Annotated in this window: 57 protein-coding genes (2 of these 57 running past the window's edge); 19 read left to right on the top strand and 38 right to left on the bottom strand. The window is 55.7% G+C overall.

Annotated elements, in window-relative coordinates; translation table 11 throughout:
- From KF947_RS20095 to zapE, 6 genes are all read right to left on the bottom strand, one after another.
- Nucleotides 1-387, bottom strand: the 5' portion of a protein-coding gene (locus KF947_RS20095) for a cytochrome c1 (protein WP_133730461.1). Its footprint begins 381 nt before the window's first position; 387 of the gene's 768 nt are visible here — the first part of the coding sequence; the start codon lies at nucleotides 385-387; the stop codon falls past the left edge of the window.
- Nucleotides 387-1646, bottom strand: coding sequence for a cytochrome b (locus tag KF947_RS20090; RefSeq protein WP_133730460.1), 1260 nt, complete (start codon nucleotides 1644-1646; stop codon nucleotides 387-389). The genes KF947_RS20095 and KF947_RS20090 overlap by 1 nt, the downstream gene beginning before the upstream one ends.
- Entirely contained in the window at nucleotides 1646-2245 is a 600-nt protein-coding gene (gene petA / locus KF947_RS20085; RefSeq protein WP_133730459.1) for a ubiquinol-cytochrome c reductase iron-sulfur subunit, read from the bottom strand. The genes KF947_RS20090 and petA overlap by 1 nt, the downstream gene beginning before the upstream one ends.
- Nucleotides 2246-2453: 208 nt before the next feature.
- A complete protein-coding gene (gene rpsI / locus KF947_RS20080) occupies nucleotides 2454-2843 on the bottom strand; it encodes a 30S ribosomal protein S9 (RefSeq protein ID WP_022523918.1) in 390 nt (129 codons plus the stop codon).
- Between the two features lie 13 nt (nucleotides 2844-2856).
- Entirely contained in the window at nucleotides 2857-3285 is a 429-nt protein-coding gene (rplM, locus tag KF947_RS20075; RefSeq protein WP_071692830.1) for a 50S ribosomal protein L13, read from the bottom strand.
- 175 nt (nucleotides 3286-3460) lie between these two features.
- Complete coding sequence (zapE, locus tag KF947_RS20070) at nucleotides 3461-4657, bottom strand: cell division protein ZapE (RefSeq protein WP_227404917.1); 1197 nt, start codon at nucleotides 4655-4657, stop codon at nucleotides 3461-3463.
- Between the two features lie 208 nt (nucleotides 4658-4865).
- On the opposite strand from zapE, the gene KF947_RS20065 reads away from it, so the two are divergent.
- A complete protein-coding gene (locus KF947_RS20065) occupies nucleotides 4866-5324 on the top strand; it encodes a YhcB family protein (RefSeq protein WP_227404916.1) in 459 nt (152 codons plus the stop codon).
- Nucleotides 5325-5378: 54 nt separating this feature from the next.
- Here KF947_RS20065 and KF947_RS20060 read toward each other — a convergent pair whose 3' ends face one another.
- The gene (locus KF947_RS20060) at nucleotides 5379-6140 is read right to left on the bottom strand and encodes a Nif3-like dinuclear metal center hexameric protein (protein ID WP_227404915.1); all 762 of its coding nucleotides are present in this window, start codon (nucleotides 6138-6140) and stop codon (nucleotides 5379-5381) included.
- 128 nt (nucleotides 6141-6268) lie between these two features.
- Here KF947_RS20060 and KF947_RS20055 point away from each other — a divergent pair, with 128 nt between their 5' ends.
- Nucleotides 6269-7534 (top strand): Do family serine endopeptidase, encoded by a 1266-nt coding sequence (locus KF947_RS20055; RefSeq protein ID WP_227404914.1) that lies wholly within the window; start codon nucleotides 6269-6271, stop codon nucleotides 7532-7534.
- 56 nt (nucleotides 7535-7590) lie between these two features.
- Here KF947_RS20055 and hisD read toward each other — a convergent pair whose 3' ends face one another.
- From hisD to KF947_RS20010, 9 genes are all read right to left on the bottom strand, one after another.
- Entirely contained in the window at nucleotides 7591-8907 is a 1317-nt protein-coding gene (hisD, locus tag KF947_RS20050) for a histidinol dehydrogenase (RefSeq protein ID WP_227404913.1), read from the bottom strand.
- A 25-nt stretch (nucleotides 8908-8932) separates the two neighbouring features.
- Nucleotides 8933-9586, bottom strand: a complete 654-nt coding sequence (hisG, locus tag KF947_RS20045; protein WP_133730453.1) for an ATP phosphoribosyltransferase — start codon at nucleotides 9584-9586, stop codon at nucleotides 8933-8935.
- A gap of 220 nt (nucleotides 9587-9806) precedes the next feature.
- The gene (gene murA / locus KF947_RS20040) at nucleotides 9807-11069 is read right to left on the bottom strand and encodes a UDP-N-acetylglucosamine 1-carboxyvinyltransferase (RefSeq protein ID WP_133730452.1); all 1263 of its coding nucleotides are present in this window, start codon (nucleotides 11067-11069) and stop codon (nucleotides 9807-9809) included.
- An 11-nt stretch (nucleotides 11070-11080) separates the two neighbouring features.
- A complete protein-coding gene (locus KF947_RS20035) occupies nucleotides 11081-11332 on the bottom strand; it encodes a BolA family protein (RefSeq protein WP_007114696.1) in 252 nt (83 codons plus the stop codon).
- Between the two features lie 93 nt (nucleotides 11333-11425).
- Entirely contained in the window at nucleotides 11426-11764 is a 339-nt protein-coding gene (locus tag KF947_RS20030) for a lipid asymmetry maintenance protein MlaB (RefSeq protein WP_133730451.1), read from the bottom strand.
- Nucleotides 11761-12402: a phospholipid-binding protein MlaC gene (locus tag KF947_RS20025; protein WP_413614132.1), complete on the bottom strand. Its 642-nt coding sequence runs from the start codon at nucleotides 12400-12402 to the stop codon at nucleotides 11761-11763. Before KF947_RS20025 ends, KF947_RS20030 begins: the two co-directional genes overlap by 4 nt.
- Nucleotides 12403-12491: 89 nt before the next feature.
- Nucleotides 12492-12956, bottom strand: coding sequence for an outer membrane lipid asymmetry maintenance protein MlaD (mlaD, locus tag KF947_RS20020; protein ID WP_133730450.1), 465 nt, complete (start codon nucleotides 12954-12956; stop codon nucleotides 12492-12494).
- A 16-nt stretch (nucleotides 12957-12972) separates the two neighbouring features.
- The gene (gene mlaE, locus KF947_RS20015) at nucleotides 12973-13773 is read right to left on the bottom strand and encodes a lipid asymmetry maintenance ABC transporter permease subunit MlaE (RefSeq protein WP_133730449.1); all 801 of its coding nucleotides are present in this window, start codon (nucleotides 13771-13773) and stop codon (nucleotides 12973-12975) included.
- Nucleotides 13774-13840: 67 nt separating this feature from the next.
- Nucleotides 13841-14653, bottom strand: coding sequence for an ABC transporter ATP-binding protein (locus KF947_RS20010; RefSeq protein WP_227404911.1), 813 nt, complete (start codon nucleotides 14651-14653; stop codon nucleotides 13841-13843).
- 307 nt (nucleotides 14654-14960) lie between these two features.
- Here KF947_RS20010 and KF947_RS20005 point away from each other — a divergent pair, with 307 nt between their 5' ends.
- The 10 genes from KF947_RS20005 (at nucleotide 14961) to KF947_RS19960 (ending at nucleotide 22168) form a co-directional block, all read left to right on the top strand.
- A complete protein-coding gene (locus KF947_RS20005) occupies nucleotides 14961-15947 on the top strand; it encodes a KpsF/GutQ family sugar-phosphate isomerase (protein WP_133730447.1) in 987 nt (328 codons plus the stop codon).
- 56 nt (nucleotides 15948-16003) lie between these two features.
- The gene (locus KF947_RS20000; RefSeq protein ID WP_133730446.1) at nucleotides 16004-16546 is read left to right on the top strand and encodes a KdsC family phosphatase; all 543 of its coding nucleotides are present in this window, start codon (nucleotides 16004-16006) and stop codon (nucleotides 16544-16546) included.
- A complete protein-coding gene (gene lptC, locus KF947_RS19995) occupies nucleotides 16547-17116 on the top strand; it encodes an LPS export ABC transporter periplasmic protein LptC (RefSeq protein WP_133730445.1) in 570 nt (189 codons plus the stop codon). It abuts the gene before it with no gap.
- Nucleotides 17117-17133: 17 nt separating this feature from the next.
- Nucleotides 17134-17628 (top strand): lipopolysaccharide transport periplasmic protein LptA, encoded by a 495-nt coding sequence (gene lptA, locus KF947_RS19990; RefSeq protein ID WP_133730444.1) that lies wholly within the window; start codon nucleotides 17134-17136, stop codon nucleotides 17626-17628.
- Between the two features lie 11 nt (nucleotides 17629-17639).
- Nucleotides 17640-18407 carry an LPS export ABC transporter ATP-binding protein gene (lptB, locus tag KF947_RS19985; protein WP_227404910.1) on the top strand — a complete coding sequence of 256 codons (768 nt, stop codon included), beginning with the start codon at nucleotides 17640-17642 and terminating at the stop codon, nucleotides 18405-18407.
- Nucleotides 18408-18536: 129 nt separating this feature from the next.
- Nucleotides 18537-19952, top strand: coding sequence for an RNA polymerase factor sigma-54 (locus tag KF947_RS19980; protein ID WP_133730443.1), 1416 nt, complete (start codon nucleotides 18537-18539; stop codon nucleotides 19950-19952).
- Between the two features lie 97 nt (nucleotides 19953-20049).
- Nucleotides 20050-20358 carry a ribosome hibernation-promoting factor, HPF/YfiA family gene (gene hpf / locus KF947_RS19975; protein ID WP_007114683.1) on the top strand — a complete coding sequence of 103 codons (309 nt, stop codon included), beginning with the start codon at nucleotides 20050-20052 and terminating at the stop codon, nucleotides 20356-20358.
- Between the two features lie 4 nt (nucleotides 20359-20362).
- Entirely contained in the window at nucleotides 20363-20833 is a 471-nt protein-coding gene (locus KF947_RS19970; protein WP_227404909.1) for a PTS sugar transporter subunit IIA, read from the top strand.
- A gap of 87 nt (nucleotides 20834-20920) precedes the next feature.
- A complete protein-coding gene (gene rapZ, locus KF947_RS19965; RefSeq protein ID WP_227404908.1) occupies nucleotides 20921-21853 on the top strand; it encodes an RNase adapter RapZ in 933 nt (310 codons plus the stop codon).
- Nucleotides 21854-21898: 45 nt separating this feature from the next.
- The gene (locus KF947_RS19960; RefSeq protein ID WP_133730440.1) at nucleotides 21899-22168 is read left to right on the top strand and encodes an HPr family phosphocarrier protein; all 270 of its coding nucleotides are present in this window, start codon (nucleotides 21899-21901) and stop codon (nucleotides 22166-22168) included.
- Nucleotides 22169-22184: 16 nt separating this feature from the next.
- On the opposite strand, the gene pmbA is transcribed toward KF947_RS19960, so the two are convergent.
- Entirely contained in the window at nucleotides 22185-23525 is a 1341-nt protein-coding gene (gene pmbA / locus KF947_RS19955) for a metalloprotease PmbA (RefSeq protein WP_227404907.1), read from the bottom strand.
- Nucleotides 23526-23648: 123 nt separating this feature from the next.
- Between pmbA and yjgA the strand changes: the two genes are divergently transcribed.
- Nucleotides 23649-24170 carry a ribosome biogenesis factor YjgA gene (gene yjgA / locus KF947_RS19950; protein ID WP_133730438.1) on the top strand — a complete coding sequence of 174 codons (522 nt, stop codon included), beginning with the start codon at nucleotides 23649-23651 and terminating at the stop codon, nucleotides 24168-24170.
- Nucleotides 24171-24207: 37 nt separating this feature from the next.
- On the opposite strand, the gene tldD is transcribed toward yjgA, so the two are convergent.
- The 7 genes from tldD to KF947_RS19915 form a co-directional block, all read right to left on the bottom strand.
- Nucleotides 24208-25659 carry a metalloprotease TldD gene (gene tldD / locus KF947_RS19945; RefSeq protein ID WP_133730437.1) on the bottom strand — a complete coding sequence of 484 codons (1452 nt, stop codon included), beginning with the start codon at nucleotides 25657-25659 and terminating at the stop codon, nucleotides 24208-24210.
- Entirely contained in the window at nucleotides 25656-29510 is a 3855-nt protein-coding gene (locus KF947_RS19940; RefSeq protein WP_227404906.1) for a YhdP family protein, read from the bottom strand. Before KF947_RS19940 ends, tldD begins: the two co-directional genes overlap by 4 nt.
- Before the next feature lie 2 nt (nucleotides 29511-29512).
- On the bottom strand, nucleotides 29513-30976 hold the full coding sequence (rng, locus tag KF947_RS19935; RefSeq protein WP_133730435.1) for a ribonuclease G: 1464 nt from the start codon (nucleotides 30974-30976) through the stop codon (nucleotides 29513-29515).
- 70 nt (nucleotides 30977-31046) lie between these two features.
- Nucleotides 31047-31628 carry a Maf family protein gene (locus KF947_RS19930; protein ID WP_133730434.1) on the bottom strand — a complete coding sequence of 194 codons (582 nt, stop codon included), beginning with the start codon at nucleotides 31626-31628 and terminating at the stop codon, nucleotides 31047-31049.
- Entirely contained in the window at nucleotides 31625-32113 is a 489-nt protein-coding gene (mreD, locus tag KF947_RS19925; protein ID WP_227404905.1) for a rod shape-determining protein MreD, read from the bottom strand. The genes KF947_RS19930 and mreD overlap by 4 nt, the downstream gene beginning before the upstream one ends.
- The gene (gene mreC, locus KF947_RS19920; protein WP_133730432.1) at nucleotides 32113-33042 is read right to left on the bottom strand and encodes a rod shape-determining protein MreC; all 930 of its coding nucleotides are present in this window, start codon (nucleotides 33040-33042) and stop codon (nucleotides 32113-32115) included. Before mreC ends, mreD begins: the two co-directional genes overlap by 1 nt.
- A gap of 24 nt (nucleotides 33043-33066) precedes the next feature.
- Entirely contained in the window at nucleotides 33067-34104 is a 1038-nt protein-coding gene (locus tag KF947_RS19915) for a rod shape-determining protein (RefSeq protein ID WP_007114671.1), read from the bottom strand.
- Between the two features lie 229 nt (nucleotides 34105-34333).
- On the opposite strand from KF947_RS19915, the gene gatC reads away from it, so the two are divergent.
- The 3 genes from gatC (at nucleotide 34334) to gatB (ending at nucleotide 37620) form a co-directional block, all read left to right on the top strand.
- Complete coding sequence (gene gatC, locus KF947_RS19910) at nucleotides 34334-34621, top strand: Asp-tRNA(Asn)/Glu-tRNA(Gln) amidotransferase subunit GatC (protein ID WP_133730431.1); 288 nt, start codon at nucleotides 34334-34336, stop codon at nucleotides 34619-34621.
- An 84-nt stretch (nucleotides 34622-34705) separates the two neighbouring features.
- Nucleotides 34706-36166 (top strand): Asp-tRNA(Asn)/Glu-tRNA(Gln) amidotransferase subunit GatA, encoded by a 1461-nt coding sequence (gene gatA, locus KF947_RS19905; RefSeq protein WP_227404904.1) that lies wholly within the window; start codon nucleotides 34706-34708, stop codon nucleotides 36164-36166.
- On the top strand, nucleotides 36166-37620 hold the full coding sequence (gene gatB / locus KF947_RS19900; RefSeq protein ID WP_227404903.1) for an Asp-tRNA(Asn)/Glu-tRNA(Gln) amidotransferase subunit GatB: 1455 nt from the start codon (nucleotides 36166-36168) through the stop codon (nucleotides 37618-37620). The genes gatA and gatB overlap by 1 nt, the downstream gene beginning before the upstream one ends.
- A 167-nt stretch (nucleotides 37621-37787) precedes the next feature.
- Here gatB and sixA read toward each other — a convergent pair whose 3' ends face one another.
- The 4 genes from sixA to KF947_RS19880 form a co-directional block, all read right to left on the bottom strand.
- Nucleotides 37788-38267: a phosphohistidine phosphatase SixA gene (gene sixA, locus KF947_RS19895; protein WP_227404902.1), complete on the bottom strand. Its 480-nt coding sequence runs from the start codon at nucleotides 38265-38267 to the stop codon at nucleotides 37788-37790.
- Nucleotides 38260-39372 carry an NAD(P)H-dependent glycerol-3-phosphate dehydrogenase gene (locus KF947_RS19890; RefSeq protein WP_227404901.1) on the bottom strand — a complete coding sequence of 371 codons (1113 nt, stop codon included), beginning with the start codon at nucleotides 39370-39372 and terminating at the stop codon, nucleotides 38260-38262. Before KF947_RS19890 ends, sixA begins: the two co-directional genes overlap by 8 nt.
- A gap of 103 nt (nucleotides 39373-39475) precedes the next feature.
- A complete protein-coding gene (gene htpG / locus KF947_RS19885; RefSeq protein WP_227404900.1) occupies nucleotides 39476-41410 on the bottom strand; it encodes a molecular chaperone HtpG in 1935 nt (644 codons plus the stop codon).
- 151 nt (nucleotides 41411-41561) lie between these two features.
- Complete coding sequence (locus KF947_RS19880; RefSeq protein ID WP_133730425.1) at nucleotides 41562-41894, bottom strand: YkvA family protein; 333 nt, start codon at nucleotides 41892-41894, stop codon at nucleotides 41562-41564.
- Nucleotides 41895-42032: 138 nt separating this feature from the next.
- Between KF947_RS19880 and KF947_RS19875 the strand changes: the two genes are divergently transcribed.
- Nucleotides 42033-43982: a transglycosylase SLT domain-containing protein gene (locus tag KF947_RS19875; RefSeq protein ID WP_227404899.1), complete on the top strand. Its 1950-nt coding sequence runs from the start codon at nucleotides 42033-42035 to the stop codon at nucleotides 43980-43982.
- 42 nt (nucleotides 43983-44024) lie between these two features.
- Here the strand turns inward: KF947_RS19875 and KF947_RS19870 are convergent, their stop codons facing one another.
- Nucleotides 44025-44681 carry a LysE family translocator gene (locus KF947_RS19870; protein ID WP_227404898.1) on the bottom strand — a complete coding sequence of 219 codons (657 nt, stop codon included), beginning with the start codon at nucleotides 44679-44681 and terminating at the stop codon, nucleotides 44025-44027.
- A gap of 133 nt (nucleotides 44682-44814) precedes the next feature.
- On the opposite strand from KF947_RS19870, the gene KF947_RS19865 reads away from it, so the two are divergent.
- Nucleotides 44815-45018, top strand: a complete 204-nt coding sequence (locus KF947_RS19865; protein WP_007114660.1) for a cold-shock protein — start codon at nucleotides 44815-44817, stop codon at nucleotides 45016-45018.
- Between the two features lie 69 nt (nucleotides 45019-45087).
- On the opposite strand, the gene KF947_RS19860 is transcribed toward KF947_RS19865, so the two are convergent.
- The 4 genes from KF947_RS19860 to KF947_RS19845 all read right to left on the bottom strand — a co-directional run bounded on the left by KF947_RS19860 (nucleotide 45088) and on the right by KF947_RS19845 (nucleotide 50188).
- On the bottom strand, nucleotides 45088-45945 hold the full coding sequence (locus KF947_RS19860; RefSeq protein WP_133730422.1) for a hypothetical protein: 858 nt from the start codon (nucleotides 45943-45945) through the stop codon (nucleotides 45088-45090).
- A 44-nt stretch (nucleotides 45946-45989) separates the two neighbouring features.
- Nucleotides 45990-46949 (bottom strand): lipid kinase YegS, encoded by a 960-nt coding sequence (yegS, locus tag KF947_RS19855; protein WP_133730421.1) that lies wholly within the window; start codon nucleotides 46947-46949, stop codon nucleotides 45990-45992.
- A gap of 55 nt (nucleotides 46950-47004) precedes the next feature.
- Entirely contained in the window at nucleotides 47005-49635 is a 2631-nt protein-coding gene (gene pepN, locus KF947_RS19850; protein WP_227404897.1) for an aminopeptidase N, read from the bottom strand.
- 67 nt (nucleotides 49636-49702) lie between these two features.
- A complete protein-coding gene (locus KF947_RS19845) occupies nucleotides 49703-50188 on the bottom strand; it encodes a YajQ family cyclic di-GMP-binding protein (protein ID WP_007114656.1) in 486 nt (161 codons plus the stop codon).
- Between the two features lie 248 nt (nucleotides 50189-50436).
- Between KF947_RS19845 and cobO the strand changes: the two genes are divergently transcribed.
- Nucleotides 50437-51036, top strand: a complete 600-nt coding sequence (gene cobO, locus KF947_RS19840) for a cob(I)yrinic acid a,c-diamide adenosyltransferase (RefSeq protein ID WP_133730419.1) — start codon at nucleotides 50437-50439, stop codon at nucleotides 51034-51036.
- A gap of 88 nt (nucleotides 51037-51124) precedes the next feature.
- Here the strand turns inward: cobO and KF947_RS19835 are convergent, their stop codons facing one another.
- The 5 genes from KF947_RS19835 to hflX form a co-directional block, all read right to left on the bottom strand.
- Entirely contained in the window at nucleotides 51125-52420 is a 1296-nt protein-coding gene (locus tag KF947_RS19835) for an adenylosuccinate synthase (protein ID WP_133730418.1), read from the bottom strand.
- Nucleotides 52420-53616: an ATP phosphoribosyltransferase regulatory subunit gene (locus tag KF947_RS19830; RefSeq protein WP_133730417.1), complete on the bottom strand. Its 1197-nt coding sequence runs from the start codon at nucleotides 53614-53616 to the stop codon at nucleotides 52420-52422. Before KF947_RS19830 ends, KF947_RS19835 begins: the two co-directional genes overlap by 1 nt.
- 143 nt (nucleotides 53617-53759) lie before the next feature.
- Nucleotides 53760-54656, bottom strand: coding sequence for a protease modulator HflC (gene hflC / locus KF947_RS19825; RefSeq protein WP_133730416.1), 897 nt, complete (start codon nucleotides 54654-54656; stop codon nucleotides 53760-53762).
- Nucleotides 54657-55928 carry an FtsH protease activity modulator HflK gene (gene hflK / locus KF947_RS19820; RefSeq protein ID WP_133730415.1) on the bottom strand — a complete coding sequence of 424 codons (1272 nt, stop codon included), beginning with the start codon at nucleotides 55926-55928 and terminating at the stop codon, nucleotides 54657-54659.
- A gap of 149 nt (nucleotides 55929-56077) precedes the next feature.
- Nucleotides 56078-56908, bottom strand: the 3' portion of a protein-coding gene (gene hflX, locus KF947_RS19815) for a ribosome rescue GTPase HflX (RefSeq protein ID WP_071692781.1). The gene runs 480 nt beyond the window's last position; the window shows 831 of its 1311 coding nt (coding positions 481-1311); its start codon lies off the right edge, out of view; its stop codon occupies nucleotides 56078-56080.

The following is a 56908-nucleotide window of genomic DNA, read 5'->3' as shown; positions in this document are numbered from 1 at the left end:
CCCGAGCAAATAGGAATAAATCCAATCAGTTCCCCGCACACGGGTCTTGAGCGATAGGTCGGGCGGCGGCGCACCAAACCAACCCTCCGCATCGCCGCTGTTCATGGCGTTATGCATTTGGTCGTTGTAAGCCAAATCTGACGAGAAAATCAGATTCTCTTCAACCAGGTCCTGAGGCATTCCCAAATCTTCTGCCGCACGCGAAAAACGCTGATATTGAAGCGAGTGGCAGCCCATGCAGTAGTTAACATAGAGCTTCATGCCATTTTGCAGCGAGGCCTGATCGTGCAGATCTGGATCCATAGAGTGGGGCACACTTGCGCCCCCTGCAGCCATCGCGGTTACTGGCACTAAGGCGAAAAGGAGTCCCAAAAGATACTTTTTCATTAGCCAGTCACCCTTTCCGGAACGGGTTTAGTCTTCTCCAGCTTGGTGTAGAACGGCATCAAGACAAAGAAGGCGAAATAGATCACGGTGCACGCCTGGGCTAGTAGCGTCCTGCCCTCTGTCGATGGCAACACACCCAAAACACCCAGGATGACAAAGCTGATAGCAAACAGCGTCAACATGGTTTTCGACATCCAGCCTTTGTAACGCATAGAGCGCACAGGACTACGATCCAGCCAGGGCAGAACAAACAGGATTGCAATCGCCGCGCCCATAAATATTACCCCCAGGAACTTGGCGTCTAAACCAAATATCGAGAAGGTGATAGCGCGGAGAATGGCGTAGAACGGTGTCATATACCAAACGGGAGCAATGTGGTCAGGCGTCTGCAGCGGGTTCGCCTGATCAAAATTAGGCCGCTCAATAAAGTAGCCACCGCCTTCTGGGAAGTAGAACACCACCACGCAGAAAACGAACAGGAACACTGCCACACCAACCAGGTCCTTCACCGTGTAATAGGGGTGGAATGGAATCCCATCCAGCGGCACACCGGCCTCATCTTTCTTCTGTTTGATATCAATGCCGTCAGGGTTGTTAGAACCCACTTCATGCAGGGCAATGATGTGCAGCACGACGAGCGCCAGAATAACGATCGGCAATGCGACCACGTGCAGCGCAAAGAAGCGGTTAAGGGTAATGCCTGAAATCAGGAAGTCACCCCGCACCCACTGCGCCAGGTCAGGGCCGATCGCCGGAATCGCCGAGAACAGCGAGATAATCACCTGGGCGCCCCAGTAGGACATTTGCCCCCACGGCAGCAGGTAGCCCATAAAGGCTTCCGCCATGAGCACCAGGTAAATAGTCATACCAAAAACCCACACTAGCTCGCGCGGGGCTTTATAAGAACCGTACAAAAGGCCACGGAACATATGCAGATAGACAACGAGGAAGAAGGCAGAGGCGCCCGTGGTGTGCATATAGCGAATCAACCACCCCCACTCCACATCACGCATGATGTATTCGACAGAATCGAACGCACCTTCAGCAGAGGGGTTAAAGCTCATGGTCAGCCAAACCCCGGTCAGGATCTGGTTAACCAGCGCCAGCAGCGCTAACGAGCCAAAGAAGTACCAGAAGTTAAAGTTTTTCGGCGCGTAATATTTGGAGAGATGCTCTTGCCACATCTGAGTCGCAGGAAAGCGATCATCTACCCAGCGCATTAGGCCCTTTTCCGCTTTGGCTTTATTCGGATTACCCATTAGGCAGCCTCCTCATCTTCGCCAATGACAATAATATCGTCATTCTCAAAGCGGTAGGGTGGAACCTCAAGATTGGTCGGCGCGGGAACGTTGTTAAATACCCGACCTGCCAAATCAAAGCGAGAGCCGTGGCAGGGGCAGAAGAAACCACCCGGCCAGTTATCCACACCTACGCCCTCTGCGTCGGGCTCAGGCCGGAATAGCGGCGAACAGCCCAAATGGGTGCAAATACCGATCAACACCCCAATTTCAGGCTTGATAGAGCGTAGCCCTCCATCGATATAGGCTGGCTGCTGTGGCACCTCCGAATCCGGATCGGCTAACTGCTCACCGGTCAGCGATTCAGTACGTTCGATCATTTCAGGCGTGCGATTTATAATCCATATTGGTCGACCACGCCACTCAACGGTCATACGTTGCCCAGGCTCAAGCTTGGATATATCTGCTTGAACGGGAGCACCCGCCGCTCTTGCCCTGGCACTAGGCTGCCAAGAAGCCACAAAGGGTACCGCTACCCCGACAGCACCTACCGCACCCACAACGGAGGTGGCGCCTACGAGGAAACGGCGTCGGCCTTTGTTTACGCCGTTATCTGCCATTTCAGGTTTCTCCCATCAGCTTACCCGTTCCGCCGCAAAGGCGTCTTGCGACGACGAATATTAATTACGCTCTATGGTAAAAAAACAAAGCGCTGTGCACAAGAACAACCGCTCGTGACCATAGTGGTACGAGCAATATAATTTTTTGATATTCCAATAAAAAACGCCCAGGTCGATGACCTGGGCGTTTTGCCGCATAGCGTAAAAATTAACGCTTGGAGAACTGCGGACGACGACGTGCTTTACGCAGGCCGACTTTCTTACGTTCAACTTGACGCGCGTCACGTGTTACGTAGCCAGCGGCACGTAGCGAAGGACGCAGGTCTTCGTTGTAGTTCATCAGGGCGCGTGTGATGCCGTGACGAATGGCGCCAGCTTGAGAAGAACCACCGCCACCGGCGACAGTCACGAAGATGTCAAACTGGTTCAGGGTTTCAGTCAATTCAAGCGGCTGACGAACAACCATACGACCAGTAACACGACCAAAATAGAGGTCTAGGTCTTGGTTATTGACAGTAATTTTGCCAGAGCCCGGCTTCATAAACACGCGAGCGGTGGAAGTCTTGCGGCGCCCGGTACCGTAATACTGCTGTGTCATGGCGAAGATTTCCTCAGAGGTTCAGTTCAAGCGGCTGTTGGGCAGCATGCGGATGCTCGTTGCCAGCATACACTTTCAATTTAGTGTACATGGCACGGCCCAAGGGACCTTTCGGCAACATGCCTTTAACGGCAGACTCAATGATACGCTCGGGCGCATGATCAAGCATTTTGTCGAATGTCATAGAGCGCAGACCGCCCGGGTAACCAGTGTGGCGGTAATAGGTTTTTGCCTTCGCCTTATTACCGGTTACGTGGACTTTCTCTGCGTTGATCACGACGATGTAGTCGCCAGTATCAACGTGAGGAGTAAATTCGGGCTTATGCTTGCCACGTAGGCGGCGAGCAATCTCGGTTGCCAGACGACCGAGCGTTTTGTCCGTAGCGTCGACTACATACCAGTCGCGCTGGACGGACTGCGGCTTAGCACTGAACGTCTTCATGGATGAAATCACCAGATTAAATGTATTGGGTGACTTACACCGTTGTACGGCGAAGCACCATCCCTATTCTTTTTGGTTGCTGGTTTAACCCAGCAACATGCAGCGAGGCGGCATTCTACAGTAAGGCTACTGACAAGTTAAGCCGTATCGTGACTTTTTTACTGGGCAGCCGCCCTTAAGGCTTATGCGCCAGCGCCAAGTACTCCTTGGACTGCATCTCTTGCAGACGCGACAAAGTCCGCTGGAACTCGAACGTTAGCTTGCCATCGCGATATAGCTCTTCAATCGGCGCTTCCGCGGACATCAGTAGCTTGACGCCCCGGTCATAAAACTCATCGACCATATTGATGAAGCGGCGGGCCTGATCATCCTGCTTGGCATCCATACACGTCACATTGGAAACCAGCACGGTATGAAATTCCCTGGCCAGTTCAATATAGTCGTTTTGACTGCGCGGCCCGTCACACAGTTCAAGAAACTCAAACCAAGCTACATCATCATGCAGCCGTCGCGTCTTCAGCACCCGGTGATTGACCTCTAGCGAGGCCTCTGACTCGCCTTCGTGTCCGGCTATTTCCCGAAAGCTGCGTGACAACTCACCTTCAGCCGTCTCATCCAGCGGTGAGTAAAAGATGGCGGCACGCTCTAATGCACGCAGTCGATAATCCACACCAGAATCGACATTAACCACCTCGCAGTGACGGTTCACAAGCTCAATGGCCGGCAAGAAGCGCGCCCTCTGAAGGCCATCTTTATATAAATCATCAGGTACGATGTTAGAGGTTGCCACCAATACTACTCCGCGTTCAAATAACGCCTCCAGCAAGTTGGCAAGAATCATCGCGTCGGTAATATCCTTGACAAAAAACTCATCAAAGCAAATAACCCGCGCCTCGGTGGCAAACTTACCGGCGATTAAGGTCAGTGGATTCTTTTCACCCTTGTAGTGGGTCAGCTCATTATGGACGCGCTGCATAAAGCGGTGAAAATGAGTGCGCATTTTGTCGGGAAAGGGCAAAGCTTCATAAAAGGTATCGACCAAGTAGGTTTTACCCCGCCCTACCCCACCCCAAAAATAGAGCCCTTTTATAGGGGGCAAAACAGGCTCATCAGCCGATAAGGCTTTCTTGCCCATGAAACCCGCCATCTTGGCTTTTAGTCCTTTATGCAGCCCTTTATTCGCAACCAAGGCTTTGGGGGAAGTTGATGGCGCGGCGACAAGCTCGTCATAAAGCCGCTGCAGATGCTTTACCGCTAACTCCTGGGCCGCATCATATTGAAAATCATCGCGCTCTAAGTCCGCCCGGTAGCGCTCTATAGGCGATGCAGGGCGCGCTTTTGCCGTTGCCCTACCCGCAGATGTTGATGACATGCACTCGCCTCCTACAGCCTGTAAGGCAGCAGCCAGTATAACCACTGGCAACCCCAAGAAGGCTGTGATTATACCCATAGAGACATCTAAGCGCATGAGCGGATTGACCCAACCGGCTGAGTGACGCCTATAATGGCAGCCTGTTCGACTCTTAAGCTGCTAGCTAATGCAGCCTAACTGTTATATTCAAGGCGCCAGGGAGAACACTGTGGACGCGAGCTCACCATTAACGTTTGCCGTAATCGGCTTTATCGTCGGTCTCATCATTGGAGCGGTCGTTTATCGCCTCTTCAGCAAAAGTCAGCGCGAGGCGGCCTCTATGCGCCAAAAGCTACTCGAACGCGAACACCAGATTGCCGAGATGAAGAGCAGCGTGGGTAGCCATTTAACGGGTATTTATCAACGCCTAAGCAATATCCGCGACGAAGCTAACCAGCTTGAGCTTCAACTGAAAGAGGACGCTGCAGAGTGGGATATTCGCGACGCTGCCATTCAGCCCAGCCTTGATCTTTCGGGCATCGATCCAGCACGAGAGCAGCAGACAGCAACTGATGTCCCCCCCCCTGCGACACCACGCGACTACGCGGATGGAAAGGGCGGCACGCTGTCAGAAGACTTTGGCTTGAAGGGCAATGAGGCGGCGACACCCCAGCCACCGCGCTACTAATTAGTGATTGATCAGCCCCGGCTTCCGCTATTGGCGATCCGGGGCATGAGTCCGTTAAGCAGGATTATCTATATCCACAAAGCGGTGCTCAACGTCATATTCATCGCTTAGCCACTCGCCCAGCGCCTGAATACCATAGCGCTCGGTGGCATGGTGCCCGGCGGCGATATAATGGATACCCATTTCCCTCGCCAGGTGAGTGGTTCGCTCGGATATCTCACCCGATACAAATGCCTGCGCACCCGCTTCGAAGGCGGCGGTGATCATGTCCTGAGCACCACCGGTGCACCACGCAATGCGCTCAACATCTCCCACCTGCGGGGCTTCAATGACCAACGGCTTGCGCTGTAAGGTTTGCGCTATTTGCGCTGCCAGCTCACTGACCGAATGTGGCTGCGGTAATCGCCCTGACCACAAAAGCCCCTCTCCCAGCTCACCATCAATACATCCCTCTACTTTCCAGCCAAGGCGTCGGGCCAATTCCGCGTTATTCCCCATCTCTGCATGCGCATCCAGGGGCAGGTGATACGCCAGCAGGCTAATATCATGATCAAGCAGCGTTTTAATCCGCCTCTGCTTCATGCCAGTAATCGCCACGGGCTCGTTTTTCCAAAAGTAGCCGTGATGCACCAGAACCATATCCGCCTGCCAGGCAACCGCTTCGTCCAGTAACGCCTGGCAGGCAGTGACGCCCGTCATGATGCGCTTAACTTGCTCGTGGCCCGCTATCTGCAAACCGTTAATCGTAAAATCTTTAAACTCTGCCGCACGTAACTGATGGTCACAGGCCGCTACTAGTTGATCACGATGAATCATATTCCGTCCTTTATTGATTTACCCGCACCCGTGAGGTAGCTGCTAAGAAAGTGTTACCATAAAACCATTGTAAAACTCGCTGCTTTATATCGCGAACAGCGAGACTGACCCGTTAAGGAATTGATTGCATGCGACGCTACGTGCTGCCTTATCTCTGGCCTGTTATCACTGGCGTACTGCTCGCGGTGGTGATTCTCTTCGCACTCCCCGAGCAGCTGCCCAACCCGTTTCGTGACTCGTCGCCTCAAGCCCCCCAAGTCGCCGCGCCGGTCATCTCGACGACGCCAGCAGTGGTAGAGCCCAACCCTAGCCGTCCTGCGCCTGAAATTCATCAGGCAGCGCCGCTTTCCCGGAACGAAGGCCCCGTCAGCTATGCTCAGGCAGTGGAGCAAGCCGCGCCGGCGGTGGTAAATATTTACTCATCGCGCATCGTTGAGCGCGACCAGCACCCGCTGATGTCAGACCCATTTTTTCAGCAATTTTTTGATAACCAGGGAGATGACGCTACAACCCATCAACGCATGCTCTCAAGTTTGGGCTCTGGCGTTATCGTCAGCGAGGACGGCTACGTACTGACCAATCACCACGTCATCAACGGCGCCGATGAAATCCAGGTCGCCCTGCGTGACGGACGCGAAACCCTTGCGGAGGTGATCGGCACGGATCCTGAAAGTGATTTGGCCGTGCTGAGAATCAACCTAGACGACTTGCCGGTCATTGAACTGACAGACTCAGCCGACGTAGCGGTAGGCGACGTAGCACTCGCTATTGGCAACCCTTTTGGTGTCGGCCAGACAGTCACCATGGGCATCATTAGCGCCACGGGACGAAATCATTTAGGGCTAAACGCCTACGAAGACTTTATTCAAACAGATGCGGCCATCAATCCGGGCAACTCAGGCGGCGCGCTGGTCAACCCTGAAGGTGCCATGGTGGGGATTAATACGGCGATTTTCTCACGCTCAGGTGGCTCTCAGGGCATTGGCTTTGCAATTCCCGCCAACCTTGCTCATAGCATTCTCGATGAACTGGTCACTCAAGGGCGGGTAATTCGAGGCTGGCTGGGCATTGAAGCCCAGGCGCTATCCAGGGAACTGGCGGCCTCCTTTGGATTGCAAACACCCCAAGGGGTGATCGTCGCCGGAGTCGTCAGCGGAGGGCCCGCCGCCAAAGCAGGGCTGGAGCCAGGTGATGTACTCCTCTCTGTCGACGGTCAGCCTATTCTAGATGCGCGCACCACGATGAGCGACATTGCCTCGATCCCCCCCGGCACTTCGCTACCGCTAACCATCGTACGCAGCGGCGAACGCATGGAGATGACCCTCGAAGTGGGAGAACGCCCGCTACCGACCATCCCAATTAATGAAGAGACCCCGGGCCAACGCGACTCATAGCATACTTACAAGTAGTTAGTTACTACTATAAGCGCGTTGGCGCAGGGCTGGGTGTGTCAATCGCGAATCCGGTACTCCGCTGACCGAGCGTGAGCGGTCAGCGACTCACCTCGCGCCAATACCGAGGCAATTTTACCTAGCTCAGAAGCGCCACCTGCGGAGCAGTGAATAATCGAAGAGCGCTTCTGGAAATCGTAAACGCCCAGTGGCGAGGAGAAGCGTGCCGTGCCAGAGGTCGGTAGCACGTGATTTGGACCAGCACAGTAATCACCCAACGCCTCAGCTGTGTAACGCCCCATAAAAATTGCCCCGGCATGACGAATATCGTCTAACCACGCCTCAGGGGTAGCCACCGAAAGCTCAAGGTGTTCAGGAGCAATCCGGTTAATCAACGTAATCGCTTCTTGGGCGTCCTGGCAGAGTACCAACGCTCCTCGCTTACGCAGCGACTCACGTACGATCTCTTCGCGTTCCAAGGTCGGTAGCAGCCGCTCAATCGACGCTTCGACGGCATCCAAGTGGCCGACATCCCAGCTCAACAAGATCGCCTGGGCATCTTCATCGTGCTCGGCTTGAGAAAATAGATCCATCGCCAGCCAATCGGGATCGGTAACTCCATCGGAGACCACCATAATCTCCGACGGCCCGGCAATCATATCGATACCTACTTGACCAAATACCGCACGCTTGGCCGTGGCCACATAAATATTGCCCGGCCCAACTATTTTATCGACTCGGGGAACACTTTCAGTGCCATAGGCAAGTGCAGCTACGGCCTGAGCACCACCAATCGTGAACACATAGTCGACGCCTGCCAGGTGGGCAGCAGCCAGCACCAGCTCATTGAGCACGCCATCCGGCGTAGGCACGACCATAACGATTTCGCGTACACCGGCCACATGGGCAGGAATCGCGTTCATTAGCACCGAGGAAGGGTAAGCAGCTTTTCCGCCGGGCACATAAATACCGGCACGATCCAGCGGGGTAACTTTCTGACCCAGCACCGTGCCATCTGCCTCTTCGTATTGCCATGAGCTCGGCTTTTGACGCTCATGGTAGCGCTTGATCCGCTCGGCGGCGCTGGAGAGCGCCTCGCGCTGCTCGGCAGGCAAGTTATCAAACGCCCCCTTCAACTGCTCGGGCGTCAACTGCAGTTCGTCCATTGAAGTAGCAGAAAGCCGATCAAAGCGATTCGTGGCTTCCACTACCGCCGCATCGCCCCGCTGCTTTACGCTGGCAAGAATTTCTTCGACCCGCGCCTGCACCGCTTTGTCAGACACCCCTTCCCAATCTAACAGCGCATCAAGTCGATGGTTGAAGGCATCATCGCTTGTCGATAGGCGTGAAATCGTCGCGGTCGTCTGTTTGCTCATGGGTTCACTCATGGGTCACCTCACATCATTCGGCAAGCTGGGTCTGGCGCTTTTTGACCGCCCTGTCTAAGCGCTCTAGCAATGGCTTAATACGTTCATGCTTCATGGTCATGGCGGCCTTATTCACCACTAGCCGGGTGCTGATCTGGGCGATAAGCTCACGCGGTTCCATACCGTTTGCACGCAGGGTATTGCCGGTATCGACGATATCGACAATCTCATCAGCGAGGTTCATTAACGGCGCTAGTTCCATAGCGCCGTAGAGCTTGATCACCTCGGCCTGGATGCCCTGCTCTGCGTAATAACGGCGCGCCACGTTAACAAATTTCGTTGCGACCCGACGCCGGGCACGGGCTGGCAACTGACCGGTCACCCCCGCGGTCATCAACTTACAGCGGGCAATTTCCAAATCCAGTGGCTCATAAAGCCCTTCAGCACCGTGCTCAAGCAGCACATCTTTGCCTGCGATGCCAACATCGGCCGCCCCCAGCTGAACGTAGGTGGGCACGTCGGTGGCACGGATAATCACCAGCTTTACGTCAGGCAAGTTGGTATCAAATAGCAGCTTACGGCTTTTGCTTAAATTCTCTGCGGGCGTAATACCCGCATCGGCTAGCAGTGGCAGCGTCTCTTCCAGAATACGGCCCTTCGAGAGGGCTAAAATCAGTTGCTTACTCATCGTATAGGCCAGTGGTTAATAGTGGCGAGCTTAACAAGGCTATTCCAGTTATGCATCGGCGCCGAGTGCAGGTCTCCGCGAGGGCGCTGTGAACCCATCCTTGGGCGCTACTTTCGCCATCCCTGGGCGAAAGACCCTCGCTTCAACCTGCCCTGACACCACATTATCGAGGATTGTATAAGCATCTATTTCAAACTAAAGCAGCCCTAAATAGCATGGCTTAGCCAGGGATACGGCGAATACGTGCACCCAGCAGCTGCAGTTTCTCTTCAATACACTCGTAGCCGCGGTCAATGTGATAGATGCGATCCACTAAAGTTTCGCCCTCGGCCATCATGGCCGCAATCACCAGCGAAGCAGACGCGCGAAGATCGGTCGCCATTACCGGCGCACCTGAAAGTTTCTCAACCCCCTCAATCAAGGCGGTGTTGCCTTCCAGCACGATATTGGCGCCCATGCGGTTAAGCTCTTGAACGTGCATAAAGCGGTTTTCGAAGATCGTCTCGACCACCCGAGAGTGCCCCACGGCCACAGCGTTCATGGCCACGAACTGCGCCTGCATATCGGTTGGGAACGCAGGATAAGGCGCGGTGCGAATATTCACCGCCTTAGGGCGCTTGCCGTGCATATCAAGGGCAATCCAGTCATCGCCACTGGTAATTTCGGCCCCCGCCTCTTCCAGCTTGGCGATAACCGCATCCAGGATATCGGCCCGGGTGCGTTTGACCTTCACCCGCCCGCCGGTCATGGCGGCGGCAACTAGAAAGGTGCCGGTCTCGATACGATCGGGCATGACATCGTGCTCGCAACCGTGCAGTTTTTCGACACCTTCGATAGTAATGGTATCAGTGCCTTGGCCGCTGATTTTAGCGCCCATTTTGATCAAGCACTCTGCCAAGTCGACGATTTCAGGCTCGCGGGCAGCGTTTTCCAGAACGGTTTTGCCTTCGGCCAAGGTCGCCGCCATTAGCAGGTTTTCGGTACCGGTCACTGTCACGGTATCAAAGTAGATAGTCGCCCCTTTAAGGCGACCGTCGACCCGCGCACGGATATAGCCCGCCTCAACGCGAATCTCCGCCCCCATGGCTTCTAAACCGCGAATATGCAAATCCACTGGGCGCGAGCCAATGGCGCAACCACCGGGTAGCGATACATCGGCTTTACCGAAGTGGGCAAGCAGAGGGCCCAACACCAGTATCGAGGCACGCATTTTCTTAACCAGCTCATATGGCGCGTGGCATTGGGTCACCTGGGAGCCATCCAACTGAATACTCAGCTTTTCGCCCATCACCGGCTCAACGCCCATGCGGCCAAGCAACTCAAGGGTGGTAGTAATATCCTGCAAGTGCGGCAAATTACCAATCACCACGGGGCCATCGGCCAACAGACTGGCACACAGAATGGGGAGCGCCGCATTTTTAGCACCGCTCACCCACACTTCACCATCTACCGATCCATTGCCGGTAATAATTAATTTATCCATGGGGGCGACCGTTATTGAACGTTTTCCGGTGCAGTTTGCCACTGCGCCGGGGTAAACGTTTTAATACTAATAGCGTGGAGCGCACCCGAAGCGATCTCATCGCTCAGCGCAGCGTAAACTAGCTGCTGACGCTTGACCGGAGAGAGACCTTCAAAGGCATCGCCAACCGCAATCACCTGAAAGTTACAGCCTTCACCCTGGATATGGAACTGACATCCGTCGATACGGGATTCAAGCAGTGCTTTTACCTCATTGGGTTGCATGGCGCAGAAAACTCCTTTGGGGTCATCGTTATTAATGAACGTAATTGGCTCGACATAATAAAGAAAAGCAGTGCGCTTGGCGATGCCAGGGCGTTAAACGGCTAGCGTAGCTGCTGGCTGATCGATCAAAGTGTCCAACTCAGCCAAGGAGGCAAGTCGACGTAGCGGTGCTGAAAAAAGAATGGTTTGAATCTGAATGCCACGCTGACGACAAATTCGAAGCCATTCAAACAGCACGCTAATGGCAGCACTGCTGGCTTTTCCCACGCGACTAAAATCAAAGCTGACTGAGGTTAGCTCGGTATGTTTGAGCCATTTGACGCCACTGGCGGCCAAATCGGCCGCCAGGGTTACTTCTACATCACCTTCTACCAGCAAGGTAGCGTTTTCTACACTAACCGTTACACCGGGGCGTGAAAATAGCGCTGTCACGCATCGCCCCCCTGCTCAAGCTCTTCAACGCCCACTTCAGGCGACCAACCGTCAATAACCGCGTCATAATCACGATTGTTATCACGCATGGCTTGATCAAACTGATTGCGGAATGTCAGGCCAAGATTAATACCATTAACAATCACGTTAACCACGCGCCATTCGCCGTCGGAGAGCCTAAGACTGTAGCTCACGGGGTACACCTCACCGTTACTCGCCACTACCTCCATGGCAACGCTAGCCTGATCGTCATAGCGCTGAGCCTGCTGGGCATCCAACACCCGCAGCTCATCATAATCAAACGTCACCAGTCCGCGGGTATAGGTATCAATCAGCGTTTGCCGAAACACATCCACAAAACGACGGCGTTGTTCAGGGGAAGCGTTGCGGAAGTAATTGCCCATCACGCTGGCACCGATATAGCGAAAATCCGCTACTTGATCGAGATTGCTATCCACCAGCTCTTCAAGTTCGCCAAGGTTGTCAGCGTAGTACTCCTTGCGTCCTTCAAGATCCGTCATTAGCGATTCAACGTTATCGCGAATCATCTCTTCAGGCGTCTGGGACTGCGCCTGTGACTGCAGCGGCACCATTAACGTTGCGATCATCATTATCGCCAGTGACCAACGCCCCAACATTGCGTTCACTCCATTCATAACCCTTTCTCCCTACCCTTTATTGCACCGAACCCGTTATTACAATGGGCTAGTGCCTGTCGTATGAAACACTAGTTAGTAGCCATATTGGACACAAATTGCTGGATAAGTTCTTCCAGCACCAGCGCCGACTGGGTGTCGCGAATCGTGTCGCCATCTTCAAGCATCTCAGGGTCGCCGCCCACACTAAGGCCTATATATTGCTCACCTAACAGACCTGCGGTCAGGATAGAAGCAATCGAGTCTTTGGAGAGCTGCCCCTCAAGCTCGCTATCCAGGCTTAACACGACCCGCGCATCGAACCACTCTGTATCCAGTTCAATGGCCTCCACCCGCCCCACCGTCACACCGGCCATAGTGACCCTGGCGCGGGGTTTTAAACTGCCAATATTGGCAAAGTTGGCCTCTAGCTGGAACGACTGCGTGGGAGCAGAGAGCGTCAGTCCACTAACACGTAAGCCGAGGAACACAAGCCCTAGGATGCCTGCCACCATAAACAGGCCCACACCGAACTCCATGGTTTTACTACGTCTCATGAAACTGCTCCAGCCATTAAAGGCCGCCAAACATCATGGCGGTCAACACAAAATCAAGCCCCAATACTGCAAGCGACGAATACACTACCGTGCGCGTAGTGGCACGCGAGATACCTTCAGAGGTGGGCACCAAATCATAACCCTGGAATACCGCAATCCAGGTAACCACCAAAGCAAATACGGCGCTTTTGATCATGCCGTTACCAATATCATTAATAAATGTCACATTGGCCTGCATGTTGCTCCAATAGGAGCCCTCAAAGACGCCTAGCCACTCCACGCCCACCAGGTAGCCCCCCCAGATACCCACCACGCTAAACCCCACCGTTAGGATAGGCAGCGACACAAAGCCTGCCCATAAGCGTGGCGCCACGACGCGACGTAGCGGGTCGACGCCAATCATCTCCATGCTGGTGAGCTGCTCTGTTGCCTTCATCAAACCAATCTCTGCAGTCAGCGCAGAACCTGCCCGCCCAGCAAACAGCAGGGCCGCCACAACCGGCGCTAGCTCACGCAATAGTGAAAGCGCCACCATTTGGCCCAGCGCCTGCTCAGCGCCGAAATCGACCAAAATGGTATAGCCCTGCAGTGCCAGCACCATGCCGATAAACAGCCCCGACACCAGCACAATGGCTAATGAAAGCACGCCAACAAAGTGCATCTGGTGCAACCATAATCGCCAACCTTCCCGGGAAGGCACACCAATTGCGGACTGAAATAGAAACACGCCAGCCCGACCTAATGCTTCCATTAGGTCGCACCCTCGGCGCCCCAGCCGGGTGATACGCGCGGTGCCGTTAGAGAATTTTGACTGCATTAATCCTGCCCTTTATTTACCCTGCTTTTGTGAATTTAAGCGCCTTGTGTCACCCACCCTAGCGGTTCTATTTAGCTGGAGCTTCACCCAGAATATCGCGATAAAACGCCTTAGCGGGGTAATGAAAGGGGACTGGGCCGTCAGGCTCGCCATGAATAAACTGGCGAACACGCGGGTCTTGATTAGTATCCAAGGTCTGTGGTGTGCCATGAGCAACCACCTGACCATCGGCAATCAAATAGAGGTAGTCCGCGATACTCAAGGTCTCCTTGATATCATGAGAGACCACCACAGAGGTAAGCTGCAGCGCTTGATTAAGACGCTTAATTAGCTGCACCAACACGCCCATTGAGATGGGATCCTGACCAACAAACGGCTCGTCATATAAAATCAGCTCGGGATCCAGCGCTACCGCACGCGCCAATGCGACCCGCCGCGCCATCCCCCCTGACAGCTCCGCAGGTGTTAAGTGTCGAGCTCCGCGCAGCCCGACTGCCTGCAGCTTCAGCAACGCAAGGTCGCGCACCATCGTATCGGGCAAATCCGTATGCACCCTCAGCGGGAAGGCAACGTTCTCGAACACATCCAAATCGGAAAATAGCGCCCCACTCTGAAACAGCATTCCCATCCGCTTACGTAGGGTGAATAGCGCCTTCCGGGACAGCTTATGAACATCCTGCCCATCAATGAGTATTCGCCCGCTTTCTGGGGTCAACTGTCCACCGATCAGCTTCAGCAACGTCGTTTTACCGGTGCCGCTTGGCCCCATGATCGCGGTTACTTTACCCCGCGGTATGGTCATATTCACACCACGGAAAATTTCGTGGTCGCCACGAGAGAAATAAAGGTTTTCAATTTCTATAAAGGGTGCATCTGTCATGGATCAGTTGACTCTTAACGAGGCGCAGCTAGGGCTAATTATCATACCCTACTTGCTGCTACTGCAGTTAGAAAACAGCGTTTCTAAAACATTATCGAACATTGTACTATAACGCTACACAACATTACTGTGCGAGGAGCCTTCCTATTGATTAAAAAAACCAGTGGTGAGCCAATCCCTAGGCCAGACCAAGTTATCAATCAAGCCTCCAGGGGTAACGACCTCAATTACTGCCTATAAGCAGTGATGAGATGTTATTCTTGGCGGTTACGACTTTTTATATTTTCAATCGTTAAGAGAAAACGCCATGCGCCAGCCTCTCGCTTCATCCAGCCTACTACGCGAAAGCGCGATGCGTACGCTGCAAATTGAGCAGGCAGCGATTGGAGGCCTCCAGGCTAAACTAGACGAAAGCTTTGACCGCGCCTGCGAATTGATCCTCGCCTGCCAAGGGCGCGTGGTAGTGACAGGCATGGGCAAGTCGGGGCATATTGCAGGTAAGTTGGCAGCAACGCTTGCCAGTACCGGCACACCGGCCTTTTTCGTTCACCCCGGAGAAGCCAGCCACGGCGACTTAGGTATGATCACCCGTACTGATGTAGTGCTGGCACTCTCTAACTCGGGTGAAACGGCCGAAGTCACTGCGCTACTGCCACTGCTTAAACGCCTGGGCACACCGCTGGTCAGCATGACGGGACGACCAAACTCAACCCTCGCCAAGCACGCTGACGCGCACTTAAACAGTGGGGTTGAACGTGAGGCATGCCCGCTCGACCTCGCTCCCACCAGCTCCACCACCGCTGCGCTCGCCCTGGGTGACGCACTGGCGGTGGCGTTACTGGAAGCACGCGGCTTTACCGCTGAAGATTTTGCCCTTTCCCATCCTGGAGGCAGTTTAGGCAAACGCCTGCTACTGCGCGTTAGAGACCTGATGCACGACGGCGCGCGCCTGCCCCAGGTCGCGCTGGGCAGCCCGCTGCGCGATGCGTTATTGGAGATTACCCGGCAAGGGCTTGGCTTTACCTGTGTGGTGGATAGCGATGGACGCCTCGCCGGAGTCTATACCGATGGCGACCTTCGGCGCACGCTGGATCAATTCCATAATCTGCATGATGTGCTCGTTGATGATGTCATGACTCGACCGGGCAAACGCATCGGCCCCGACATCCTAGCGGCCGAAGCGGTGCGCATAATGGAAGAGAGCCGTATTACCGCGCTAGCGGTGGTCGATGAACAACAGCGCCCTATTGGGGCTCTACATATGCACGACCTGCTCGCCAGCGGCGTTATTTAACCCAGCGGCGTTTTTATTTCGTTCGGTTTTTACGATTTTACTGATATGGAGGCTCTATGACCCTACCTGCTGCGCTACTCGATCGACTCCGCCGCGTACGCTTATTGGCGCTGGATGTTGACGGCATACTCACCGATGGCCGCCTCTACTTTCAGGCCGATGGAATCGAAATCAAAGCATTCCATACCCAGGATGGCCATGGGCTAAAACTTCTCAAACGCGTGGGCGTACATGTTGCACTGATTACCGGGCGCGACTCTCCCATGGTGAGCCAACGCGCTGCAGCCTTGGGTATCGACCATGTCCACCAAGGCTGTGAAGACAAGCTAGCCACCCTTCGCGGGCTTTGTCAGCGCCTCGATATCGAGCTGGAACAGGTGGCTTATTGTGGCGACGATCTACCCGATCTAGCGGCTATTAAGCGTTGCGGCGTAGGCATTACCGTACCTAACGCGCCAGACTACATGCACACCCACGCCGACTGGATCACCGAACGCCTGGGTGGCCACGGTGCCGTGCGCGAAATTTGCGATACGCTGCTTGAATCGCAAGGGCACTGGGGCGCGGTGCTCGACACCTATCTGCACGGCCGCACTTAAATGGCTAAACGCTTTAAAGTACGCCTCTGGCTAGCCGGGCTAGTAATAGCGCTAGGGGCCCTGCTGGTATGGCTTGACCCTCGTGGGCCTCAAGGCACCAGCATCGATCCGGAAGCGCAGGCCCAGGAACCAGGCCACGTACTGGAAAATGCTGAAATTACGCTATTCGGCGATAACGGCAACGTTTTGCAGTCGCTGAAAACACCGCGCCTTATCCATACGCCTCAGCAAAGCGAAACCTGGACAGAAGAGCCCGAAGCGGTACTGTATGACAATGAGGATCGTCAATGGCTAGCGAGTGCCGATGTAGGCACGCTCAACACTGCTACCCAAGCTCTGCTACTGTCAGGCTCAGCTCAGTTGATAGCACCGGACGAAGGCTGGCAGCTAGATACTGAGCTACTCCATTATGATGGCCTAAATCAGCATGCGTGGAGTGAAACACCGGTCGTGCTTCAGCAACCACCCCAGCAAATGAGCGCTTCACGCTTGGACGTGTGGCTTAACAATAGCCGGGTTCGCCTAACTGATAACGTGCGCGGCATACACCCCCCGGCCACGCAACCTTAAGCTTAAGAGGAGTCGCCATGAAAGCACTTATCTACACAGCCCTTTTTGCACTCGCTATGCCGGTATCGTCGTTGGCTCAAACTTCACAACAAGCTCCCGTGGAAGTTGAAGCCGACCGGTTGGATCTCGACCAGCGGGCCGGGACTGCTGTTTACACTGGGGATGTGGACATTCGCCAGGGGGAAATGCAGCTGCGCGGCGACCGGGTAGAGATCGAACGCAACGACGCGGGCGAACTCTCGACGGCAACCGCCACCGGAGAGCGCGCCTACTTGCGCCATCAAGGCGAAGGGCAAGATGGCCCTACAGAGGGCTGGGCACGGCGGATTATTTATCACGTCGCCGAGCGCCGCGTTGAGTTAATTGACCAAGCCGAACTGACCCAACAGGAGGACAAATTTAGCGGCGGGCGACTTGAATATTTTATTGATCGTGAAGTGATTCAAGCACGCTCTGACGTTGACGGCAGCGAGCCCCAGCGCATACGTATGACCCTTCAGCCTGAACAATAGGGAGTCAAGCTGTGGCAACTGCTGACACTACGCCGAACAACATCCTTACACCGAACAAAACCCTTTATGCCCACCACCTGGCTAAAAGCTACAAACGCCGCCGTGTGGTTAAAGACATCAATTTGGAAATCTGCCAAGGCAGCGTCGTTGGGCTCCTGGGCCCCAATGGCGCGGGTAAAACCACCTCATTCTATATGATCGTTGGGCTAGTCAAGTCCGACGCTGGCAAGGTGGGTATCGACGATGTGGATTTAACCCGCGCCCCCATGCACGAGCGCGCAGCGGCGGGAATTGGCTATCTACCTCAAGAGGCATCTATTTTCCGCAAACTCTCGGTTGCCGATAATATTATGGCGATACTCGAGACCCGCAAAGAGCTTAGTCGCAGCGACCGCGAACAGCGCCTGGAAGCGCTACTCGAAGACTTCCATATTACCCATATCCGCGACAACCTGGGCATGAGCCTTTCAGGGGGCGAGCGCCGGCGTGTAGAAATCGCCCGTTCGCTAGCCACAGAGCCCGCTTTTATTCTGCTTGATGAGCCTTTTGCGGGCGTTGACCCCATCTCGGTAGGTGATATTAAAAGCATTATTCGTGCGCTTAAACAGCGCCATATCGGCGTGCTGATTACTGATCACAACGTGCGTGAAACCCTGGATATTTGCGATATCGCCTATATCGTCGGCGATGGGCAAATCATCGCCAGTGGCTCGCCGGCTTCGATTCTCACCAATCAAAAAGTAAGGGACGTGTATTTGGGCGCCGATTTTCGTCTGTAACAGTTTCGCCTTCATCGCCCCTAAATAGCGCTTTAAAACAACTTTACTACCAATGGCATGCTTATTGCACTTGCGCCAAGCACTCACTCGCACTAGGGTGGAGCATTCTGATTAACGAGTGGTTCTCAGATGGTCATGAAAGCTTCTCTCCAACTGCGTATCGGCACACAGCTGACCATGACGCCCCAGTTGCAGCAGGCCATTGCGCTGCTGCAACTCTCTACGCTGGATCTTCGTCAAGAAATTCAGCAGGCACTTGATGCCAATCCCATGCTGGAGCAGGAAGATGAATTTAGTGAGCAGGCTGTCAGCGAGCCTAAGGAAGAAGAGTGGTCAGAGAGCATCCCTACTGAGCTCTCGGTAGATAGCGACTGGTCAGATACCTATCAAGATATGGGCAGTCAGGGGGGTAGCAGCAGCGAAGGCCCTGATTTTGAGCGTCAGGCAGCAGGGCAAAGCCTGCATGGCCACCTGCTATGGCAGCTTGCCATGACCGATTTTAGCGCCCGCGAGCAGCTTGTCGCGGAGAGTTTAATCGACGCGCTCGACGCTAACGGCTACCTAACCCAACCGCTCAACGACATCCGTGAAGGCCTGCGCGCCCAGGGCATTGACGGGCTTAGTCAACGCGAAGTGGAAACCATTCTGCTCAAGCTCCAGCAGTTTGAGCCGACCGGCATCTTTGCCCGGGATCTGCGTGAATGCTTGATGCTGCAGCTCGCCGCCCTCCCCGATGATACGCCACTGCTGGTTCCCGCTCGCCGTTTAGTGCGGCAGTTTCTCGAAGCGCTTGGTAAAGACGATATGCGCCTGCTGAAGCGCCGCCTAGGGCTCGACGACGAACAGTTGACCGACGTCATCCTACTGATTCGCAGCCTAGACCCACGGCCAGGCAGCGCTTACGGCGACACCGACGATAGCTATGTTACCCCCGACCTAGTCGTGCGCCACGATAACGAAGGCTGGCACTTAGAACTCAACCCAGAAGCCCTGCCAAGGCTGCGCATTCAGCCGGACTACGCCAGCTTGATTAAGCGAGCGGACAAGAGCCAGGACAATCAGTTTCTCAAAGAACACCTCCAGGAAGCGCGCTGGCTGATCAAAAGCCTCTCTAGCCGAAACGATACGCTGCTGCGTGTGGGTCGCGAAATCATTACCCGCCAGATTGGCTTTTTGGAGCACGGTGAAGAAGCCATGAAGCCATTGATACTGGCCGATATTGCCGAAGCCGTCGAGATGCACGAGTCGACTATTTCACGGGTAACGACGCAAAAATATATCCATACACCTCGAGGCGTGTTTGAACTCAAATACTTTTTCTCAAGCCAGGTGAGCGGTCAAGATGGCGATAGCCATTCCAGCACTGCCATCCGGGCACGTCTCAAGAAACTGATTCAAGAGGAGCCGCCCGGCAAGCCGCTTTCAGATAGTCGCTTAGTGACGCTGTTAGGCGAGGGAGGGATTCAAGTGGCGCGTCGTACGGTGGCGAAATACCGTGAAGCCATGGGCATTCCCTCATCTAGTGAACGGCGCCGTTTGCGCTAACTTCGCTAACGTTTCAGGGAAACTCTCGACAAGGGCTTTGCAACGCGGCAAAAAGGGTTACAATCGAAGTACAGTCCGATGGATAAGGAGCACGTCAATGCAAGTAAATATCACTGGTCATCACGTAGAACTGACTGACGCCTTGCGTGACTATGTCAACGAAAAGCTTGAGCGTGTAGAGCGCCATTACGACAATATAACTACGGTGCAAGTCACCTTATCAGTGGAGAAAGAGCGCCAGCAGGCCGCCTGTACGCTGCACGCAGCAGGTGCTGACTTACATGCGGAAGCCCTAGACAGTGATATGTACGCCGCTATCGACGCGCTAGCGGATAAAATCGACCGTCAACTCGTTAAACACAAGGAAAAAGCACAAGCTCGCGCCCAAGGCGCTGGTGTGCGTTAATTCAATGACGTTGGAAACCATACTCCCCCCGGAACGTGTTCTGTATGACGTACCCGGGGGTAGCAAAAAAAGGGTGCTGGAGTTTTACAGCACCTTTATTGCCCAAAATATCCCCAGCCTGGACAGCCAAGAAGTGTTTAGCCGTTTAATCGGCCGCGAGCGCTTAGGTAGTACGGGTATTGGTAACGGCGTGGCTATTCCCCATGCGCGGAGCCCCCACTGCACCGCCCCTATCGCCGGGTTTTTAAAGCTGGCTGAAGCAATCGATTTCGATGCTATCGACGGCGATCCGGTAGATCTGGTATTTGTCCTGTTGGTACCCGAAGAGGCAGATGACACGCATCTCTCACTACTGGGGCAGGTAGCGACCATCATGAATGATGCGGACACGCGCCAGCAGCTGCGTAAAGCAGCCAGCCAGCGCGAACTGCTCGAGCTGATTACCGCTAAAATTCGCGAGCAATCAGCGGCCTAAGGGTCTGAAAGCCTGTTCAGGGCACAGCACAGCAGATTATTCGCTCACCACCCTCAACGCAGCTTGATCAAAGCAAAGAGAGACTCTATGCAACTGGTGATCATTAGCGGCCGCTCCGGGTCAGGTAAATCTATCGCCTTGCAAGCGCTGGAAGATCTTGGCTACTACGCGATTGACAACCTCCCCGCTATGCTGCTGGGATCATTGGTGGATGAACTGCGTGACCAGGGCGATCGCACCCATCTGGCGGTCAGTATTGATGCCCGCAATTTGCCGGGAGCGCTGGAGCGCCTACCCTCTTTGTTAGAGGAGTTGCGTCAGCGTAAAATCGACTTTCAAGTGATTTACCTAACTACCGACGCACGCATACTGCTTGAGCGCTACTCTGCTACTCGGCGACGCCATCCGCTGACCCGCGATAGCGAGATGACCCTGGAAGAGGCGATCAATAAAGAGGAGGAAACGCTGGAGGATATTCGCGACCTGGCCGACCTTTTGATCGATACATCACGGTTATCGGTGCACGATTTACGTCGCCGTATTACCGACCAGGTAGCGCATCAACGGCGCGATAAGCTGACGTTAACGCTGGAATCGTTTGGCTATAAACGCGGCGTACCGTTAGACGCCGACCTGGTCTTCGATGTGCGCTGCCTGCCAAACCCTTACTGGGATCCAACGCTGCGCCAGTTCACTGGCCGCGACGCGGAAATCGTGGCTTTTTTGAGCAGCTATCCGATCGTTGACGCCATGAGCGACGACATTTTGGCCTGGCTGGAGCGTTGGTTACCCGCTTACCAAAATAGCCAACGTAGCTACATGACTATCGCCATTGGCTGTACGGGTGGTCAGCACCGCTCGGTCTATATGGTCGAGAAGTTAGCGGAAAAATTAGCGCCTAGCATGGGCGAAGTTCAGCTTCGCCACCGCGAACTTGGCCTGCATTACACCTTAAGCGAACAGTTGGCCGCTCCTCTCGTCAGCGCTGCCACACCCAACGAGCGGCCAGAGACCTCTTAAGCGCGTCTATCCATTAATGACACCACTCGGCGAAAAGGAACCAGGGTGCCAGAACGCATACTTACACTTACCAATCAACGCGGGCTACACGCTCGCGCGGCGACAAAACTGGTCAAATGCGGCCAACAGTTCACGGCAAAAATATGCGTCTACAAACAGCAACAGGCTGCCGACGCCGCCAACATCATGTCACTGCTGATGCTTGCCGCACCTTGTGGCACCGAGCTTAGAATCACCGCCGAAGGCGATGACGCCGAACAGGCGCTTGAAGCGATTCAAGCGCTGTTCGACGCCCGCTTTGAGGAAGATCAGTAGCCGTCGCTTGTGCCTGCTAGTCCCCCGCTACGGTCATGGCATCAATCAACCAGCTACCCGTGTGAACACTGCCACGGGTATCGGTGTCATCGCCAATACCTACTAAGCCAGCAAACATGCGCTCCAGGTTTCCGGCGATAGTGAACTCTTCTACCGGGTACTGCACCTTGCCATTCTCGACCCAAAAACCTGCTGCACCGCGAGAGTAGTCGCCGGTCACACCGTTGACACCCTGGCCCATCAACTCAGTTACCCAAATACCCCGCCCCATCTCTTGCAGCAGGCTCTCGCGTGATTGCAGCGGCGTCGCTAAACGCACGTTACGTGCCCCACCGGCATTACCCGTGGTTTGCATATCGAGACGACGGGCGCTGTAAGACGAGAGCATATAGCTGGCAATGCGCCCCTGATCGATAAAGCGATTATTGCGCGTTTGCACGCCCTCACCATCAAACGGCGAGCTTGCCGTGGCGCCGACCTCCATCGGCCGCTCTTCCAGACTGAACCAGTCGGGAAACAGCGGTGTACCAAGCCGGTCGCACAGAAACGAAGCTTGACGGTACAGCGCACCGCCGGCTAACCCACTGAGCAGGTGGCCAATCAAGCCACTGGCCAACGACGGGTCAAACAGCACCGGAAAGGTGCCCGTTGGCGGACGTTTAGCGCCGAGCCTGCGCAACGTACGCACCGCGGCTTCGCGCCCTACCTCAGCAGGATCACGCAGCGCCTTGGGGTCGCGGGCAGACGTATAGTCATAATCACGCTGCATACCGGCCGCGTCTTGGGCAATCAGCATGCACGAAAGAGAGTGGTTACTGCCCTTTTGGGTGCCTAAAAAGCCGTGGCTATTGGCGTACACGCGTACCCCTTCGCCGCTGGAGAGCGACGCACCATCCGACTGGGAAATACCTTCCACATCGCGGCCCGCCAGCTCGCAGGCCAGCGCCAGCTCAATCGCCTCATCCGTTGTGAGCGCCCAGGGGTAGTGCACTTTTAAATCGGGCAACTCAGTAGCCATGAGTGATGCATCGGCCAGTCCAGCCGCCGGATCTTCGCCGGTGTAGCGGGCAATTGCCAGCGCCTTCTCCACCGCCGCCTGAATAGATGCGCTGCTGGCGTCTGTGGATGAAGCGCTGCCTTTACGCTGCCCCACGTAGAGCGTGACGGCAATGCCTTGGTCACGGGATAACTCAACCGTTTCAACTTCCCCCTGACGTACGCTAACGCCTATGCCCTGGTCAACGCTTGCGCCCACCTCGGCAGCATCCGCGCCCAAGCGCTTGGCCAGCGCTAGCGCCTCTTCAGCGCGCGCGGTCAATAGTGACTGCTGCGCGGATGCATCAAATGCCTGTGCCATATGGCCTCCTATTTCAACCGAATGTCTCTCAACCAAAGTCTTTCAAGAGAGTGTCATCGGCGAATCAATGTTGTACTCGCAGCTGGTATAATGCCGCCACGAATCTTGTCTGTGAGTCACACTATGCGTAAGCAACGTCCCGATCCCGTTGAAGTAGAAGAGCAGGAAGAACGCCCTAGCAAGTCGCAACTCAAACGCGAAATGCATGCCTTACAGGCACTTGGGGAAACCTTGATCGCCATGCGACCGGCGGAACGCGCCCGTTTCCCCCTCTCTGACGATATGCTCCGTGCTATCGAGGAAACCTCGCGTATTCGTTCCCATGAAGGTCGCCGCCGCCATATGCAGTATGTCGGCAAGCTAATCCGGAAAGAGGATCTCACCGCCATTCAAGCCGTGTTCGACTCCATCGATCAGGAGCAGGAGCAGCGCGACCACGCGTTTCACCGACTGGAAAAATGGCGGGAACGCTTAATTGACGAAGGCGACGCGGCGGTTGATCTGTTTATGGCGGAACACCCCGATGCCGATCGCCAGACACTGCGTCAATTGATTCGCAACGCCCAGCGGGAACGCGAACAGGGCAAACCGCCGACCAGCTCACGCAAGCTCTTCAAACACCTGCGCGAAACCCTCTCACTTTAAAAACAGCCTCTTTAAAACGGTTTTTCAAAACCGCCAGTCAAGACTGCGTGCCACCGACGGTCAGCTCATCCAATTTCAGGGTGGGCTGGCCCACCCCCACCGGCACGCCCTGTCCCTCTTTACCGCATACGCCAATACCAGTATCCAGCGCCATATCATGGCCGATCATGGAAACGCGCTGCATCGCTTCCGGCCCGTTACCAATCAAGGTGGCGCCTTTCACCGGTGTCGTCACCTTACCGTCTTCAATCAGGTAAGCTTCGCTGGCGGAGAATACAAATTTACCCGACGTGATATCCACCTGCCCGCCGCCAAAGCTCACCGCGTAAATACCGCGCTTAACGCTTTTGATAATATCGCTGGGCTCATCTTGGCCCGCGAGCATAACGGTATTGGTCATACGCGGCATGGGTAAGTGGGCAAAGGATTCGCGTCGCGCATTGCCCGTCGGCGCCATACCCATTAAGCGGGCATTGAGTTTGTCCTGCATATAGCCGGTCAAAATGCCGTCTTCGATAAGCGGCGTGTATTGCCCCGGTGTGCCCTCGTCATCCACGCTCATGGAGCCACGGCAATCCGATAACGTTGCATCATCGACAATGGTCACGCCTTTAGCGGCCACGCGCTCGCCCATCTTGCCTGCAAAGGCGGAACTGCCCTTACGGTTGAAATCCCCTTCCAGACCGTGGCCGACGGCTTCATGAAGCAAAATCCCCGGCCACCCCGAGGCCAGTACTACAGGCATTTGCCCCGCGGGTGCATCAACAGCCTCCAGGTTGACCAGCGCCTGACGCACCGCCTCTTTGGCGTACTGCTCGGCAACTTGGTCATCGCGCAGTTTGGCCATGGAGTAACGGCCACCGCCGCCCGCACTGCCGCGTTCGCGTCGGCCATTTTTAACCGCAATCACGCTAACGTTAAAACGCACTAGTGGGCGAATATCCGCCGCCAAGGTGCCATCGCTGGCCCGCACCAGCACCACCTCGTAGGTTCCTGATAGGGAAGCACTCACTTGACTGATGCTCGGGTCTGCAGCACGAGCAACTTTGTCAGCCTGTTTTAACATGGCGACCTTGTCTTCGGCGCTTAGCCCGGCCAGAGGGTCGATTCCCTCATAGCGCGACATGGCGGAAACCGGACGAACCAATTGCCCAGGCAGACGTTGGCCGCTGCGAACGATGCCCGCCGCTGTGCGGCCGGTGTCCATTAGCGCATCGGCAGTAATTTGGTTGGAGTAGGCAAAGCCCGTCTTTTCACCTGCCAACGAGCGTACGCCGACGCCACCGTCAATATTGTAGCTGGCCTCTTTTACCTCTCCATCTTCCAGTACCCAGCCCTCTTGCCAGGTACGCTGAAAATAGAGATCAGCGTAGTCAATGCCCGCGCCCATAGCGTAGTCCAACCCCGTTTCCAAGGCCTCTAAGTCGAGCCCTCCAGGGGTCAACAGAATGGCTGCAGCCGTATCTACATCACTTTTATATGCGGTCATTGGGGGCCTTCTAAAGTAACCTGCGGCGAGGCCCAAGGGCCTCGCACACGATAATGGAGTGTCGTGGCGCGATCTAAGGCGTCGCCAAACAGCTGGTCAGCAAGGAACAGCGCGCCGCCCACGATAGGGGCGCCAACGGCAATCGCCGCGATCGGTAAGCTTTGCGTCACTGGTAGTGTGACGCCAAGCCGCTGGTCAAGTTCACGCGTCACCAGATTGACACTGCCGGTAAGCGTTAGGGTGGTGGCCGGGGCATCAATTTGCAATGGCCCACGCAGCGTCAGCAGCCCACCGGTAACATCAGCGGTACCCTTAACACGGTCAAATGCCGTGCCCCGACCAGTAACGTCGGAAAAATCCAAGCGTAGACGACGTAAAATATTATCGAAATTGAGCAAGCCGATTAAACGCGCTGGTGCCGACTCCAGAGTGACAAAGCTGCCATCACGAATGTCGGTACTGATATAACCATCTGAACGGCTTAACTCCAATTGCCAGGGCGCCCCCGGCCAGTCAAGCGAGGCGACCACATCAGTACTTCGGCTGCGCATGGCCACCGGCTGGTCAAGGCGCTCAAGGGCGGTGCCAATGTCTCCGCCCTGAATGGTAATGTCCGCGCGGGTATGACTGGATACAGCGTCTCCTTCCCAGTGCAGTTCCCCGCGCGCGGAGAGCTGGCCCAGGGTTAAGCCAACGGGAGTAAGCGAAAAACGCTCACCGTCGGTTTCCCAGTAGGCCGTCAAGGGGCCAAAACGACGCGGCCCCATGGCAATTTCGGCTAAACGCAATCGCCCATTGGGCACATCGGCTAGCCAGTCAGGAATGGCCACCGGCTCCTTAAGCTGCGTTTCGACCGATCCCATCCAGGAGTCTGGCATCGGTGCATCGCTGTCATGCTCAACATTGGCTAGTGCCAGCAAGCGATCAAGCGCCAGCGCTTCTATGGCCACATCTAACGGTTGCGGTGATTGAGCATCGTAGTTTACACGCCCGGTGACCAGGTTACCGCTTAGGCCCAAATCGATCAGGCCAGCGTTGATGCCTCCAGATGCGTTAAGAGAGCCTAAACACTCGCCTTGGTAAACCACGCAGGGCGTGGTTAACGAGACCGCCAGCGGCGATTGAGTGCCTGCGTTTGGCTCCCCGGGTGCCCCACCAGCCATTAGCGGTGCAATCGCCTGCTGCCACGCTAGTGGGTCAAGCCTCGGCACGGCAGCGTTAAGGCTAAACCCAGGTTGTGTGGGCCAGCCGGGCAGCCGCTCCGCTTGGCTGCCTAAATTTAGCGACCCGGCAAACGAGCCGTTAAGCTGTTGCAGTCGTGCAGAAGCGATATCAGTGAGCCGGCTTTCGATACGTTGTGTGTCCATATCGGCGGTTAATGTCCAGGGCCAGGCCTGCTGTGGCGTTTTTGCAAAGGGCTCGGGCAGATGGCTGGTGACGCCGACTAAACGACTCTCCAAGCGCAGGGTGGGCGTTGGCGTTAGGGCGACACTGCCCTGCCACTCTAGCGGCCCTTCTAGCGGCATACGCCCTTGACTGTCATCTACCCCTGCAAGCCCGAAAAGCGCCCCGGTGGCGACTCTCCCCTGCAGCTGTATGCCGTTGCGTTGAGTATTAATATCAGCGTTGATAGAGCCACCAAGCAACTGCCCACTAGCCTCTCCGACGAGACCTGAACGCTCCCCATCTTGAAGCCAGGCAAGATCCCCCTCAACCGATTGAAGACGCAGATCGAGCGGTTGATAAACCACCTCCGGAAAGCGCGGCTGAGCATTAATTTCCAGCTGCAGCGCCTCCGGGTTTGCTAACGGCAACGACAGCGCAATATCGCCGTTAACGCCACCCGTTACGCGCAAATCACTTAGTCGGGAAAGATCAACCTCGGGCATTGCCTGTAAAAATGATATTAGCGCTGGCCCATCCGACTGTAACTGCCCCGAAAGATTGAGCGTCTCATCCTCCATCACCACTTCACCTTCTGAAGCAGTGACGCCATGGCTCTGCGCGTTATCAATTTCAGCTTCTAACACCCTGTTTTGCCACTTGAGGCGACCCTCGACGTCGTCAAGGCGTGGCCAGCCTGGCGCGATCGGCAAATGTCCTTGGGTAACTGCCAGGGCAAGCGTCGCAGTAAAGTCCTCAGCGGTCACGCCATCGCCTAACGGCTGGCTTAACTGCAGAGATCCCTCGCTTACGTAACCACCAATATCATTGAGCAACCACTCGCGAAGCTCGTCATCCATGACGCTGAGCGGCAACCACTGGGCCAGCGGTCGCTCAACAGCATCCACGTCACTGAAGTTGAGGTCTAAACCAAAATGGCCACGCTGATTACCTGTCACCAGACCAAAGCCGCCCGCTACCTGGGCGCCGTCCCAGTCAACGCTTAGCCGCTTGCCACTCACCATGGTATTGGGTCCGTCGTAGACCCACTCCACTTCCCCTTCAGCGCGCCTCAGTTGCATGGGAGCGGCAAAATACTCAGGAAAATAGAGGGTGCTGGCGCCATTACTGCTAAACAGTACGCGACCGCGAAAATCCCGCGCCTGAACCCAGGCGTCCAACGGACCGCCGCCTGGCGCCTGCTGCCATGGCGAGACTTCCACGCCGGTTAGCGCCGCGTCCACCCCCCAGTGACCATCCTGCTGGCCAACGTGCAACCCCTCAACTTGCCCCCGGGGGGCAAGGGTTTGTAATACTCGCGTGACGGACTCGGGGAGCAATACATAGTCGCGCCAAGCGGTCAGCGAGGCGAGTTCAAAAGCGCTGGTGCGCACTTCCCACTGCCCTGGCTGGTGGGTGGCGTGCCAGTGACGTGGCAACGCGGGTCCCACGTTGCCGCCGGGGGGCTGGGCCCACTCCACGCTCTCCGCATCACCGCTTAGCCACGCCTCACCTCCTTCGCCGTCGCGCTGCCACAAACCATTGGCCTCAATGTCCCTTAACACCGCGTACTGAACACGATGGCGAAGCGTCAACTGTGGCACGTCGACGGCAACACGGGCTTCCTCAAGGCGCCCGGCGCTCCAACGCCCCCACAGCCGCGCACTGCCCCCAGCCTGCTCCAAATAGGCCGCATGATCGGGCCGAAACATATCCGCCAGAACCACTAACTGATCAAGCTGAATATCCAACTGCAGTGCTGCCGAAAAATCGCTAAAACCCCGTCGGCCAGGCTGCATTTCGACCTTCATTTCCGCCGCAGGGAGGTCTATATCGCGAGCCTGCTCTAGTGATGGCGCGATGTTGATGGCGCCCTCCAGCCGTGTACGCCGTTCATCGCCGGTCAGCAGTAGCGTTTGGGCATGCAGCAGTACGGTGTCCTGCTTGCCGTGCAGCACAACGCGAGTGTTATCCACCCACAGCCGTTGGCGTAAAATCAAGCCCGCCCAGCTATCAATTTTGGCCAGATCCACATCGGGGTCTGCCGCCATCAATAGCGGTAACTCCGCGGGCTCGGGCCACTGCCACGCAGCCCCCGTGCCTTGATAAAGATGAAACTGTGTACCGCTTATTCGTGCGTCGCTAAAAATCGGCGCCCTATTGATTAGCGACGCCCAGGTATCCAAGCGCAGTCCTGCATGCTCCAGGGAAAAGAGTGCCTGACCATCGGGGGTTTCCGCATTCACCCCGTCAAGGCGCAGCAGTAGGTCGTTACGGGCTAGCGAAAGCGATAGACGCTCAATAGTCACCGGCACGCCGATACGTGCCTCAATTAGCGCTTCAATACGGGGGGTAAGGGCATCGGATTGGCTGATCGCCAAGCGCAGCAGCAATAGCAGCACGGCCACGCAGCCCAGAAGCCAGGCCGCGATCAGCAAACTCCAACGCACCAGCGAACGAGTCGGCATGGTTACATCAGCACAATATCGTACTGCTCTTGGGAGTAGTGCTGCTCAACCTGAAAGCGAATCGTTTTATTGATAAACGTCTCCAGGTCGGCCACCGCCGCTGACTCTTCATCCAGTAAACGGTCAACGACTGGCTGCGACGCAAGCACCATATAGGTTTCAGCGCTGTAGGCACGCTCTTCGCGCAGAATCTCACGAAAGATTTCGTAGCAGACGGTTTCTGGCGTTTTCAGCGTTCCCCGTCCACTGCAGGTAGGACAGGCTTCACACATCGTTTGCTCTAGGCTCTCCCGCGTGCGTTTCCGGGTAAGCTGAACAAGGCCAAGCTCGGTCACGCCGGTACACTTGGTTTTGGCATGATCACGCTCTAAGGCTTTTTCCAATACTCGCAACACTTGCCGCTGATGCTCAACATCGCTCATATCGATAAAGTCGATAATGATGATACCGCCCAGGTTGCGCAACCGAAGTTGGCGAGCAATTGCCGTAGCCGCCTCCAGGTTGGTTTTGAAAATGGTTTCTTCAAGGTTGCGGTGACCAACATACCCCCCGGTATTGACATCAATGGTGGTCATTGCCTCAGTGGGGTCAATCACCAGATAGCCACCGGATTTCAGCTGCACCTTGCGCCCCAACGCTTTCTGGATCTCATCTTCGACGCTGTACAGGTCAAAGATGGGCCGCTCGCCGGGGTAATACTCAATCCGCTCAACCGCATCGGGCATAAACTCTTCAGCAAACTCGACCAGTTTGACGAAGTTTTCCCGCGAATCGATACGCACTTTTTCAATATCGTCGCGCATTACATCGCGCAAAGTGCGCATAAAGAGCGGCAAATCATCATAAATGACGCTTTGTGGTGTCGCGGTGACTTTACGCTCGCTCACCTTGCGCCACAGCCGCAGCAGAAAGTGCATATCGCCTTTTAGTTCTTCGTCACCGACGCCTTCCGCGGCAGTACGAACAATAAAGCCCCCCGTCACCTCCAGCGTCTGCTCCGCCACGCTGCTATCCAGCAGGGCTTTTAACCGCTCGCGTTCGCGCTCATCCTCGATTCGCTGGGAAACGCCGTGATGCGGCGAATCGGGCATATACACCAAATAGCGAGAAGGGATCGACAGGTGCGTGGTTAAGCGCGCACCTTTACTTCCAATGGGGTCTTTGGTGGCCTGTACTACCAGCGCCTGGCCTTCATGCAGCAACTGGCCAATGGTTTGCTGCTCATCGAGCGGTGTACCGGGAGGCATCACTTCGTGAGCATGAATAAACGCCGCCCGCTCTAAGCCAATATCAACAAAGGCAGCCTGCATGCCAGGCAGTACACGGACTACTTTGCCTTTGTAGATATTGCCCACGATACCACGCCGACGGGAACGCTCGATCAGTGCCTCTTGCAAAACGCCATTTTCAACCAGCGCGACGCGGGTTTCCATTGGCGTTAAATTGATGAGAACTTCACCGCTCATGCAAAATTCCTTATTGGTTGACATATTCCTTGCCAGCGATACAGGCGGCGACGCCCTCTATTCAAGGGCGTTAAACGCGCTGCCAGATAGGAACTCCCTGTCGGCATAGCAAGTGCGTCGTCTCAAACAGCGGTAGCCCCACCACTGCTGAGTGACTGCCTTGAATCTGTTTTACAAATATGGCGGCTAATCCCTGTATTGCGTAGCCCCCAGCCTTATCAGCAGGCTCACCCGTGCGCCAGTAGGCTGCAATTTCATCAGCGCTTATCTCACGCATGGTCACCTGGGTGGTCACACAGCAGGAGAGCATACCTTCTGACCCACTCACCGCCACCGCGGTAAGCACCTCGTGACACCGTCCTGAAAGCAGCCGCAGCATCTCGGCGCCCTCCTCCGCATCCGCTGGTTTACCTAGAATACGCCCATCGACCACCACAGCGGTATCTGAACCGAGGGTCGGCAAGTCAGTTAGCGGGGCAGCCGCCTCGGCTTTGGCAATCGCTAAGCGTAGTACATACGCTTGAGCCGTCTCACCGGCCAGCGGTGTCTCATCGATATCACAGGGATAAACCGTGACTGGCACACCAATGGAAGCCAGCAAGGCCCGACGACGTGGAGAAGCCGACGCTAAGCACAAAACAGGCGCAGTCATGAAGCGGTCAACCGACGTTCTAATGCCTGGAACATCGTCGCTAGCCACGGCCACAGCAACGCACTGATCAGCGCGGGAATCAAAAAGGCTAAATGAATCGAAAAATCACCCACAATAGTACGCAGCCACTGGGCGACTAGCTGCATCAAGCCCAACAGCACCAGCACCAGCGCCGACTGCTGTATCAGCGAATAGGCGCGGAAACGGGGGTAGACCAGAGCACAGAGAAATGCCAAGAGCGCATAAATTAACGCATGCTGCCCCAACGCGGTGCCTTCAATTAAATCCATTAAAATGCCCAGCACGAAGCCATGAAAAACGCCGACTCTGTCGGGTGTGCGCATACACCAGTAGATCAGCATCAGTCCTAGCCACTCGGGCCGGTATACCTGCCAACCATCGGCCAGCGGCATGACTTGTAAACACAGCGCCAGAAGCAGACTTAGCCAAATAACTAAAATAGGCACAACCGGTGCACGCGCCATCAGGGCACCTCTTGATCGGGACTAGCAAGCTGAAGCGAAGAGCGTAAAGCCTCTGCCGAGATATTCAGCGTCTCATCCCACGCATGTTCGTCTACCTCCGCTCGCGGGGGCGGAAAAAGCAGTAAGAAGTGACGTGAGCGCTGAAGTTGTGCCATAGGTTCGGCCGTCACACGCGCAAAAGGCTGACCAGGGTCGTGAAAGACCTCGGTTACGCGTGCCACGGGGTAACCCGGTGGAAAGCGCCCTGCCAAGCCCGATGTGGTTAGCAAATCACCTTCTCGAATATCCGCCGTGTCAGGCACGTGCATGACATTAACGCTGCTATAGCGCCCCGCCCCTTGGACGATAAAACGTAAGCCATTGCGGTTTAACTGAACCGGCAACGCATGACTGGCATCGGCTAACAGCAGTACCCGACTTGAGTAGGCAGAGACCGCGGTAATTTGCCCCACCAAACCCGAGGCATCAATCACCGGCTGCCCCACATAGGTGCCATTGCGATGGCCGCGATTAATCACCATCTGATGGCTAAAGGGATCGTTATCCAGCGACAGCAGCTCAGCGGTGATATAGGGAATATCGCGCCGCTTAGCCGCCCTCAACAATTCGCGCAGCTCGCTGTTTTCCGCAGTCAAATTTGCCAACCGTTGACCACGATGAGAAAGGGTAAGAATTTGCTCACGCAGGCGGCGGTTTTCATCCACCAACGCCTGTTGATCGGAGAGCGCAAGCGACCCCCAATTCAATAGGTCACTAGGCACACTAACGACCCATTGAATAGGAGCAACGACCGTCGTCATTTGCGCACGCACTTGCTCCATACGTGTGAAATGCTGGTCGACAAACATCAATGCACTGGCGGCCAGGACGCAAAAAAACAGCCGGTAGCCCGGCAGAGGCCCGTGCGAGAACAGCGGTTTAATAGGCAATCCCCCCGCAATTAACCGCTGCGATTAGTCGCTCGACAGCAACTCAAAGGTGTGCTGATCGATCATTTCCAGCGCTTTACCACCGCCGCGAGCAACGCAGGTCAGCGGGTCTTCAGCAACAATTACCGGCAGCCCTGTCTCTTCAGCGATCAGCTTGTCCAGATCGCGTAACAGCGCCCCACCGCCCGTTAGCACCAAACCCCGCTCAGCGATGTCGGATGCCAGCTCAGGCGGTGACTGTTCAAGGGCGCTCTTAATCGCGGCCACGATAGAACCCAGAGTTTCTTGCAGTGCTTCCAGGGTTTCGTGGGAATTGAGCGTGAAGCTGCGTGGAATACCTTCAGCCAGATTACGACCGCGCACGTCAATTTCACGCAGTTCGCCACCAGGGTAGGCGCAACCTATCTCTTCTTTGATACGTTCGGCTGTCGCTTCGCCTATCAGGCTGCCGTAGTGACGACGTACGTAAGCGGTAATGGCTTCATCAAAGCGGTCGCCACCCACCCGAATAGACTCGGAGTAGACTACGCCGTTAAGTGAAATAATCGCGATTTCAGTAGTACCACCACCGATATCCACCACCATCGACCCCTGCGCTTCATCAACCGGAAGCCCTGCGCCAATCGCCGCCGCCATGGGTTCTTCGATCAAGAACACCTCGCGGGCACCGGCACCTTCAGCTGACTCACGAATCGCCCGGCGCTCTACTTGCGTTGACATGCAAGGAACGCACACCAGCACACGCGGGCTGGGGGTTAAGAAGGTGCTTTGGTGAACTTTGCGGATAAAGTGCTGAAGCATCTGTTCGGTGACGGTGAAGTCGGCAATAACGCCGTCTTTCATCGGCCGAATCGCGGTAATATTGCCGGGCGTACGCCCCAGCATTCGCTTGGCATCAGTACCGACTGCCGCGACGCTGCGCATATTGCCAGACTGGCGGATAGCAACCACGGACGGCTCATCGAGCACGATACCGCGACCGCGAACATAAATCAGTGTGTTGGCCGTACCCAAGTCGATCGACAGATCGCTGGAAAACAGCCCCCTCAAACGTTTAAACATGGATGTTGTTACCTAGTGCAGACCGGGAACCCTGTGCGGATGCAAACGGTATCACCGCAACCCCCTGGCAGCAAGCACGAGTCGCGCCTAACACTGCCCGTTAAGGCCAAGATGTGGTACCTTTTGCGGCTATTTTCCACGTCTGCAACACAAGACGTTTTTTTAATATCGGTATGTATACCGCTTAAAGCCGATTATGTTCCATCACGTTTACGAGGAAATATCGATCATGGCGCTTGAAGAATCTCATGTGCGCCGGGCCGCTCACTTGGCCCGACTCGCCGTCAGCGATGACCAAGCCAGCGGCTTTGTAGACGACCTAAGCCGGATTCTGGACATGGTCGACCAGCTACAAAGCCTCGATACTGAGGGTGTTACGCCGCTCGCTCATCCGCTGGATGCGACCCAGCGACTGCGCGCCGATGAAGTGACGGAAACCAACCAGCGCGACGCGTTTCAGCGCTGTGCTCCGGCAGTGGAAAATGGCCTGTATCTCGTGCCTCGCGTCGTTGAATAAGTACGCAGAGCCACGAAGCACGAACATTTAATCAAGCCACCACTATTGCCTCTTTTTTTCTCCCCTGAACGGAGCTTCTGGGTCATGTACGAGAAAACCTTAACGCAACTCGCCGCCGCGCTAAAAAGCGGTGAGTTCTCAAGCCGCGAGCTGACCGCTCACTATTTGCAGCGTATCGAAAAGGCTGACGGCAAGCTCAACAGTTTTATCAGCGTAACCGCCGAGCAAGCGCTGAAACAGGCTGAAGTAGCCGACCACGCCCGAGCGGCGGGCAACGCCGGGCCGCTGGCGGGTATTCCCTTGGCGCTCAAAGATATTTTTTGCACCCAGGGCGTAAAAACCAGCTGCGGTTCAAAAATGCTGGATAATTTTATCGCCCCCTACGACGCCACTGTGGTGGAAAAACTTAACGCGGCGGGCACCATCAGCCTGGGCAAAACCAATATGGATGAGTTCGCCATGGGCTCCTCCAACGAAAACAGCTACTACGGCCCGGTCAAAAATCCCTGGGATTTGACCGCGGTGCCCGGCGGCAGCTCCGGCGGCAGCGCAGCAGCGGTCGCGGCGGGCCTGGTGCCTGCAGCCATGGGCACCGACACCGGCGGCTCGATTCGTCAGCCCGCGGCTTTTTGTGGCATCACCGGCTTAAAGCCCACCTACGGTCGCGTGTCGCGCTTCGGCATTATTGCCTACGCCTCAAGCCTTGATCAGGCTGGCCCCATGGCGCGTAGCGCCGAAGATTGCGCCCACCTGCTGGGGGTTATTGCGGGCCATGACGGCCGCGACTCCACCAGCGTTTCCCGCGGCGTACCCGACTATGTGGAAGGCCTTAATGCTCCTCTCTCGGGGCTCAAGATCGGGCTCCCCAAAGAGTATTTCGGCGATGGTTTAGACCCTGAGGTTGAAAAAGCCGTTCGTGAGGCGGTAAAAGTTTACGAATCCCTAGGCGCCACGGTGCGTGAGGTCAGCCTACCGCATACCCACTATGCGATTCCGGCCTACTACGTGATCGCCCCAGCGGAAGCCTCTTCCAACCTGTCCCGCTATGACGGCGTGCGTTTTGGTCACCGCTGCGACAATCCCAGCGATTTGATCGATCTCTACACACGTTCACGGGCTGAAGGCTTCGGCGAAGAAGTTAAACGGCGCATCCTGATCGGCACTCACACGCTCTCTGAAGGCTTCTTTGACGCCTACTACACCAAAGCCCAGCAGGTGCGCCGTTTGATCCGTCAGGACTTCCTGGATGCGTTTGAAGACGTCGACGTGCTGATGGGCCCCGCCTCGCCTACCCCGGCGTTTGACCTGGGTGCCAAAAAAGATCCGGTGTCGATGTATCTGCAGGATATCTACACCATCGCAGTGAACCTGGCGGGCATTCCCGGCATCAGCGTACCCGCCGGTTTTGCCGGTGGCCGCCCCGTCGGTCTCCAGATCCTGGGCACCCATTTTGCCGAAGCGCAGCTGCTTAACGTCGCTCACCAGTTTCAGCAAGCGACCGACTGGCACTTACAACGTCCTGCCTTTGCCGAGGAGTACGCCTAATGCAATGGGAAACCGTGATTGGGCTTGAAGTCCACGTTCAGCTCGCAACACGTTCAAAAATCTTCTCCGGTGCCTCAACGGCGTTTGGCGCTGAGCCAAACACCCAGGCCTGCGCGGTGGATTTAGGCCTACCCGGCGTGTTGCCAGTCCTCAATGAGCAGGCCGTGGCCATGGCCGTGCAGTTTGGCCTGGCAGTGCATGCGGATATCGCCGAGGTCTCGGTGTTTGACCGTAAAAACTACTTCTACCCTGACTTGCCCAAGGGTTATCAAACCAGCCAGATGTACCACCCCATCGTCGGCCCTGGCGACGTTGAGATTACGCTGGAAGATGGCAGCACCAAGCGTATCCGCATCCACCATGCTCACCTGGAAGAGGATGCCGGCAAGTCACTGCATGAAGATTTTCACGGCATGACCGGTATCGACTTAAACCGGGCTGGCACACCGCTACTGGAGATCGTCTCCGAGCCGGATATGCGTAGCGCCAAAGAGGCCGCGGCGTATCTCAAGGCGATTCACTCGATCGTTACTTATCTGGGCATTTCCGATGGCAATATGGCGGAAGGCTCCATGCGTTGCGACGTTAACGTCTCGGTTCGCCCTAAAGGCCAGGAAGCCTTTGGCACCCGTGCAGAGATTAAAAACGTTAACTCCTTCCGGTTTGTCGAGCGCGCCATTGCCTTTGAGGTTGAGCGGCAGATTGAGCTGATCGAAGATGGCGGCAGTGTGGTTCAAGAGACCCGCCTGTTTGACCCTGACCGTGATGAAACCCGCAGTATGCGCACTAAGGAGGAGGCCAACGACTACCGCTACTTCCCCTGTCCTGACCTGCTGCCGGTGGTGCTCGACCAGGCCTACCTGGATCACCTGCGTGGCCAGTTGCCCGAACTGCCTGCGGATAAACGCGAGCGCTTCCAGAACGAGCTGGGTCTGTCTGCTTATGACGCTAATGTCATCTCCGCCAGTCGCGATATGGCCGAATTTTTTGAAGCGGTACACAGCGAGTGCGGCGATGCCAAGCAGGCAGCCAACTGGGTTCAGGGTGAGCTTTCCGGTGCGCTTAATCGCGAAAACCTGAGCATTGCCAATAGCCCCATCTCAGCGCGCCAGCTAGGCGAACTGATCAGACGCGTGCTGGACGACACCATTAACGGCAAAGCCGCAAAAGAGGTTTTTCAGGCGTTGTGGAATGGTCAGGGTAAGTCCGCCGACGAGGTAATCGACGCCAAAGGCCTTAAGCAGGTGACCGACACTGGCGCTATCGAGGCAATGATCGATCAAGTGATTGCCGATAGTCCGGCCCAGGTCGCTCAGTACCGCGACTCGGAGCCGGAGAAACGCGGCAAAATGATTGGCTACTTTGTTGGCCAAGTAATGAAGGCGTCGCGTGGGACCGCCAACCCACAGCAGGTGAACGGCTTGTTAAAAGAGAAGCTCGACGCGCTGTTGTAACAGGGAGACGATCCGAACAACTCTTCGCGGGGGCGCTGTGAACCCCTCCCTGGGCGCTACTTTCGCCATCCCTGGCGAAAGACCCCCGCTACGAGCTGATTCGGATCTGAAAGCTTGCAAATACTAGCGGCTGCATTGGCAGCCGCTTTTTTTGGCATTTAAGGTTCTTAAAGTTGGCTGGGCTGGGTAAATCGCCTCAACTGCGAGCAGCCTGCTGCCCATACGTCGGCCTCAAGCTCGGCGATAGCGGCGGTGGGAAAGCCAATACCCTGGGCAGGGCTGCCCTCTACTAACAACCCCGCCAGATCACCTACCAGCGGCATATGACTGACCAGCATGATCGGCGCACCTTCGGGCTGTTCCAGCAACCAGTCGCTTACCGCACGGGGTGAATCATCCGGGGTGATAAAATCCAACGTTTCAAACGACGTTTCCAGCGCATCGCAGAGCCTTTGCGCGGTTTGCTGCGCGCGCGCATAGGGGCTGGCATAAATCCTCGGCATACCCAACTCGCCTGCAGCCACGTGCTCGGCCAACCAACGCGCCATTTTTTCGGCCTCAAACTCGCCGCGGGGCGTTAATCGGCGCGCCTGGTCGGGATAGCCCGGCGCGGCCTCACCGTGGCGCATAATTAGCACATCAGGCATTCCTGCCTCCATTGTCCTTTGAAGCCTGGCTGTGAGGAGCTTGGCTGTGAGAGGCTTGGTCTCGATGGGCCTGCTGTACGGCTTCACGGGGCAGGATAAACTCCACATCGCTACTCTGCTCACCCATCATAAGGGTACGCGCCATCTCCTGGGCGGGCACGCCGTCAAACAACACGTGATTGAGGCCTTCCGCCAGCGGCATATAAACGCCCATTTCACTCGCTTTAGCGCATACCAGCTTAACGGTGTTTACCCCTTCCGCGACCTGGCCAAGGGCATCGACAGCCTCTTCCAGCGTGCGCCCTTCGCCCATGGCGTAGCCGACACGGTAATTGCGCGACAGGTTAGACGAGCAGGTAACGATTAAGTCGCCCACCCCCGCCAGCCCTAAAAAAGTCATCGGGTTAGCCCCCTGGGCGACCGCAAAGCGGCTCATCTCAGCCAAGGCGCGGGTCATCAGCATACTGCGGGTGTTTTCGCCCATGCCCAGCGCCGCCGCCATACCGGCGGCAATCGCATAAATATTTTTCAGTGCACCGCCCAGCTCAACACCATGGCGGTCATCACTTGCGTAGACACGAAAGTAACGGCAGCCCAATACTTGCTGTACGCGAGTGCGGGTAAGCGAATCCGCGCTGGCAATCACGGTCGCGGTTAACTGCTTATCGGCAATTTCAGAGGCCAGATTCGGGCCCGCAATCACGCCAATGTGACTAAAACCCGTTTCCTGCTCGAGTACCTGGCTCATCAGCAGGAAGCCCTCCTGCTCAATTCCCTTGGTGGTACTGACCAGTATCTGCTCGGGCCTAAGCCACGCTTTCGCCGCTTGCACAACGCTGCGAAAGGCCTTTGAGGGAATCGCGATGAGTACGAGCTCCGCGTCGGCCAGCACGGATTGAAGGTCGGTTGAGGCTTCCACGGCCGGATTCATTGCATAGTGGGGCAGATAGCGCCCGTTACGATGCTCTTGGTTGATTTGCGCGACCAGCGTTTCGTCACGCATCCACTGGCGAACGCGAGCGCCATTATCGGCGGCAATACTCGCTAGCGCCGTACCAAAACTACCGCCCCCCAGTACCGCTACGTTGGTTTGCTGCTCAGCCATGATGATGTCCTAGTAAGTCCTGCAGAACGTATATCCCTACTCTACCAAAACAGACGGCCCGCTGGGGTAACCAAGCGGGCCGTCATTGACATAGCGTATTCTGTTAAGCAGTCAGTACACTATTCAGACGCTTCACGTAGGCAGCCGGATCATCCAGATGACCACCCTCAGCAATAATTGCCTGATCGAGCAGTATGTGGGCTAGCTGACCAAACAGATCACCCTCAGCCCCTTCCAAGCGCGCTACCAGCGCGTGGCTAGGGTTAAGCTCAAGAATCGGCTTCACCTCAGGCAGCGGCTGACCAGCGGCTTCCATAATGCGGCGCATCTGGTATCCCATTTCATGCTCGGGCAGCACGACACAGGCAGGCGAATCGGTGAGACGGTGAGTCACTTTTACCTCTTGAACACCATCGCCCAGTGCTTCTTTTACGCGCTTTACCAGATCCTCTTTGGCTTTAGCGGTTTCCTCTTGAGCTTTCTTCTCTGCTTCGTCTTCCACATCGCCAAGATCAAGCTCGCCCTTGGCCACATCGGCAAAGGTTTTGCCGTCAAACTCGGTGAGATGGCTCATTAACCACTCATCAATACGGTCAGACAGCAGCAGGACTTCGATGCCTTTTTTGCGGAAGATCTCAAGGTGGGGGCTGTTTTTCGCCGCATTGAAGCTATCGGCCACAACGTAATAAATCTTCTGCTGCCCCTCTTTCATGCGCTCGACATAGTCCGCTAGCCCGTGCTCCTGGGCAGCCGTATCGGTATGGGTTGAGGCAAACCGCAGCAGGCCAGCAATTTTTTCCCGGTTAGAGGGATCTTCGCCCGGCCCTTCCTTCAATACGCTACCAAAGGTATTCCAGAAGGTCTGGTACTGCTCTTTATCTTTGGCCAGTTTTTTCAACATATCCAAACCGCGCTTGGTCAGCGCCGATTTGATCTTATCTACATTGGGATCCTGCTGGAGCAGCTCACGGGATACGTTTAGCGACAGCTCGCGGGTATCGAGTACGCCTTTTATAAAGCGCAGGTAGAGCGGCAGGAACTGTTCGGCGTCGTCCATAATAAAGACACGCTGAACGTAGAGCTTAACGCCCCGAGCACCGTCACGTTCGAAGAGGTCAAAAGGTGCCCGACCCGGTACATAGAGCAGGCTGGTGTATTCGAGCTTGCCTTCGACCTTGTTATGGCTCCAGGTCAGCGGGTCAGAAAAATCGTGAGCAACGTGCTTGTAGAACGCCTTGTACTCATCGTCGGAAACTTCGCTCTTGGGGCGCGACCACAGCGCCGTCGCCTCGTTAACGGTTTCCCAGGTAGTCACTTCACTACCCTCGATAGGATTACCCTCGTCGTCTTTCGCCGTTTCTGTTTTCGGCATGCGCACGGGGACTTCGATATGATCCGAGTACTTACGAACCAAGCCCTGCAGGCGATAGTCGTCAGCAAACTCTTTGGCATCCTCTTTCAGGTGCAGAGTGATTTCTGTGCCGTGCTGAGCACGCTCAATATCGGCAACGGTAAATTCACCCTCCCCTTTGGAGCGCCACTCAACGCCTTCCGAAGCGTCTGTTCCCGCTTTGCGGGTGCGCACCGAAATTTCATCAGCGACGATAAAGCCCGAGTAGAAACCAACACCGAACTGACCGATTAGCTTGGCGTCTTTCTGCTGCTCGCCCGAGAGCTGCTTGAGGAACTCAGCAGTGCCGGAACGCGCAATGGTACCCAAGTTGGCGATCACGTCTTCCCGGTTCATGCCGACACCGTTATCACGTAGGGTGATAGTGTTGGCATCGCGGTCGTGTTCGATTTCAATGCGTAGTTCGCTGTCGCCTTCGTAGAGTGCATCGTTATCAAGAGCCGCGTAACGTAGCTTGTCGCAGGCGTCGGCAGCGTTTGAGATAAGCTCGCGTAGGAAAATCTCCCGGTTTGAGTACAGGGAGTGAATCATCAAATTCAGCAGCTGCTTAACTTCCGTCTGAAAGCCGAGCGTTTCTTCGTGGTTAGCCGATTTATCAGTCGCTTGTTCGTGGGTAGCTGTAGTCATGCGCTTAGCCCTTATCAATCACGTTGAGTCGCATCCCTCTGCGTTTACATGCAGCAGGATAAAATGGTTTCGTGGAGTAGATATGGGGATAGGCAGCGATTTTTCAAGCGGCCTTGATTAAGAAGCCACTGGGATTAACAAGTCCCTGGGATCAAGAAGGCGTCATATCGGGATCAGGGTATTTCCAGGCCCGATAGCCCTCCAGGCGCTGATCGATACGATTAAGCAGCCAGCCGACAATTAGCACGTCATCCACCACGCCGATTAGCATCAGAAAGTCGGGTATCAGATCGAACGGCAGTACCAAATAGCCCAGCGCTAATGCCATCATGCCGAAGGCCGACCAGGGAATAGGCCGAAAATCGCCGCGAACAACATCGCGGGTCATAGGGATAAACAGCTTTAAAGCGCGCACAATACGTTTTGTCGCCCAAACGCGGGATTTGAGTCGACGCAGCAACCACCAAGTGGATAATGGAGCCATCGCAATTAGATCCTTTAAGTATTTAGGCTGTCAGATCATGGCGGCTGATATTCGTTCAGTATAGCGGTTGCACCGCAATCTGCGTGGGCTGCTCCCGGGCCCAGATTAAGTAACAACGATTTATAGAGAGAGAGCACCATGTTGGTTTCGCCATTTCGCCATACCGCCCGCGTGCTGTGTACCGCACTATTGGCGGGCTTACCTGCGCTTTCGTGGGCTGCATCTGATAGTGAATTACGCGATGCCCTCGCCGCTGCCCGCGAGCAGCAATGGGCGCGTGTCGATGAGCGCTCAATTGAAGACCACCCGTTGCGCGGTTACGTAGAGTACCACCGCTTAAGGGGGCAATTGCCAAACGTAGCTCCTGAACGGGTACATCAATTTATCGACCAGCACGCAGACTCTCCTCTAGCAGGATGGATACGTGGTCAAGCGATAGCAAAGTATGGTCACGCAGGGCGCTATAGCGACCTGCTCGCGGTGGCTGATGGTGAGCCATCAGGCACCGCCCGGCAGTGCTACTACTACACGGCCCTGCTTGCGACTCAACCCCAGTTGGCAAGCGAGGCAGGATTAGATTTATGGCGCGTAGGCAGCTCGCAGCCCAATGCGTGCGACCCACTATTTGAACGCCTGCGGGCCAACGGTACCATCGATGCCACGGCTATTTGGGAACGTAAAATGCTCGCTTGGCAGGCGGGAGAAACGCGGCTATCGAGCTATCTTGGCGGGCTATTAAGCGGCCAGTGGCAAACCGCTCTAGAGACAGTGGATAGTGTCACAGCGCGCAGTAGCGCCATTACCCAGGCGCCCACCTGCCTAGGCCCCGAGTGTGCCGCCACGGCAAGCTTCTACCGGGCCGCCATGCAGCGCTACACCCGTGAAGATACGCCTGCAGCCTTTGCCGCTTGGCAGACGCTCTCGTCGCGTTTAAACCTGCTGCCCAGTGACCGTCAAGCCATTGAGGAAGAACTGGCTTTTTACGCCCTGGTACGCGATGTACCGGGCACGCTAAGCTGGGTTGACAGCGTGCTACCGGGTCTGGAGAGCGAGCGGGTTTTAGAGCTGCGTGTTCGCCATGCGCTGGCTAGCCGAGATTGGAACGGAGTGCTCTACTGGATTGCCGAAATGCCCGCTAGCCAGCAAGAGAATAGCCGTTGGCAGTATTGGCTGGGCCGCGCCAATGGGCAGCTTGGCAACCAGGCGGCTGCCGAGGCACGCTACCAGCAGGCTGCCCAGGATCGCAGTTTTTATGGCTTTGCAGCAGCAGAAAAGCTCGGCCAACCCTATCAGTTGAACCTTGAACGCAATCATTTTGACGAAGCGTCGCGACAGCGCATTGCCCAACTCCCCGTCGTTCAGCGTACTGAGGCCTTGCTACGCATTGGCGAGGATGGGCTCGCCAACAGTGAGTGGCTGCACGCGGTACAGAGCGGTTCGCCACAACAGGCACGAGCGCTAGCCGACTATGCCGCTCAGCAGCAGTGGCATGCACGCTTGGTGCAGACCACCATTGCCGCTGAAATGTGGGATGCTTTGGATTGGCGCTTCCCCCAGGCTTACCACGATAGCTTTCAACACTGGGGCCGTCTCACCGGTGTGGATCCATACCTATTGATGGCCATTACCCGTCGCGAAAGCGCTTACAACCCTAACGCCCTTTCACCCGCAGGGGCGCGTGGGTTAATGCAGCTTATGCCCGGCACCGCCAGCCAAGTCAGCCGTGAACTGGGCATTAGCGATCCTGGCCCCTACGGCGTTCTCGACCCAGAGCTTAATATACGCCTGGGCAGCACCTACCTGCGCGACAAGCTACAACGCTACCAGGGCAATCGACTGGCCGCCGCAGCGGCTTATAATGCGGGCCCTGGCCGCGTCGATCAGTGGCTGGGCGATGGTGTAGAGGCCTTTGATCTCTTTGTGGAGAGCATCCCTTTCCGCGAAACCCGCGACTACGTGCAGGCGGTGCTTAGCTACAGGGTGATTTTTGAGAGTCTTGCCAACGGCGGCAATAGTGAAGGCGTTTCACTGCTGAGCGATAACGAGCAGCAGGTACGCTACGACCGAGCCCTGCTCGCTCGCCGCTAAGCCTTTCTCTACACACCACATTACCGGCTTACCAGGCCCGGTTTATACCGGGCGCTGTGTTAATGCCAGCCGAATACCAAACACCACCAGCACACTGCCCGTAGCGGCATTAAGCACTTGCGCAAAACGTGCGTTAGCCAACCATTTGCCGGCACTTCCCACCATCATGACCACGCTTATTTGCCAAATATTGGCGATGATAAAGTGCACTCCCGCCAGCCATAGCGACTTCAGTAGCGCCGGATCGCCAGGAGCGATGAACTGAGGCAAAAAGGCCATGTAGAACACCACGGTTTTGGGGTTCAACACATTGGACAAAAAGCCCTCTTTAACCGGCTGCCAGCGCGAAACGGCAGGAACACCTTCTAGCACCCCATTAACCGGCAGCGGTTGGCCTTTCCGCGCTGCTATCAAACTGGTAATACCCAGCCAAATTAGGTAGCCCGCCCCCACCAGCTTGAGCATATGAAACGCCCAGGCCGACTGGAGCAGGATCAACGAAATGCCCAATGCAGAAATCGTGGCATGCACAAACAGGCCGCAGCAGATAGCTAAACTCGTGGTGATGCCATCGCGGATGCCTCCGCAGGCCGTATTGCGTATTACCAGCAACGTATCGACACCGGGGCTTATCGTCAGCAACGTGATCGCTACCAAAAAGGAAATAAACTGCGCATCAATAAAACCTAACTGCATCATTTGTGCTTGCTCGCAACCAAATAAAAAATCTTAGGAATGTCGCTGGACGACAGCCGTGTTTACATCTAGAGTAATTGTAGCGGGTGGACAATAGAGTTGCCCGTGATTACTAAGCACGTTAAGGAAATAGAAAATGGCAACTGGCACTGTTAAGTGGTTCAACGATACTAAAGGCTTCGGCTTCATCTCTCCTGATGACGGCGGAGACGATCTGTTCGCCCACTTCTCCGAAATTCAAGCTGAAGGCTTCAAGACCCTGCAAGACGGTCAAAAAGTCAGCTTTGAAGTGACTCAGGGTAAAAAAGGCCTTCAGGCTTCCAACATCCGCCCAGCTTAATTGCTAACGGATGGACAAAGGCCCGCAAACGCGGGCCTTTTTTATTGCCTGACTATTGGCTAAAGAGAATCACTCAAGCGATCCTCCCTCACTCCGCGACTCCCCATTAGCACCGGTTTCCAGGCTACCTTCAGCGCTATCAACGTCACGGTTATCAGCGCCATTGCTATTAAGCTCGCCTGTCGGCTCAACCACAGCACCACTCTCAGCCTCACGATTCTCCAACTCTTGGAATTGCTCCTCAAGCCGTTGCTGCGCTTCTTCAAAGCGACGCTCGGTGTCTTCAATCAAGGCGTCAACATCGGTAACATCGCTATCATCTTGCAAGGGCTCGCGCTCTGGCAGACTGCTTTCGGTGTCCCAACTAGGCGGCACATCCTCGTTCTCCATCGGCTCCAAGGTCGGCGCCTGCTGCTCTACCTCCTGAAACTGCTCCTCCAAACGCTGCTCGGCCTCTTCAAAACGGCGTTCAGTTTCGGCAATAATGTCATCTACATCGGAGCGTGTGGCCTCACCCGGCATAGCGCCCTCTTCATCGAGCACTTCTTCAGGATCCGCCGCCAGGGTGTCTTCACCAGCCTCAACTTCTTCACCGCCAGCCGCCGCACTGCCACTGGACTGAGCGCTGGTTTGGGGATCACTTGCCTGAGTCTCACCATCCTCGCGCAGCGCTTCCGCTCGCTCAAGCTCTTCAGCGGCTTGACGCTCCTCAATATCATCCTCTACTTCTTCGGGACTGGAGATTTCAGTCGCGTTCTCAGCCGTGGCAGACGCTTCTTCGCCCGCCTCCTCATCGCGAGCCGTTTGTTCATCCGTCACCGCAGTATTATCATCAGGTGTCACGGTGGGATCTTCCTGGGAGTCACCGCAAGCACTCAGCAGAAGTGCCACCGCGGCGAGCGCGGGTATCCACACGCGATTTGCCATTTAATTCCTCTCCTCTATAACGTTAATAATGTGAGCCAAAAGAGCTAAGGTCGGCTGGTCGAGGAGAGCAACGGGCACTCCTCAGGTAGTAGCACACGTAGCGCGAGGGGCACTACTTCCGCGCAGAACTGATCATAATAGCGCGCCTCGCCGTCTAACGTGAGTGGCCAGGGCGAGCCATTTTCCTGGGTGGTCACGGTCAGTTGGGTCGTGGTGAAGTAGCGGACGAATCGCCCATCATAGGGGAAACTCTGCAGCTCGCTAATGAGCTTGGTCAGTTCCGTTACCGACCGAAAGTCTTTGACCAGCAGCACGTCCAGACGGCCATCATCCAGCTTGGCACGCGGCCCCAGCACCTGCCCCCCACCCGACTGGCGGCCATTACCTAACGCCAGTAGCAACAAAGACTCACTCTCCTCTTTTTCGTCCCAATGTAGCGTGCCGCGATAGCTGCGGTGCCGCCAAGCTTTTAGCGCTCCCATCACTGAATAAGCCCCGCCCCCGAGCAGCCGCTTAAGGGTTTTCGGTGTCGACGAAGTAACTTCAGCGCCAAACCCACCGGTAGTCATGTTGATATAGTAGCTGGTGGAAGATTCGCCACCAGCGCCTGCGGTCACGCGCACAACATCGATAGGATAGGCGCTTAACTCCCGAGCAGCGGCCAAAGCGGCGCTTGGCTCCAGCGGTAAGCCCACAGAGGTTGCAAAATCATTGGCACTGCCTAGGGGCACAATGCCTAATACAGGACGCCGATCATGGGGCAACCGCATCAGCCCGTTCATAACTTCGCTGACGGTGCCATCGCCGCCACAGGCAATCACATGGGTAACTCCCATGGCGTCAGACTGCTCTGCAATATCCGCAGCGTCGCCCCCCTCCCAGGTAGCACGAACCGTAATCAGCATCCCTGCTTGACGTTGTTCATTGACTGCTTCACGCAATGCCGGGTTACCGGCGGATTTACCATTGATAATCAGTAAATAGTGTTGCTGTGAGTCTGTCACTATTGTTATTCCTTTCCATGGTTTAACTGCGGTTGTTCGCTACTGCGCTAAACGCTTATGCCAGTGCTTTCTCGACCACCTCGTATACATTTGAAGATAGCGGCTGTTGCTTGATCCGCTCAAGCTCAGACCGCATTAGTGCTTGGCGGGTTTCATCAAAGCGCTGCCAGCGGGTTAACGGGGTGATTAGCCGCGCGGCAATTTCCGGATTAAGCCGGTTGAGCTCGATGACTACGTCAGCCAGCAGTTGGTAGCCTTGACCATCCAAACGGTGAAAATTGACCCGGTTTTGAGCAAAGGCGCCGACCAGCGCACGGACTCGATTGGGATTCTTGAGCGAAAAGGCGGGATGCTGCATCAGGTACTTCACCCGCTCAAGCACATCTGGCTGAGGGCGCGATACCTGGACGGTGAACCACTGATCCATCACCAACGGGTCATGCGCCCACTTCTCACCGAAGGCTTTGAGTGCTGGCGAAGCCAGGTCGTCGCGGTCACTGTGCACCAGAAGAGTGAGCGCCTGGCGCACATCGGTCATATTGTGGTCAGCAGCGAATTGGCTTTCACACAGCGCCAAGCCCTGCTCATCTTCAATCGACATAAGATAAGAGAGCGCCACGTTTTTCAGGCTACGCTGAGCTATTTGCTCCGGTGTCGGTGAGTACGCTTCTTCCGTCACATTGGCTTCATAGATAGCCATAAACTCATCCCGCAGAGCCACGGCTAATGACTGACGGACAAATTCCCGCGCGGCATGGATAGCATCTACATCCACAATGGGCTGCTGCTCGGCGATATAGGCTTCAGAGGGTAGCGTCAGCATCTCTGCCAATACCGCTTTATCGCTCATTGGCCCGCTCAGCAGCGCTCTAAAGGCATCGACTACGCGGCTATCCATGACCTTTTCGACGCCATTCCGATGGGCAGCAATCAAGTCATCCAAGGCCAAAAGTGCCAGACGCTGACCCGCATCCCAACGGTTGAAACCATCGCTGTCGTGGGTCAATAAGAAGGCGAGATCTTCACGTGAGTAGGGGTAATGAAGCTTCACCGGGGCGGAAAATTCGCGTAGTAAAGAGGGCACCGGCGCTTCGGCAACATCGGTGAATACAAACGTTTGCTCATCGTCACGTAGATGAATAACCGCATCTTTGCCGAGCTTTTCGCCATTGAGTGTCAGGGTTAGATCCTGCCCCGACTTGGTACCTACCAGTCCCATACGCACCGGGATATGCAGCGGCAGCTTATCTGGCTGGCCGGGTGTGGCAGGCGTACGCTGACGCAGCGTTAAGTGGTACTCACCCTGCACATAATCATACTCGCCGTGGGCGTCAATATCCGGCGTTCCCGCCTGGGAGTACCAGCGCATAAACTGGCTGAAGTCTTCACCGGAGGCTTCAGCCATACAGCCAACGAAGTCTTCAATGGTCACCGCTTGACCGTCGAACCGCTCGAAGTAAAGGTCTGAACCGCGGCGGAAACTCTCTTCCCCGACTAAATTACGCAGCATGCGGACGACTTCCGCGCCCTTTTCATAAATGGTCAGGGTGTAGAAGTTGGTAATTTCAATAAAGTGGTCAGGACGAATCGGATGCGCCGTAGGGCCGGCATCTTCGGCAAACTGGGCGGTACGGAAAAAGGAGACATCCTGAATGCGCTTAACCGGCGCGGAGTTGGTATCCGCCGAAAAACACTGGTCACGAAAGACCGTAAAGCCCTCTTTCAGCGAGAGCTGGAACCAGTCGCGGCAGGTGACGCGATTGCCCGACCAGTTGTGAAAGTATTCGTGGGCAACAATACCTTCGACGTTTTGGAACGCTGCATCGGTGGCGGTCTGGGGGTGGGTCAAGACCGCGGCGGAGTTAAAGATGTTGAGGCCTTTGTTCTCCATCGCTCCCATATTGAAATCATTGACGGCCACGATCATAAACAGATCCAGGTCGTACTCGCGACCATACGCCTGCTCGTCCCACTCCATGGCACGCTTTAACGAGGCCATGGCATGTTCGGTCTTATCCAGGTTGTCTTTTTCTACCCAAATCTGCAGCGTGACATCCCGCCCACTCATGGTGGTGAAGTGGTCTTCTACGCTATGCAGGTTGCCTGCCACCAAAGCAAACAGGTAACAGGGCTTGGGGTGCGGGTCTTCCCAAGTAACAAAGTGACGACCGCCCTCCAGCTCGCCGCGCTCAATCGGGTTACCGTTAGCCAGTAAAATCGGCTCTTGCTGCTGATCGCCGATCACCGTGACCTTAAAGGTGGCCATGACGTCCGGACGGTCGGGGTAAAAGGTAATCCGCCGAAAGCCTTCAGCCTCGCACTGGGTGCAGTACATACCGTTGGATTGGTACAGCCCCTCTAACGCCGTGTTCTCCTGCGGGGCGATCTCCACCTCGCTCTCCAACACAAACCGCTCGGGCACCTGAGCAATTCGCAGACCTTCATCGTCTAATTCATAAGCAGAGGCATCCACTGGCGTTGCATCAATCGCCAGGGAGATCAGCTTTAGGTGCTCGCCATTTAAAACGAGCGGTGCATTCGCGTCAGCCTCTGGATGTCGCTCCATCAACAGTCGCGCTTTCACACGGGTCGCGGCGGGGTCAAGATCAAACGTCAGCTCGGTATGAGTTACCCGGTAGGCGGGTGGCTGGTAATCGCTTAAATAAACCGGCTGCGGATCAGACATAGTGCGTGACTCCTGTATAAAACGAATATTACATACTTCAAAATGTTCGATAGTTTAACACCGCTATCTAGTCGCGGAAGTTATCAAACTGGAGCGGCAAATCTGGCCCCTCTTCGCCGCGCAGCAGTGCCATAACAGCTTGTAAATCGTCGCGCTTTTTACCCGTCACACGCACCTTCTCACCCTGAATTTGCGCCTGCACTTTGAGCTTGCTTGCCTTGATGCGTTTGACCACATCTTTGGCTTCCGCCGCGTCGAGCCCCTCCTTGAGAGCGACTTCCTGGCGTGCTTTCACGCCGGAGAGCACTGGGTCTTGAACATCCATACAGCGGGCATCGATACCCCGGGCGATTAAGCGGGCTCGCAGCACATCAAGCATCTGCTTGAGCTGGAAATCGACTTCCGCCTCTAGCTGCACTTTGTCGCCTTCAAGGGTGAAGCTGGCATCGACCCCCTTAAAATCGAAGCGCGACTGCACTTCTCGGTTAGCTTGGTCGACGGCGTTAGCGCCTTCGTGTTTATCGAACTCTGAGACAATATCAAATGAGGGCATGATGTAATTCCTGAAAAGACATGACCACCTATTCTAGAGCAGCCAGCCCCCTAGGGGCCAATTCTGTTCTTTTTTGTTGCTTTTCAATGTAAATTATTAAGACAAACATTCGCAGAATACCGCAAATACCTGTACAAAAATTGTCCCCAAGCACCTCCATAAAGATGTTCAACCCTGTGCTGATAGCTTAGGCTAGCGGATTAAGAATATTGGCTATTTTTCAGCTTTCCGTTTTATCAGGAGATACCATGAGTGACCGCGACACCCGCCACAAAGCCTCTATGGAAAAACTTAAAGCGCGCGTAGAGGAGAAAGTCGCCAGTGCCAATGAACAGCGCGGCCTGATTATTGTTAACACCGGCAACGGAAAAGGCAAAACGACAGCCGCTTGGGGTACGGTCACCCGCGCCTTGGGTTATGGCTATAAAGTGGGCGTGGTTCAGTTTATCAAGGGGTTATGGGAGTGCGGCGAACGCAATCGCTTGGAAGAAGATGCCAATCTAGAGGTGGCGATAATGGCCACCGGTTTCACCTGGGATACGCAAAATCGCCAAGCGGACACCGACGCCTGCCAAGCAGTGTGGAAAGAGGCTGAGCGTATGCTCGCGGATCCAGAGACCTATCTGGTGGTGCTTGATGAAATCACCTATATGCTCAAGTTTGGCTACCTTGAAATCGAATCCGTTAAACAAGCACTGGAGAATCGCCCTCAAGAACAAACAGTGATTATTACCGGCCGCAACGCTCACCGCGAACTCGTCGCCATGGCCGATACGGTGACCGAAATGCAGGAAGTGCGCCATGCCTTCAATAACGGCCTACAGGCGCGCCGGGGTATCGACTTTTAAATAGCAAAAGGGGCAACTAAGTTGCCCCTTTTGCTCATCTGCCAACCAATGGCCAGCTTAAACCGCTGCTAGCTATCTAAAACCGTCCTTAGCTATCGAACGGGTTACGCAGTACGATGGTTTCCATGCGGTCTGGACCGGTGGAAATAATATCGATGCTGGTGCCTACCTGCTCTTCAAGGTAGCTGATATAAGCGCGGGCATTGGCAGGTAAATCTTCTACCTTCTTAGCGCCCAGGGTCGACTCTTTCCAGCCTGGCAGGTCTTCGTAGAGGGGTTCGACCGCTTCATAGCCTTCTGAATCCACCGGAGTCTCCAGCACGTCGCCATCTTTACTGCGATAGCCAACGCAGACGCGGATATTTTCCAACCCATCCAGTACGTCCAGCTTGGTCAGGCAGATACCGGAGACCGAGTTGATCTGCACCGCATGACGCAGTGCCACGGCGTCAAACCAGCCACAGCGGCGGGCACGGCCAGTGGTAGCACCGAACTCGTGGCCACGCTCAGCAAGGTGACGGCCATCGACATCGAACAGCTCCGTGGGGAACGGACCTGAACCAACACGGGTGGTATACGCCTTGGTGATACCCAGCACATAGTCCAAATAGAGCGGGCCGACGCCAGAGCCGGTGGCCGTGCCGCCTGCAGTGGTGTTGGAGCTGGTTACATAGGGGTAAGTACCGTGATCGATATCCAACAGCGAGCCCTGAGCACCTTCGAACAGGATATTCTCACCGGCTTTACGCAGGTCGTGCACCATACTGACGGTATCGCACACCATGGGACGCAGCTCTTCGGCCATCTGCATCGCCGTGTCCAGCACTTCCTGGAAGTCGACCGCCGGTTCGCCGTGGTAATTCACCAACACGAAGTTGTGGTAGTCGAGCACTTCGCCCAACTTGGAAGCGAAACGCTCGCGATGCAGCATATCGCCTAAGCGCAGGCCGCGACGGGCGACTTTGTCTTCGTAGGCAGGACCAATGCCCCGGCCGGTGGTGCCAATTTTGGCAATGCCACGGGCTTTTTCACGGGCCTGATCCAGGCGCACGTGGTAAGGCAGGATCAGCGGACAAGCAGGCGACAGACGCAGGCGTTCGCGTACCGGCACACCTTTGGCTTCCAGCTCACGGATCTCTTTGATCAGCGCTTCCGGCGAAAGCACCACACCATTACCAATCACACAGGTTTTGCCTGGGCGCAAAACGCCGGATGGAATCAGGTGGAGAACGGTCTTTTCACCGTCGATGACCAGCGTATGCCCCGCGTTATGACCACCTTGAAAACGCACCACGGCGGATGCGGATTCAGTCAGCAGGTCAACGATTTTACCCTTGCCTTCGTCACCCCATTGGGTGCCCAGCACTACGACATTCTTACCCATTATGATGCACTCGTCTCTTGTGTCAGGGCCGTTGGCTGCCAACGACCATCGATAAGCTCAAGACGGCGGTCACACTCATGCTCCGCCGGCCCAGTACGCTGCCCTGGCAGCGCTTGAATCACGCGTTCCCCCTGCTCACGCAGCGCGACAATAGCAGCGTTGAGCGACTCATCCTGCATAGCGGGCGACCAAATAGCCCCGCGGCTCGGGGATGCCAGCGCCAGCGACGCCAGCTGTTTCAGATCCATCGAGAAACCGGTGGCTGGGCGCGCACGACCAAAGGCCCGCCCGGTATCGTCATAACGGCCGCCTTTAGCCAGCGCATGCCCGTAGCCCGGCACATAAGCGGCAAACATCATACCCGTGTGGTATTGATAGCCGCGCAGCTCCGCCAAGTCAAAGTAGAGCGACACATCAAAGCGTGCCAGCACCCCTTGATAAAGCGCATCCAACTGATCCAGCGCCGCCGTAACCGAAGCCGGCGCGCCAGCAAAACGCTCCCGCGCCTGGCGTAAAATATCCGCACCGCCGTGCAGATCGCCCAGGGCTAACAGCATGTCCGCTAAGGCTGGGTCGCTGACACTGGCATCTACATGCTGCGCCAGTTGACTGGGTGATTTTAGCGCTAACGCCTCAAATAGCGCACGCTCCTGCTCGGCGCTAAGTGCTGCGGCTTCGGCAAGGCTTCGATAGATACCGATATGTCCAAGCGCCAGGTGAATCTCTTCCGCACCTGCGGCTTTCATACTGGCCAGCGCCAAGTGAATAATTTCACTGTCCGCTTCAAGCCCTGCATGACCAAACAGCTCAGCGCCCACCTGCACCGGGCTACGGCCGCCCTGATGCTGGTCTGCCTTAGCACGCAGCACATTAGTGCAGTAGCAAAGGCGCACCGGCCCCTGACGCTTTAGCGAGTGGGCATCCATACGCGCAACTTGCGGCGTAACGTCCGCCGAGGCGCCCATCATGCGACCCGTTAACTGGTCGGTCAGCTTAAAGGTCTGAAGATCCAGATCTGTACCGGTGCCTGTTAACAGGGAGTCCAGAAACTCCACTGGGGGCGGCATTACCTGGTCATAGCCCCAGCAGTGGTAAAGATCGAGCAGCGCGCGGCGCAGCTCTTCCATACGGCTTGCCTGAGGCGGAAGCACCTCATCCATGCCGTCGGGCAGTAGCCAGCGGTCAGCGATGGTCATGACGATTGCCTTGAACTTGAAGAAATAGGAGCCACAAAAAAACCGGGCGACGCCCGGTCAATAAATTCTATCACGTTTATTGGCCGGGTGAACCCCGCTTGGCTATCAACAAACCAAGACGGGGAGCACCGGCCAACGGCGGTTTACTCGCCGCTGTCTTCACCGCTTTCTGGTTCAGCGCTACGCAAATAGCGGAAGAAATCGCTACTTGGCTCCAGCACCATCAGATTGCCATCGTCGGCAAAGCTTTCGCTATAGGCATTAAGGCTACGCCAGAAAGAGAAGAACTCCTGATCCTGACCATACGCTTCAGAGAAAATCGCAGCGGCTTGGGCATCGCCTTCACCGCGCAGCGTCTCGGAGCGCTCATTGGCCTGGGCAAGCAATACCTGGCGACGACGATCCGCATTGGCGCGAATACGTTCAGCCTCTTCCTGCCCCTGAGCACGCCACTCACGGGCTTCACGCTCACGCTCGGAGCGCATCCGCTCAAAAACAGCAGCTGATACGTCTTCAGGCAAATCGATGCGCTTGATACGAATATCGCGAATTGCCACCCCGAGCTCTTCACGCATCAGCTCGTCAAGCTCTTCGGTGGGGCCTGTCATCAGGTCATCACGACGCTCAGCGATAATTTCCTGAAGATTCAAGCGACCAAATTCATTACGCAGGCTCTCATCCACCCGCGGTTGTATCAGGCGGATAGCCATCAACTCATCACCCGCCGTCGCTTCGTAGTAGCGCGTGGGATTCACCACCTGCCACTTAACGTAGGAGTCGACGATCACCGCTTTCTGCTCAAGGGTCAGATAGCGGCTGGTATCGGTGTCCAGCGTCAACAAGCGCGTATCAAACTTACGGATCGTTTGCGCGATCGGCACTTTAGCGTGCAAACCAGGCTGAATATTCTCTTCAATGACTTCACCAAAGCGCAGCTTAACGGCTCGCTCGGTTTCGTCTACCACGTACAGAGTGTTGCTTGCCAGCCACGCCACGGCAGCCAGACCACCAACAATCAGCAGGGATCGATTATTAATCATTTACCGGCCCTCCCTGCGGATGGAGCTACTATTGGTATTCGATGAAGAGCTGGAACTGCCCTGGGTGTTGCGTAACCGCTCAAGCACACTCGGGTCTAGCTGTTCATCGCTGTTGTCGCTTCCGCTGGAAGAGTTATTTCGATTACTGCTTCCACCGCTAAGCTGATCGAGGGGTAGATACATCAGCGGCGCGTTTTCGCTTACATCCAGCAGCACCTTCGGCGAATTACTAAACACTTCTTCCATTGTGTCCAGGTACATACGTTCACGCATGATATCCGGGGCATTTGTGTACTCGGAAAGTAGCGAGTTAAAGCGGTTGGCTTGGCCCTGCGCTTCAGCAACTACTGACTCACGGTAACCCTGCCCCTGCTCAACAATACGCTGCGCCTGACCTTGCGCTTCCGGAATGATCGCGTTGGCGTAAGCAATACCCTGGTTGATTGTGCGCTGACGATCCTCACGCGCACGAATAACGTCATCGAAGGCGTCGATCACTGGCGCGGGCGCCGAAGTGGACTCGATGTTAATAGTTTGCAGGCGAATACCAGCACCGTAGTTGTCGAGATAAGACTGTAGACGACTAGCGACCGAGCTACCCAGAATCTCACGACCCGAGGTCAGGATATCGATCATATCGGTACCGCCGACGACGTGACGTAGTGCCGAATCCAGCGCATTCTCAATCGAGATCGCAGGATCGCGTACGTTAAGCACAAAATCGCGTGGATTAGCTACCTGGTACTGGGCAGAAATTTCCACTTCGACAATGTTTTCGTCGCGGGTCAGCATCGACTGGGTCTGCGATAGAGAGCGCACACGGGTCACATTGACCATGCGCACATCGTCAATCAGCGGCGGATTCCACTGCAGGCCTGGATCTACGATGCCCTGAAACTCACCAAACCGCAGCACAACGCCACGCTCGGATTGATCCACGAGGTAGAAGCCCATTGCAGCCCAGATCGCCAGCGCAACAATAATCAGCAGGCCTGGCAGCGCGAAAGGGTTGCGGTTCTTATCACTACCGCCACCCCCGGGTTTCTTGCCGCCGCCTTTTTTGCCGCCACCCAACATGCTGTTGAGCTTGTCCTGAAACTTTTTCAGCGCTTCATCCAGGTCAGGTGGGCCTTGGTTGTTGCCCCCTTTATTGCCGTTGTTGCCGCCGCCATTATTACTGCCACGGTTTCCATCGCCGTCGTTTCCACCGCGTCGGCCGCCACTACTCCAAGGGTCGTGCTGGTTGCCACCACCAGGCTCATTCCAGGCCATACTTCGTCTCCACTAAGGTATTCGCTAACGCTAGTGGCATCACACTTAGGCGTCACCACCGCGTTTTGATATTATTGCTCTATAAACCTTGTACCATTTTCATACAAAACTGCATACATGCAGCGTACTAGGATGGGTAATTAAGTCGCTTACCACTCATCGGTTTCACGCAGCGCTTCAGGTAAATAGGTGTTGGCTCGCTCGCCCAGTTGGGCCATTAACTGATTAAAGTCACGCCGCGGCAAACGCACATCAAGCACCGAATGCCCCTGCTCATCAAAGGCTTCCTCGCGAACGGCATTAAGCTCGTGCAACCCTGCGCGCAGCTTACCCTGCTCGGGAGTCAGTGTCAGCGAAAAGCCAATGACATCATTTGCCAAGCGCTCAGTCAGCGCTTCATGGAGCAGTTCAAGCCCCTGGCCCTGCTGGGCCGAAAGCCAAACCACTTCGGGCACACCATGCCCATCACGCTCTATACGCGGAGCACTATCGAGCTTATCAATTTTATTCATGACTTTGAGTACCGGCACATCATCGGCGCCGATCTCTTTGAGCACTAGCTCCACCTGTTCCACGTTCAACTCGCGGTCAGGGTCTGCGGCATCGATTACGTGTACCAGCAACGACGCTTCCGATGCTTCCTGGAGCGTCGCTTGAAACGCCTCAACCAACTTGTGCGGCAAGTGGCGAATAAAGCCCACGGTATCGGCCATCACTACGGGGCCAACGTCTTCAATCTCAAGCCGCCGCAAAGTAGGGTCAAGTGTCGCAAACAGCTGGTCGGCTGCATACACCTCAGAATTGGTTAAGGCGTTAAATAGCGTTGACTTACCGGCGTTGGTGTACCCCACCAGCGATACGCTATGAATTTCCGCGCGCGCACGCGCTCGGCGATTCTGGTCACGCTGACTGCGTACTTTATCGAGCCGCTTATGAATCGATTTGATCCGACCACGCAGCAGACGACGGTCAGTTTCTAA

The organism is Halomonas sp. FeN2 (assembly GCF_020595105.1).
Taxonomy (GTDB): domain Bacteria; phylum Pseudomonadota; class Gammaproteobacteria; order Pseudomonadales; family Halomonadaceae; genus Vreelandella; species Vreelandella neptunia.
This window is presented reverse-complemented; position numbering and strand designations above follow the sequence as displayed.

What these genes read in the sequence shown, in the direction of transcription:
- KF947_RS20035 (WP_007114696.1), bottom strand. Translation starts at nt 11,332, where the DNA reads ATGCAACCCAATGAGGTAAAAGCACTGCTTGAATCCCGTATCGACGGA.
- rng (WP_133730435.1), bottom strand. Translation starts at nt 30,976, where the DNA reads ATGAGCGGTGAAGTTCTCATCAATTTAACGCCAATGGAAACCCGCGTC.
- htpG (WP_227404900.1), bottom strand. Translation starts at nt 41,410, where the DNA reads ATGACTACAGCTACCCACGAACAAGCGACTGATAAATCGGCTAACCAC.
- lptA (WP_133730444.1), top strand. Translation starts at nt 17,134, where the DNA reads ATGAAAGCACTTATCTACACAGCCCTTTTTGCACTCGCTATGCCGGTA.
- KF947_RS19875 (WP_227404899.1), top strand. Translation starts at nt 42,033, where the DNA reads ATGTTGGTTTCGCCATTTCGCCATACCGCCCGCGTGCTGTGTACCGCA.
- murA (WP_133730452.1), bottom strand. Translation starts at nt 11,069, where the DNA reads ATGGATAAATTAATTATTACCGGCAATGGATCGGTAGATGGTGAAGTG.
- KF947_RS19845 (WP_007114656.1), bottom strand. Translation starts at nt 50,188, where the DNA reads ATGCCCTCATTTGATATTGTCTCAGAGTTCGATAAACACGAAGGCGCT.
- hflC (WP_133730416.1), bottom strand. Translation starts at nt 54,656, where the DNA reads ATGATTAATAATCGATCCCTGCTGATTGTTGGTGGTCTGGCTGCCGTG.
- KF947_RS19830 (WP_133730417.1), bottom strand. Translation starts at nt 53,616, where the DNA reads ATGACCATCGCTGACCGCTGGCTACTGCCCGACGGCATGGATGAGGTG.
- rplM (WP_071692830.1), bottom strand. Translation starts at nt 3,285, where the DNA reads ATGAAGACGTTCAGTGCTAAGCCGCAGTCCGTCCAGCGCGACTGGTAT.
- KF947_RS20000 (WP_133730446.1), top strand. Translation starts at nt 16,004, where the DNA reads ATGACCCTACCTGCTGCGCTACTCGATCGACTCCGCCGCGTACGCTTA.
- KF947_RS20025 (WP_413614132.1), bottom strand. Translation starts at nt 12,402, where the DNA reads ATGTTGGGGCGTTGGTCACTGGCGATAATGATGATCGCAACGTTAATG.
- tldD (WP_133730437.1), bottom strand. Translation starts at nt 25,659, where the DNA reads ATGACCGCATATAAAAGTGATGTAGATACGGCTGCAGCCATTCTGTTG.
- mlaE (WP_133730449.1), bottom strand. Translation starts at nt 13,773, where the DNA reads ATGCAGTCAAAATTCTCTAACGGCACCGCGCGTATCACCCGGCTGGGG.
- KF947_RS20010 (WP_227404911.1), bottom strand. Translation starts at nt 14,653, where the DNA reads ATGACAGATGCACCCTTTATAGAAATTGAAAACCTTTATTTCTCTCGT.
- KF947_RS19860 (WP_133730422.1), bottom strand. Translation starts at nt 45,945, where the DNA reads ATGGCAAATCGCGTGTGGATACCCGCGCTCGCCGCGGTGGCACTTCTG.
- mlaD (WP_133730450.1), bottom strand. Translation starts at nt 12,956, where the DNA reads ATGAGACGTAGTAAAACCATGGAGTTCGGTGTGGGCCTGTTTATGGTG.
- pepN (WP_227404897.1), bottom strand. Translation starts at nt 49,635, where the DNA reads ATGTCTGATCCGCAGCCGGTTTATTTAAGCGATTACCAGCCACCCGCC.
- yjgA (WP_133730438.1), top strand. Translation starts at nt 23,649, where the DNA reads ATGCGTAAGCAACGTCCCGATCCCGTTGAAGTAGAAGAGCAGGAAGAA.
- KF947_RS19940 (WP_227404906.1), bottom strand. Translation starts at nt 29,510, where the DNA reads ATGCCGACTCGTTCGCTGGTGCGTTGGAGTTTGCTGATCGCGGCCTGG.
- KF947_RS19930 (WP_133730434.1), bottom strand. Translation starts at nt 31,628, where the DNA reads ATGACTGCGCCTGTTTTGTGCTTAGCGTCGGCTTCTCCACGTCGTCGG.
- KF947_RS19835 (WP_133730418.1), bottom strand. Translation starts at nt 52,420, where the DNA reads ATGGGTAAGAATGTCGTAGTGCTGGGCACCCAATGGGGTGACGAAGGC.
- KF947_RS19980 (WP_133730443.1), top strand. Translation starts at nt 18,537, where the DNA reads ATGGTCATGAAAGCTTCTCTCCAACTGCGTATCGGCACACAGCTGACC.
- hisD (WP_227404913.1), bottom strand. Translation starts at nt 8,907, where the DNA reads ATGAGCAAACAGACGACCGCGACGATTTCACGCCTATCGACAAGCGAT.
- KF947_RS19890 (WP_227404901.1), bottom strand. Translation starts at nt 39,372, where the DNA reads ATGGCTGAGCAGCAAACCAACGTAGCGGTACTGGGGGGCGGTAGTTTT.
- KF947_RS19970 (WP_227404909.1), top strand. Translation starts at nt 20,363, where the DNA reads ATGACGTTGGAAACCATACTCCCCCCGGAACGTGTTCTGTATGACGTA.
- KF947_RS20090 (WP_133730460.1), bottom strand. Translation starts at nt 1,646, where the DNA reads ATGGGTAATCCGAATAAAGCCAAAGCGGAAAAGGGCCTAATGCGCTGG.
- KF947_RS19870 (WP_227404898.1), bottom strand. Translation starts at nt 44,681, where the DNA reads ATGATGCAGTTAGGTTTTATTGATGCGCAGTTTATTTCCTTTTTGGTA.
- rpsI (WP_022523918.1), bottom strand. Translation starts at nt 2,843, where the DNA reads ATGACACAGCAGTATTACGGTACCGGGCGCCGCAAGACTTCCACCGCT.
- cobO (WP_133730419.1), top strand. Translation starts at nt 50,437, where the DNA reads ATGAGTGACCGCGACACCCGCCACAAAGCCTCTATGGAAAAACTTAAA.
- KF947_RS20060 (WP_227404915.1), bottom strand. Translation starts at nt 6,140, where the DNA reads ATGATTCATCGTGATCAACTAGTAGCGGCCTGTGACCATCAGTTACGT.
- pmbA (WP_227404907.1), bottom strand. Translation starts at nt 23,525, where the DNA reads ATGGCACAGGCATTTGATGCATCCGCGCAGCAGTCACTATTGACCGCG.
- hflK (WP_133730415.1), bottom strand. Translation starts at nt 55,928, where the DNA reads ATGGCCTGGAATGAGCCTGGTGGTGGCAACCAGCACGACCCTTGGAGT.
- gatC (WP_133730431.1), top strand. Translation starts at nt 34,334, where the DNA reads ATGGCGCTTGAAGAATCTCATGTGCGCCGGGCCGCTCACTTGGCCCGA.
- petA (WP_133730459.1), bottom strand. Translation starts at nt 2,245, where the DNA reads ATGGCAGATAACGGCGTAAACAAAGGCCGACGCCGTTTCCTCGTAGGC.
- KF947_RS19865 (WP_007114660.1), top strand. Translation starts at nt 44,815, where the DNA reads ATGGCAACTGGCACTGTTAAGTGGTTCAACGATACTAAAGGCTTCGGC.
- rapZ (WP_227404908.1), top strand. Translation starts at nt 20,921, where the DNA reads ATGCAACTGGTGATCATTAGCGGCCGCTCCGGGTCAGGTAAATCTATC.
- lptC (WP_133730445.1), top strand. Translation starts at nt 16,547, where the DNA reads ATGGCTAAACGCTTTAAAGTACGCCTCTGGCTAGCCGGGCTAGTAATA.
- sixA (WP_227404902.1), bottom strand. Translation starts at nt 38,267, where the DNA reads ATGCCTGATGTGCTAATTATGCGCCACGGTGAGGCCGCGCCGGGCTAT.
- mreD (WP_227404905.1), bottom strand. Translation starts at nt 32,113, where the DNA reads ATGGCGCGTGCACCGGTTGTGCCTATTTTAGTTATTTGGCTAAGTCTG.
- hisG (WP_133730453.1), bottom strand. Translation starts at nt 9,586, where the DNA reads ATGAGTAAGCAACTGATTTTAGCCCTCTCGAAGGGCCGTATTCTGGAA.
- gatB (WP_227404903.1), top strand. Translation starts at nt 36,166, where the DNA reads ATGCAATGGGAAACCGTGATTGGGCTTGAAGTCCACGTTCAGCTCGCA.
- hpf (WP_007114683.1), top strand. Translation starts at nt 20,050, where the DNA reads ATGCAAGTAAATATCACTGGTCATCACGTAGAACTGACTGACGCCTTG.
- KF947_RS20055 (WP_227404914.1), top strand. Translation starts at nt 6,269, where the DNA reads ATGCGACGCTACGTGCTGCCTTATCTCTGGCCTGTTATCACTGGCGTA.
- zapE (WP_227404917.1), bottom strand. Translation starts at nt 4,657, where the DNA reads ATGTCATCAACATCTGCGGGTAGGGCAACGGCAAAAGCGCGCCCTGCA.
- KF947_RS20005 (WP_133730447.1), top strand. Translation starts at nt 14,961, where the DNA reads ATGCGCCAGCCTCTCGCTTCATCCAGCCTACTACGCGAAAGCGCGATG.
- KF947_RS19915 (WP_007114671.1), bottom strand. Translation starts at nt 34,104, where the DNA reads ATGTTTAAACGTTTGAGGGGGCTGTTTTCCAGCGATCTGTCGATCGAC.
- gatA (WP_227404904.1), top strand. Translation starts at nt 34,706, where the DNA reads ATGTACGAGAAAACCTTAACGCAACTCGCCGCCGCGCTAAAAAGCGGT.
- KF947_RS19880 (WP_133730425.1), bottom strand. Translation starts at nt 41,894, where the DNA reads ATGGCTCCATTATCCACTTGGTGGTTGCTGCGTCGACTCAAATCCCGC.